The organism is Robertkochia aurantiaca (genome assembly GCF_020166495.1).
Taxonomy (GTDB): Bacteria; Bacteroidota; Bacteroidia; order Flavobacteriales; family Flavobacteriaceae; genus Robertkochia; species Robertkochia aurantiaca.
In genome coordinates, this window is record NZ_JAINZS010000007.1 from 1 (window position 1) to 57,671 (window position 57,671).

Annotated in this window: 51 protein-coding genes, 1 tRNA gene and 1 pseudogene (1 of these 53 running past the window's edge); 12 read left to right on the forward strand and 41 right to left on the reverse strand. The window is 40.9% G+C overall.

From position 1 onward, the window contains the following. Nucleotides 1–232: pseudogene (locus tag K7R10_RS13625) on the reverse strand (IS256 family transposase); the annotation flags it as partial. Between the two features lie 173 nt (nt 233–405). Next, nucleotides 406–1,455: a ferredoxin--NADP reductase gene (locus K7R10_RS13630; protein ID WP_224485284.1), complete on the reverse strand. Its 1,050-nt coding sequence runs from the start codon at nt 1,453–1,455 to the stop codon at nt 406–408. Between the two features lie 91 nt (nt 1,456–1,546). Between K7R10_RS13630 and K7R10_RS13635 the strand changes: the two genes are divergently transcribed. Continuing rightward, a complete protein-coding gene (locus K7R10_RS13635) occupies nt 1,547–3,019 on the forward strand; it encodes a DUF5687 family protein (RefSeq protein ID WP_224485285.1) in 1,473 nt (490 codons plus the stop codon). 5 nt (nt 3,020–3,024) lie between these two features. After that, nucleotides 3,025–3,741: an ABC transporter ATP-binding protein gene (locus K7R10_RS13640; RefSeq protein WP_224485286.1), complete on the forward strand. Its 717-nt coding sequence runs from the start codon at nt 3,025–3,027 to the stop codon at nt 3,739–3,741. An 895-nt stretch (nt 3,742–4,636) separates the two neighbouring features. Here K7R10_RS13640 and K7R10_RS13645 read toward each other — a convergent pair. Continuing rightward, complete coding sequence (locus K7R10_RS13645) at nt 4,637–5,791, reverse strand: DNA polymerase III subunit (RefSeq protein WP_224485287.1); 1,155 nt, start codon at nt 5,789–5,791, stop codon at nt 4,637–4,639. 125 nt (nt 5,792–5,916) lie between these two features. Between K7R10_RS13645 and K7R10_RS13650 the strand changes: the two genes are divergently transcribed. From K7R10_RS13650 to K7R10_RS13660, 3 genes are all read left to right on the forward strand, one after another. After that, complete coding sequence (locus K7R10_RS13650; protein WP_224485288.1) at nt 5,917–7,107, forward strand: phosphoglycerate kinase; 1,191 nt, start codon at nt 5,917–5,919, stop codon at nt 7,105–7,107. A gap of 133 nt (nt 7,108–7,240) precedes the next feature. Next, entirely contained in the window at nt 7,241–8,821 is a 1,581-nt protein-coding gene (locus K7R10_RS13655; RefSeq protein WP_224485289.1) for a LysM peptidoglycan-binding domain-containing protein, read from the forward strand. A gap of 15 nt (nt 8,822–8,836) precedes the next feature. Further along, nucleotides 8,837–9,838 (forward strand): DUF4837 family protein, encoded by a 1,002-nt coding sequence (locus K7R10_RS13660; RefSeq protein ID WP_224485290.1) that lies wholly within the window; start codon nt 8,837–8,839, stop codon nt 9,836–9,838. Between the two features lie 858 nt (nt 9,839–10,696). On the opposite strand, the gene K7R10_RS13665 is transcribed toward K7R10_RS13660, so the two are convergent. Then, entirely contained in the window at nt 10,697–10,888 is a 192-nt protein-coding gene (locus K7R10_RS13665) for a Sec-independent protein translocase subunit TatA/TatB (RefSeq protein WP_304621898.1), read from the reverse strand. A 118-nt stretch (nt 10,889–11,006) separates the two neighbouring features. On the opposite strand from K7R10_RS13665, the gene K7R10_RS13670 reads away from it, so the two are divergent. Next, nucleotides 11,007–11,876 carry a M23 family metallopeptidase gene (locus tag K7R10_RS13670; RefSeq protein WP_224485291.1) on the forward strand — a complete coding sequence of 290 codons (870 nt, stop codon included), beginning with the start codon at nt 11,007–11,009 and terminating at the stop codon, nt 11,874–11,876. A 2-nt stretch (nt 11,877–11,878) separates the two neighbouring features. Then, nucleotides 11,879–13,384, forward strand: coding sequence for a GH3 auxin-responsive promoter family protein (locus K7R10_RS13675; protein WP_224485292.1), 1,506 nt, complete (start codon nt 11,879–11,881; stop codon nt 13,382–13,384). Nucleotides 13,385–13,814: 430 nt separating this feature from the next. On the opposite strand, the gene K7R10_RS13680 is transcribed toward K7R10_RS13675, so the two are convergent. Together K7R10_RS13680 and K7R10_RS13685 are read right to left on the reverse strand one after the other, a co-directional pair. Further along, nucleotides 13,815–14,858: a glycosyltransferase family 9 protein gene (locus tag K7R10_RS13680; RefSeq protein ID WP_224485293.1), complete on the reverse strand. Its 1,044-nt coding sequence runs from the start codon at nt 14,856–14,858 to the stop codon at nt 13,815–13,817. 15 nt (nt 14,859–14,873) lie between these two features. Beyond that, nucleotides 14,874–15,482: a DUF4254 domain-containing protein gene (locus K7R10_RS13685; RefSeq protein WP_224485294.1), complete on the reverse strand. Its 609-nt coding sequence runs from the start codon at nt 15,480–15,482 to the stop codon at nt 14,874–14,876. Nucleotides 15,483–16,230: 748 nt separating this feature from the next. Here K7R10_RS13685 and upp point away from each other — a divergent pair. Continuing rightward, entirely contained in the window at nt 16,231–16,887 is a 657-nt protein-coding gene (gene upp / locus K7R10_RS13690) for a uracil phosphoribosyltransferase (RefSeq protein ID WP_224485295.1), read from the forward strand. Here upp and K7R10_RS13695 read toward each other — a convergent pair. Continuing rightward, the gene (locus tag K7R10_RS13695; protein ID WP_224485296.1) at nt 16,876–17,799 is read right to left on the reverse strand and encodes a DUF6427 family protein; all 924 of its coding nucleotides are present in this window, start codon (nt 17,797–17,799) and stop codon (nt 16,876–16,878) included. The two genes, upp and K7R10_RS13695, sit on opposite strands and share 12 nt — an antisense overlap. A gap of 48 nt (nt 17,800–17,847) precedes the next feature. Here K7R10_RS13695 and K7R10_RS13700 point away from each other — a divergent pair, with 48 nt between their 5' ends. Together K7R10_RS13700 and K7R10_RS13705 are read left to right on the forward strand one after the other, a co-directional pair. Then, complete coding sequence (locus K7R10_RS13700; RefSeq protein ID WP_224485297.1) at nt 17,848–18,069, forward strand: DUF6341 family protein; 222 nt, start codon at nt 17,848–17,850, stop codon at nt 18,067–18,069. A gap of 170 nt (nt 18,070–18,239) precedes the next feature. Next, the gene (locus K7R10_RS13705) at nt 18,240–18,581 is read left to right on the forward strand and encodes a four helix bundle protein (RefSeq protein ID WP_224485298.1); all 342 of its coding nucleotides are present in this window, start codon (nt 18,240–18,242) and stop codon (nt 18,579–18,581) included. A gap of 108 nt (nt 18,582–18,689) precedes the next feature. Here the strand turns inward: K7R10_RS13705 and purD are convergent, their stop codons facing one another. Further along, the gene (purD, locus tag K7R10_RS13710; RefSeq protein WP_224485299.1) at nt 18,690–19,961 is read right to left on the reverse strand and encodes a phosphoribosylamine--glycine ligase; all 1,272 of its coding nucleotides are present in this window, start codon (nt 19,959–19,961) and stop codon (nt 18,690–18,692) included. A 128-nt stretch (nt 19,962–20,089) separates the two neighbouring features. Here purD and K7R10_RS13715 point away from each other — a divergent pair, with 128 nt between their 5' ends. Next, nucleotides 20,090–20,455: a four helix bundle protein gene (locus K7R10_RS13715; protein ID WP_224485300.1), complete on the forward strand. Its 366-nt coding sequence runs from the start codon at nt 20,090–20,092 to the stop codon at nt 20,453–20,455. Between the two features lie 36 nt (nt 20,456–20,491). Here K7R10_RS13715 and K7R10_RS13720 read toward each other — a convergent pair whose 3' ends face one another. The 18 genes from K7R10_RS13720 to rfbD all read right to left on the reverse strand — a co-directional run bounded on the left by K7R10_RS13720 (nt 20,492) and on the right by rfbD (nt 39,703). Beyond that, complete coding sequence (locus K7R10_RS13720; protein WP_224485301.1) at nt 20,492–21,832, reverse strand: undecaprenyl-phosphate glucose phosphotransferase; 1,341 nt, start codon at nt 21,830–21,832, stop codon at nt 20,492–20,494. 10 nt (nt 21,833–21,842) lie between these two features. Next, a complete protein-coding gene (locus tag K7R10_RS13725; protein ID WP_224485302.1) occupies nt 21,843–22,739 on the reverse strand; it encodes a GDP-mannose 4,6-dehydratase in 897 nt (298 codons plus the stop codon). Next, a complete protein-coding gene (gmd, locus tag K7R10_RS13730) occupies nt 22,723–23,757 on the reverse strand; it encodes a GDP-mannose 4,6-dehydratase (RefSeq protein ID WP_224485303.1) in 1,035 nt (344 codons plus the stop codon). The genes K7R10_RS13725 and gmd overlap by 17 nt, the downstream gene beginning before the upstream one ends. Next, complete coding sequence (locus K7R10_RS13735) at nt 23,757–24,908, reverse strand: glycosyltransferase (protein ID WP_224485304.1); 1,152 nt, start codon at nt 24,906–24,908, stop codon at nt 23,757–23,759. Before K7R10_RS13735 ends, gmd begins: the two co-directional genes overlap by 1 nt. Further along, the gene (locus tag K7R10_RS13740) at nt 24,905–25,954 is read right to left on the reverse strand and encodes a glycosyltransferase family 4 protein (RefSeq protein WP_224485305.1); all 1,050 of its coding nucleotides are present in this window, start codon (nt 25,952–25,954) and stop codon (nt 24,905–24,907) included. Before K7R10_RS13740 ends, K7R10_RS13735 begins: the two co-directional genes overlap by 4 nt. After that, nucleotides 25,926–27,095 (reverse strand): O-antigen ligase family protein, encoded by a 1,170-nt coding sequence (locus tag K7R10_RS13745; RefSeq protein ID WP_224485306.1) that lies wholly within the window; start codon nt 27,093–27,095, stop codon nt 25,926–25,928. The genes K7R10_RS13740 and K7R10_RS13745 overlap by 29 nt, the downstream gene beginning before the upstream one ends. Beyond that, entirely contained in the window at nt 27,079–28,248 is a 1,170-nt protein-coding gene (locus K7R10_RS13750; RefSeq protein ID WP_224485307.1) for a hypothetical protein, read from the reverse strand. Before K7R10_RS13750 ends, K7R10_RS13745 begins: the two co-directional genes overlap by 17 nt. Then, entirely contained in the window at nt 28,245–29,348 is a 1,104-nt protein-coding gene (locus K7R10_RS13755) for a GumK N-terminal domain-containing glycosyltransferase (protein WP_224485308.1), read from the reverse strand. The genes K7R10_RS13750 and K7R10_RS13755 overlap by 4 nt, the downstream gene beginning before the upstream one ends. Then, nucleotides 29,332–30,747 carry a polysaccharide deacetylase family protein gene (locus K7R10_RS13760; RefSeq protein ID WP_224485309.1) on the reverse strand — a complete coding sequence of 472 codons (1,416 nt, stop codon included), beginning with the start codon at nt 30,745–30,747 and terminating at the stop codon, nt 29,332–29,334. Before K7R10_RS13760 ends, K7R10_RS13755 begins: the two co-directional genes overlap by 17 nt. Further along, on the reverse strand, nt 30,737–31,636 hold the full coding sequence (locus tag K7R10_RS13765; protein ID WP_224485310.1) for a sulfotransferase: 900 nt from the start codon (nt 31,634–31,636) through the stop codon (nt 30,737–30,739). The genes K7R10_RS13760 and K7R10_RS13765 overlap by 11 nt, the downstream gene beginning before the upstream one ends. Next, on the reverse strand, nt 31,614–32,165 hold the full coding sequence (locus tag K7R10_RS13770; RefSeq protein ID WP_224485311.1) for an acyltransferase: 552 nt from the start codon (nt 32,163–32,165) through the stop codon (nt 31,614–31,616). Before K7R10_RS13770 ends, K7R10_RS13765 begins: the two co-directional genes overlap by 23 nt. Nucleotides 32,166–32,167: 2 nt before the next feature. Further along, nucleotides 32,168–33,439, reverse strand: coding sequence for a lipopolysaccharide biosynthesis protein (locus K7R10_RS13775; RefSeq protein WP_224485312.1), 1,272 nt, complete (start codon nt 33,437–33,439; stop codon nt 32,168–32,170). A 39-nt stretch (nt 33,440–33,478) separates the two neighbouring features. Beyond that, a complete protein-coding gene (locus K7R10_RS13780) occupies nt 33,479–34,423 on the reverse strand; it encodes a Gfo/Idh/MocA family protein (protein ID WP_224485313.1) in 945 nt (314 codons plus the stop codon). After that, nucleotides 34,420–35,517: a DegT/DnrJ/EryC1/StrS family aminotransferase gene (locus K7R10_RS13785; protein ID WP_224485314.1), complete on the reverse strand. Its 1,098-nt coding sequence runs from the start codon at nt 35,515–35,517 to the stop codon at nt 34,420–34,422. The genes K7R10_RS13780 and K7R10_RS13785 overlap by 4 nt, the downstream gene beginning before the upstream one ends. Beyond that, complete coding sequence (locus tag K7R10_RS13790; protein WP_224485315.1) at nt 35,514–36,089, reverse strand: acyltransferase; 576 nt, start codon at nt 36,087–36,089, stop codon at nt 35,514–35,516. Before K7R10_RS13790 ends, K7R10_RS13785 begins: the two co-directional genes overlap by 4 nt. Nucleotides 36,090–36,091: 2 nt before the next feature. Next, complete coding sequence (locus tag K7R10_RS13795) at nt 36,092–37,369, reverse strand: nucleotide sugar dehydrogenase (RefSeq protein ID WP_224485316.1); 1,278 nt, start codon at nt 37,367–37,369, stop codon at nt 36,092–36,094. After that, nucleotides 37,366–38,355, reverse strand: coding sequence for a mannose-1-phosphate guanylyltransferase (locus tag K7R10_RS13800; RefSeq protein WP_224485317.1), 990 nt, complete (start codon nt 38,353–38,355; stop codon nt 37,366–37,368). The genes K7R10_RS13795 and K7R10_RS13800 overlap by 4 nt, the downstream gene beginning before the upstream one ends. A 541-nt stretch (nt 38,356–38,896) precedes the next feature. Next, nucleotides 38,897–39,703, reverse strand: coding sequence for a dTDP-4-dehydrorhamnose reductase (gene rfbD / locus K7R10_RS13805; RefSeq protein WP_224485318.1), 807 nt, complete (start codon nt 39,701–39,703; stop codon nt 38,897–38,899). A 129-nt stretch (nt 39,704–39,832) separates the two neighbouring features. Here rfbD and K7R10_RS13810 point away from each other — a divergent pair, with 129 nt between their 5' ends. Continuing rightward, nucleotides 39,833–40,174 carry a four helix bundle protein gene (locus K7R10_RS13810; RefSeq protein ID WP_224485319.1) on the forward strand — a complete coding sequence of 114 codons (342 nt, stop codon included), beginning with the start codon at nt 39,833–39,835 and terminating at the stop codon, nt 40,172–40,174. Between the two features lie 128 nt (nt 40,175–40,302). Here the strand turns inward: K7R10_RS13810 and rfbC are convergent, their stop codons facing one another. The 15 genes from rfbC to K7R10_RS13885 all read right to left on the reverse strand — a co-directional run. After that, nucleotides 40,303–40,851 carry a dTDP-4-dehydrorhamnose 3,5-epimerase gene (gene rfbC, locus K7R10_RS13815; RefSeq protein WP_224485320.1) on the reverse strand — a complete coding sequence of 183 codons (549 nt, stop codon included), beginning with the start codon at nt 40,849–40,851 and terminating at the stop codon, nt 40,303–40,305. A gap of 83 nt (nt 40,852–40,934) precedes the next feature. Next, entirely contained in the window at nt 40,935–41,795 is an 861-nt protein-coding gene (gene rfbA / locus K7R10_RS13820) for a glucose-1-phosphate thymidylyltransferase RfbA (RefSeq protein ID WP_224485321.1), read from the reverse strand. 55 nt (nt 41,796–41,850) lie between these two features. Then, nucleotides 41,851–42,192: a four helix bundle protein gene (locus K7R10_RS13825; RefSeq protein WP_370631320.1), complete on the reverse strand. Its 342-nt coding sequence runs from the start codon at nt 42,190–42,192 to the stop codon at nt 41,851–41,853. A gap of 149 nt (nt 42,193–42,341) precedes the next feature. Next, complete coding sequence (gene rfbB / locus K7R10_RS13830) at nt 42,342–43,385, reverse strand: dTDP-glucose 4,6-dehydratase (protein ID WP_224485323.1); 1,044 nt, start codon at nt 43,383–43,385, stop codon at nt 42,342–42,344. Between the two features lie 454 nt (nt 43,386–43,839). Next, entirely contained in the window at nt 43,840–44,907 is a 1,068-nt protein-coding gene (locus K7R10_RS13835) for a hypothetical protein (protein WP_224485324.1), read from the reverse strand. 7 nt (nt 44,908–44,914) lie between these two features. Continuing rightward, nucleotides 44,915–46,603 (reverse strand): DUF6909 family protein, encoded by a 1,689-nt coding sequence (locus K7R10_RS13840; protein WP_224485325.1) that lies wholly within the window; start codon nt 46,601–46,603, stop codon nt 44,915–44,917. A gap of 1,104 nt (nt 46,604–47,707) precedes the next feature. Next, nucleotides 47,708–48,979 carry a sulfate adenylyltransferase subunit CysN gene (gene cysN / locus K7R10_RS13845; RefSeq protein WP_370631321.1) on the reverse strand — a complete coding sequence of 424 codons (1,272 nt, stop codon included), beginning with the start codon at nt 48,977–48,979 and terminating at the stop codon, nt 47,708–47,710. Between the two features lie 10 nt (nt 48,980–48,989). Further along, a complete protein-coding gene (gene cysD / locus K7R10_RS13850) occupies nt 48,990–49,895 on the reverse strand; it encodes a sulfate adenylyltransferase subunit CysD (protein WP_224485327.1) in 906 nt (301 codons plus the stop codon). A 12-nt stretch (nt 49,896–49,907) separates the two neighbouring features. Continuing rightward, nucleotides 49,908–50,492 carry an adenylyl-sulfate kinase gene (cysC, locus tag K7R10_RS13855; protein WP_224485328.1) on the reverse strand — a complete coding sequence of 195 codons (585 nt, stop codon included), beginning with the start codon at nt 50,490–50,492 and terminating at the stop codon, nt 49,908–49,910. Continuing rightward, nucleotides 50,473–50,931: a DUF2061 domain-containing protein gene (locus tag K7R10_RS13860; protein WP_224485329.1), complete on the reverse strand. Its 459-nt coding sequence runs from the start codon at nt 50,929–50,931 to the stop codon at nt 50,473–50,475. Before K7R10_RS13860 ends, cysC begins: the two co-directional genes overlap by 20 nt. Further along, the gene (gene cysQ, locus K7R10_RS13865; RefSeq protein WP_370631319.1) at nt 50,928–51,662 is read right to left on the reverse strand and encodes a 3'(2'),5'-bisphosphate nucleotidase CysQ; all 735 of its coding nucleotides are present in this window, start codon (nt 51,660–51,662) and stop codon (nt 50,928–50,930) included. The genes K7R10_RS13860 and cysQ overlap by 4 nt, the downstream gene beginning before the upstream one ends. Before the next feature lie 1,170 nt (nt 51,663–52,832). Next, nucleotides 52,833–52,903 (reverse strand) — tRNA-Cys (locus K7R10_RS13870). A 57-nt stretch (nt 52,904–52,960) separates the two neighbouring features. Further along, on the reverse strand, nt 52,961–53,317 hold the full coding sequence (gene folB, locus K7R10_RS13875; protein ID WP_224485331.1) for a dihydroneopterin aldolase: 357 nt from the start codon (nt 53,315–53,317) through the stop codon (nt 52,961–52,963). A 61-nt stretch (nt 53,318–53,378) separates the two neighbouring features. Beyond that, entirely contained in the window at nt 53,379–54,329 is a 951-nt protein-coding gene (locus K7R10_RS13880; protein WP_224485332.1) for a PorP/SprF family type IX secretion system membrane protein, read from the reverse strand. A 28-nt stretch (nt 54,330–54,357) separates the two neighbouring features. Next, nucleotides 54,358–57,671, reverse strand: the end of a protein-coding gene (locus K7R10_RS13885) for a T9SS type B sorting domain-containing protein (protein ID WP_224485333.1). Its footprint extends 10,630 nt past the window's final position; only the last 3,314 of its 13,944 coding nucleotides appear in the window; its start codon lies beyond the right edge, outside the window; its stop codon occupies nt 54,358–54,360.

The following is a 57,671-nucleotide window of genomic DNA, read 5'->3' on the forward strand; positions in this document are numbered from 1 at the left end:
TGGTTTTGACCTTCTTACCTCCTTTGCCGTTACGGCGGTTAGGGCGACTCTCTTTCAGGTGAGCATCCAACTCTCCTTCCATAGAGGCTTCCAGAAGTTTTTTTAAAAGCGGAGTGAAAGCACCATCGGCTCCTTCAAGCTTCTTGGTCTTTTTGAGCTGATCCAAAGCATCCTCGAAGAGTTGCTCCAACTCACTTTTTGGGGTTGTTTTCTTGTTTGACATCGTGTACATAAGTTATTGTTTTAATTAATACCTATGACACACTTTTTTGAACAGTCTCACCCAATACACTAATGACTCTAACCTGTAATAAATCGGATAAGTATGAAGTTAGTTGCCCTCCTACTCTCTATTCTCCACTCTCCATTCCCTACTCTCTATTCCCTATTCTCTATTCTCAAAAACTACACATCATCATAATCGATCTCCAGCTCTGAGCTAAGAGGATGCGACTGACAGGTAAGGATCAGTCCCTCCTGCACTTCGCTGTCGGTAAGTATTTGATTCTTGACCATTTCAGCCTTCCCCTTTTTAACCCGGGCGATACAACTGCTGCAGATTCCGCCCTGGCAGGAATACGGCGCATCGATATCGTTATCAAGAACGGCATCAAGCACCCGCTTCTTACGATCCATAAGAAGGGTAAACTCTTCGTCGTCGACCGTCACCTTCACCTGGGTTTTCCCCTCAGGAACATCTGACGGAGCCTCTCCGGAATCGTCACTGCTGAACAGTTCGAATTTGATCCTGTCTGAAGCAACCCCCTTTTCCTTCAGGGTTTCAGAAACATTGTTGATCATTCCTTCGGGTCCGCAAAGATAAAACACCGCATCACCGGCGCTATCCAGCTTATTTTTCAGAATATAGTTCACCGTTGAGCGCTCGATACGGCCAAAGATGGCATCGTTCTCCTGGGTACGACTATAAAGGAACTGTATTTCCAGCCTGTTGCCATAACGCTCTTTCAGAGACATGATGTCTTTATAGAACATGGTCTCTTCCAGCGTCTTATTACCATAAACCAGAATAAAGTCACGGTCGGTGTCTTTAAGAACGGCTTTCATGATACTCATCACGGGTGTGATACCACTTCCGGCTGCAAAGGCCACCACCGTGTTACCCGGGTCATTAGCGGCATCAAAGGTAAATCTCCCTTCAGGTGGATGAACCTCTATTTCAGAACCCGCACTGAGCTCTTCGTTCGCATAGACCGAGAAGGTTCCGTCAGCCACTTTCTTTACCCCTACCGTAATTCCCGGATCATCAGCAGCCGAACAGATACTGTATGAGCGCCTTACCTCAGCGCCGTTTATATTGGTTTTCAGGGTGATATATTGTCCCGGCTTAAAGCGAAAGGCTTCCTTTTTATCTTCGGGTATCTTAAATGTGAGACTTACTGAATTGGGGGTTATGTTTTCTACAACACCGATCTCTAATGGGAAAAACTCAGGCATATGTCGATTTTTTAGGCAAAAATAAGAAACAATGCATGTTTTTGTAACAAATGAATCATTTTAAACACTAATGCGATAAATCATCAACAACATGCTTAAACTGTTCCTTACCCTCCAATGGAAATCTTTTATCCGGTCTGCTTCTTTCAATAAGAACCTGGTTTTTAAGATCCTCATGGGGTTTGCAGCACTTTATTTTATAGCGGTTTTTTCGATAATGGGGGCTGCCTCCTATCACATCATTGAAGACCAGTTGCAACGCAATCCGCTCGAGGTTATCAATGAGATCCTGATTTTCTACCTGGTCGCAGACCTGGTGATGCGTTACCTGCTGCAAAAAATGCCCGTGGTGAATATCAAACCACTTCTTCCCTTGCCTTTTTCTAAAAGCAGGATCGTACACTTCAGTTTATGGAAAACCGTTCTTTCGTTCTTTAACATCATTCATGCCTTTTTCTTTATCCCGTTCACCATCGTTCTGCTGGTGGAGGGCTATCCGCCCGTACAAGCTCTGGCATGGCTGGCCATGGTGGCTTTTCTGATCTATGCAAATAACTTCATCAATGTTTTTCTGAATGATGTCGATGCCATTTTTTACACGGTATTACTGATCGTTGCAGCTCTTGGGTTATTGACATTTTACGGTATTGTTGACATTTCAGTCTATACGGCACCCGCTTTTATGGCGGTATACGAACAGCCGCTGTGGTTGATCATTCCTGCTTTGATCTGTCTGTCACTATATGTGATAGCTTTCCGGTATTTTAAAGCGAGACTGTATCTCGATGCAGGTCTATCTGCCAAACAAAAAGAGGTGCATTCTGAAGACCTCAGCTGGCTTGATCGGTTCGGGAGCCTGTCGGTTTTTCTTAAGAATGATATCAAGCTGATCAAGCGTAACAAACGTTCACGTACTACTGTATTGATGAGCCTTGCTTTTATTTTCTACGGCTTGCTGTTTTTTACCGGAGGAATCGAGGTTTACGAAGGACCCGTTTGGCGTATCTTTGCCGGCCTTTTCGTAACCGGAGGGTTTTTGTTCAGCTTCGGACAATTCGTGCCGAGCTGGGACAGCTCTTATTACCCCCTGATGATGAGTCAGAACATTCGCTACAGGGATTACCTCAACTCCAAGTGGTGGCTTATAGTTATCGCTACCATCCTGACCACCGTTATCGCCAGCTTTTACCTGTACTGGGGTCTAGAGGTATACCTGGCCATTGTGGTTTCTGCGATTTACAACATAGGGGTGAATGCACATATCGTTTTATGGGGAGGAGCCTACGTCAAAACTCCGATCGACCTGACCTCCAACAAAAAAGCATTTGGCGACAAACAGGCCTTTAATGCCAAAACCCTGCTGCTGACCCTTCCAAAACTGTTATTACCTTTGGGGTTATATGCGGCAGGCCACTATACACAGGGACCTGACCTCGGGTATATTTTTGTTGCCCTGGCGGGAGTGTTGGGCTTCGTCTTTAAAGAAAAAGTATTTGATATCATTACCAGGGTCTACAAAACAGAAAAATACAAAACCCTTCACGCTTACAAACAAAAAAACTAAAGGAGATGATAGAAATTAAAGGACTGTCAAAGTCATATAAACAAAAGAAAGTTCTGGATATCTCATCACTTGAGATCCCTAAAGGTCAAAGTTTCGGATTGGTCGGTAATAATGGTGCCGGAAAAACGACGCTTTTCAGCCTGTTATTAGACCTGATACAACCCACAACCGGGCAAGTACTCAACAACGATGTACCTGTTCAAAGCAGCGAATCATGGAAATCGTTCACCAGCGCCTTTATCGATGAAAGTTTTCTTATCGGGTACCTTACCCCGGAGGAATATTTCTATTTTATCGGGGAGTTACGCAACCAGAACAAGGCCGATGTTGACCGGCTGCTGTCAGGATTTGAAGACTTCTTCAATGGCGAAATTCTGGGCGTTAAAAAATATCTTCGTGACCTGTCTAAGGGAAATCAAAAAAAGGTGGGAATCGTGGCAACCCTTATCGGGTCTCCCGAAGTGATCATACTCGACGAGCCCTTCGCCAACCTGGACCCCACCACCCAAATACGACTGAAGAAAATTCTTAAGACCCTGCAGGAAGAAAGAGAGACGACGGTACTTATCTCCAGTCATGACCTGATGCATGTCACTGAAGTATGCGAACGAATCGTAGTGCTGGAAAAAGGAGAGATCGTGAAAGATATCAAGACGAATCCGCAGACCTTACGTGAGCTGGAGACCTTCTTTTCGGGAGAGATCCTGAATGTTGAGGCGTGAGGAGTTAATAAGGAGAACGGCTATCGGTGAACGGTCAATGGCTTTTCTGTGAGTTTGGTGAGTTATCGAGTTAGAGGTTAGAGGCTAGAAGTTAAAAGCCAGAAGTGTTCCAAATTCTACCTAATACCCTGATAATACTTACCTGGAAAAAATGGATGATTTTGTAGTTTTTAATCCTCCTATTCTCCACTCTCCATTCTCTACTCTCTAAAAAAGCATCACAACAGTTCGATCCTAGGCGCACTACTCCGAAGTATTGGGGGCATCGAAGTGGACTTACGGGATGAGAATTGCCGAATGTGTTGTTCTGGCTAACGGCTAACGGCTATCAGTGAGTTTGGTGAGTTATCAGGTTAGAGGTTAGAGGCTAGAAGTTAAAAGCTAGAAGTGTTCCAAATTCGACCTAATCCCCTAATGAGACTTGCCAGGAATAGCATCAATAGTTATGAGGTTCTTTTTCCTCCTATTCCCTACTCTCTATTCTCTATTCTCTATTCTCCACTCCCCCGTTATTCGTCCCGCAAATACTGTTTAAGCAGTAACAGAAATCATTATGCCATGGGATTTTTTTCTGTCAGAGAGGCAAAATACAGCGACGGTCTCAATTGGAATTAATTTATATATTTCTTGTAATATATTTCTAACAAAAGCCTGTTTTTATAATATTTAAAGACTATTTAAGCCATTAAACACTTGATAAATCATAAAGTGAATACATGGTATTAAACGTGTTTAATCGCACGACTACATACAAAAAGCATTCACACTCATTCACTCTCCTATTGATACAAGACCTCTATACTCCAATTCAGAAATTGGCAAACCAGAAAGCTAAATACTGTTGACAACAACCGATATTCATGCAACGAATCACCGATTTTTTGAAGGTAACTGTCTATTCCTTTCGCGCATGCAGTAAGCGCGTGAGTTTGATGGCAAGGTCGCCGAGTATGACCTTCCCGTTTCCGTTGCGTTCAATGTGATAAATTGCCTCTTCCAGTTCGCGGTTGATCTCCAGAATATTATTCCCGTGCACAAAAGGAGCGAATTTTTCAAGACGAAAATCTTCCTGTGAAAACTCGGTATAGGCTAATTCCTGAGCCTGGTAATTGACCATAAGGGCCTGACGGAACACCTCTATGCAATACTGTAGGAATTGCTTTTGGGTCTCTCTCCCTGTACGCGCGATCTCCTCGCTCCAGCTCAACAGGTCATTGATGGCCTTTTTGTTTCCTTTGGCTTTAAAAGCCGATCGGACCCAAAAAACGAACCAACGTTCGAAAACCAGATCTTCAGAGTCGTTATTGACCAGGTCTATGGCCTTATTGAAATTCCCGTGAGCCTGGTGGGCGATCTTTTGAGCCGTATTCGGATCAAGATCCCATTGTTCCAGGGCCTTTATAATATCGGCTTCCGCCAGAGGCGGAAAATGAAGAATCTGGCATCGGGAGGTAATGGTCTGCAGGAGCTGGTCTTCATCTTCTGCGATCAAAATGATGACTGTGTCTTTGGGTGGCTCCTCTATGAGCTTTAACAACTTATTACTGCAGGCGTCATTCATCTTTTCTGCCATCCACATGATAAGCACCTTTCGCCCTCCTTCATATGATTTAAGAGATAAGGCCTTTGAAAGATGAGCCGCTTCGTTCACCCCCATGAGTCCTTGCTTATTCTCTATACCCAGTTTTTGCAACCAGTCAAACAGATTTCCATAAGGCTGTTCCCTGAGGAATTCCCGCCACTGGCTCATGAATTTCTGACTATAGGCATGTTCGCTTTTAACCTCAGCAGTTCCATTCACAGGAAATGAAAAATGCAGGTCAGGGTGATTAAAGTGTTCAACTTTCGCATTACAGCTCTCGTTACCTGTATCATTCTCTCCCCCGGTATTACGGCAAAGAATATAGCGCGCATAGGCAATAGCCATCGGCAGGGTGCCACTCCCTTCAGGCCCGACGAATAGTTGGGCGTGAGGAATTCTGTTGTTATCTGCACTCCTGACCAGATGACGTTTCAGGTGAGCCTGTCCGACAATAGAACGAAATAGCATAAAAACCGGTTTTCAGGCCGAAAAATAGAATTATTTGGAGCCTTCTACAACTTCCTGATGAGAAATAAAGCATATTTCAAAGAAGCGATTAAATGGTTAACTTTGTTTCTCATTAAAAATAACCTATGAAAACAATTGACGATTTCAATTTCTCTGATAAAAAAGCCCTGATACGGGTTGACTTCAATGTGCCGCTTGATGAAAACTTCCAGGTCACCGATTCCAACCGGATTCAGGCGGCGAAACCAACCATCATCAAAGTACTGGAAGACGGGGGCAGTGCCATCCTGATGAGTCACCTTGGAAGACCCAAGGGCATGCGAAATGATGCGATGTCACTCCAACATATTGTAAACAAAGCTTCGGAAATCATCGGTGTTCAGGTCAAGTTCGTAGAAGAGGCCGTGGGACCCAAGGCTGAAGAAGCTGCTGCCAACCTGAAGCCGGGCGAGGTATTGTTGCTGGAGAATCTGAGGTTTTATGCCGGAGAGGAAAAAGGAGATCGGGAATTTGCCGAAAAACTATCCCGCCTTGGAGACGTCTATGTGAACGATGCCTTCGGAACAGCACACAGGGCACACGCCTCAACCACCATAGTGGCTGAGTTCTTCCCTGAGAACAAATGTTTCGGATACCTGCTGGCCAAAGAGATCGAAGCGATCAAAAAGGTCATGGATTCAGGGGAAAAGCCCGTAACCGCTATCCTGGGAGGTGCAAAAGTATCTTCAAAGATCACCATCATTGAAAACATACTCGATGCCATTGACCACCTTATTATCGGAGGGGGAATGGCCTATACCTTTGTAAAGGCTAAAGGAGGCCGCGTTGGTGATTCGATACATGAAGATGACAAGCTCGATCTGGCCCTTGAAATACTCGATAAAGCAAGAGCAAAAAATGTAACCGTTCACCTGCCCGGTGATGTGATCGCTGCCGATGATTTCAGCAACGATGCCAATACCCAGATCTGTCCGATCGATGCCATCCCTGAAGGCTGGCAAGGACTGGACGCCGGACCCAAAGCCCTTGAGAATTTCGGCGAGGTGATCCTGAATTCCAAAACTATTCTTTGGAACGGACCCGTAGGTGTTTTCGAAATGGAGAATTTTGCCAAGGGAACTATTGCCGTCGGTGAATATGTGGCGGAGGCCACCAAAAAAGGAGCATTCTCACTTGTAGGTGGGGGTGATTCTGTGGCCGCGGTTAAGAAATTCGGCTTCAAAGATAAGGTGAGCTATGTCTCAACAGGTGGTGGAGCTATGCTGGAAAGCCTGGAAGGAAAAGACCTTCCGGGAATCGCAGCCATTCAGAAATAATACTTTTTCAACATATACTACTGAAGCCCTTATACCTGCGTATAAGGGTTTCTGTTTTAACATTTTAAAATGTATTTTTAGGTAATTTTATTCGATTTTTGACCCCATTTTTAATCAAACCCCGTCATTCTACATGAAAAAAGGACTTCTGATAACGATCGCACTTATAACCCTGAATTCTTTTGCACAACAAAAGAAAGAAACTGTGATCGGAGAAGCTGAACCGAAAGAAATTGTTGAGGCCGACTCAGACAAAAACACAGAGATCATACAAAATGCAGTTGATTCGGTTGCAGCCATGGCCGATTCACTCCTGATCAGAAAAGTGAATGGTAAATACCTGCTGGAAGACAATCCGCTTGCCCGCAAAATGGACAGCCTGTGGTTACAGGAGATCTATGGTTCCGGACTTTTCGATACGCTCTATACCGATATCAGCGAAATGAAATTCGATGATGTTGAATATGCCGAACTCCATACTGATACGCTTAAGAAACGCCTGGAGTTGCTCGATCAGAAAACGCCATTTCATATCAGCTATAATCCTTCTCTTGAGAGTGTGATCAAGATGTTCCTCACCAAAAGGAAGAATTACCTCAACCGGGTGATGACCCTGAGCAAGTATTATTTCCCCCTTTTCGAGGAACAACTCGATAAACACAACATTCCATTAGAGATCAAATACCTGGCGATCGTTGAATCTGCCCTGAATCCGAGAGCAAGATCAAGGGTTGGTGCCACAGGGTTATGGCAGTTCATGTTCACTACCGGAAAGATGTACGATCTGGACGTGAGCAGTTACGTGGATGAGCGAAGCGATCCGGTGAAATCTACCGAGGCCGCCTGTGAATTCCTCGGACGTCTTTATACCATGTTCGGTGACTGGGACCTGGCCCTGGCTGCTTATAACTCAGGCCCCGGCAATGTTTCCAAAGCGATCAGGCGCAGCGGCGGTTATGAAAACTATTGGAACATCAGGCCTTTCCTTCCGAGGGAAACAGCAGGTTACGTGCCGGCTTTCCTTGCGGTGATGTACCTGTTTGAATACGCAGAAGAGCATGGTTTTGACACCTACAACCCCAGAACTTCCATGCTGGAGACAGATACCGTTCAGGTGAAAAAGCTCATCACATTCGACCAGATTTCTGAACTGCTTGATGTGGAAGTAGAAGAAATACAATTCTTCAATCCGGCCTACAAACTGGATATTATTCCCTACGACGAAAAGGAAAAATACACCCTCCGGCTTCCGAAACACCATATAGGCAGGTTCGTCAACAACGAGAAGGAGATCTATGCCTTTGTGGAGGAAGAGATGAAAAAACGGGAAAAACCCCTACCGGAGTTATTAAAGACAGATTCCCGCATACGATACAGAGTGGTAAGCGGAGATTACCTGGGCAGGATCGCCGATAAATTCGGGGTACGCATCAGCGACATTAAGCGCTGGAACGGACTAAGAAGCAACAATATCAGGGCAGGACAACGCCTGACCATCTACCCCAGAAAGCCTGTGCTTCCGCAGAAAAAAAACACCAGTGCTGAAGCCAGCGTAAGCAGTTCAGCTAAGGAGTATACCGTACAAAGGGGAGACTCACTCTGGAAGATCGCCAACAGGCATCCCGGAATTTCTATCGAAAATATTAAAGATTGGAACGATATTCGCAGTGATAATTTAAAACCAGGAACAAAGCTGAAGCTTTGTAAGTGTTAAACCAACAAGATTTTTATGAAACGTATTATTATTCTCCTGTTTTCGATCGGTCTATTGTATTCGTGCGAAGAGAGCAAACAGGTCAAGCCTGACTCTGTAGGAGCCATCAACAGTCTGTCTGTGATCATTGAGAATGAAATGTGGGAAGGTGCCGTGGGTGATACCATACGTGAATATTTTGCAGCCCCGGTGCATGGCCTGCCCTGGGATGAACCCTTATTCACCATCAATCAGATGCCTCCTGAAGTTTTTACCGACTTCACACGAAACAGCCGGAACGTTCTGATCATAGCCAAAGACACTTCTGAAACGGCAGGAATAAAAACCAATCTATTTGCCAAGCCACAAAAGGTTGCGATCCTGAAGGCTCCCACCAGGGAAGAACTGATCAACAAGGTAAAGAATAACGCAAACCAGATCATAGAGACCTTCAAAGAGCAGGAAATCGCTGAGACGCAGCGTCGCTTCCATCGATCTCTCAATAAAGAAAAAGACCTCGAGCAGGATTTTGGTATCAGCCTGACTATGCCGTCTATCTATAAAGTGGTGAAGAAAGATGATAATTTTATCTGGATCAAGCGCCTTATTCAAAAGGGAGAAATGAACATACTCGTTTATGAGATGCCGATGGAATCTATCCCCAATGATTCAACCCGCATCCAGGCGATCATCGAAATGCGCGATTCGATAGGCGAAAAATATGTTCCCGGCCGCGAAGAAGGCATGTATATGATCACAGAAAAGGCATACGCTCCTTATGTCTATGACGCCGAAATAGCAGGACATAAAGCCATTGAGACCAAAGGTATGTGGGAGGTGAAAAACTTCTTTATGGCCGGACCGTTTATCAACTATATTGTTGAAGACGAAAAGAATGACCGACTGCTGGTGATCGAAGGTTTCACCTTTGCACCTTCAACAGAAAAGAGAGACTATATGTTCGAACTGGAAGCAGTATTGAAAACACTTCGATTTATAGACTATACTGAGGAAGATAAGCAGGTAGTAGCTGAGTAGGCGGTTAGGCGAATTTAAAGCTATCGGCTATCGGCTAACAGTGATCAGAAGGAATCATTTTGATTGGTTGGAATGTTAAAAGCTAAAAGTGCATGTTTTTTCTAATAACTGATCGCTAATCTCCAATCACTAACTTTAACGTCATCCAGAGCGCAGCGAAGGATCTGCTTGTTTATGAGGGGATGCGGGATGCGTTCCGCGTGAGAACGGTGAACGGTTACGCAGTGAACGGTCAAAGATCTTTCAGGGAGTTTGGTGAGTTTCGTGATTTAGGTGAGGTATTAGGTTAGAAGTTAAAAGCTAAAAGTTCCCAAATCGAACCCTATACCTTAAAAGGATACTTACCTTCATTCTCTACTCTCAAAAAACACCACAACAAAGCCACCCTTGTCACACTGCCCCGAAGTATCGGGGCTGTCGAAGTGGATTTACTGGATGCGTTTCACCCGCTAACTGCTAACGGCTAACAGTGAACGGTCAAGGACCTTTCAGGGAGTTTGGTGAGTTTCGTGGTTGAGGTAAGGTATTAGGTTAGAGGTTAGAAGTTTCCAAATCAGACCCTATATCTTAGAGGATACTTACCCCCTACTCTCTATTCTCCATTCTCTACTCTCTAGAAATCACCACAACAAAGCGCCCTTGTCACACTGCCCCGAAGTATCGGGGCTGTCGAAGTGGACTTACGGGTGTGATCCGTGTGAGAACGGCGAACGGCAATCAGTGAGCTTGGAAAATATTGTTAGAAATTTTATGATTCCTATTATCAAATAACCCTTTACCCCTTCACAAAAAAAACATCATCAACAAAAAAGCCTCCGCTAAGCGGAGGCTTTTTTATATATCGTTTCTGATACGTGATCAGTCCTTTTTACTCTCGTCGATTTTGGCATCGTCTTCCTTGGTGGCATCTTTAAATTCCTTGATACCGCTTCCCAATCCTCTCATAAGTTCAGGGATCTTCTTACCGCCGAAGAGCAGTAATATCAACACGACGATAATGGCGATCTGCCACGGCCCGACCATTCCTAAAAAAATACTTGTAAGGGTCATATTATCTAATTTTAAAAGACAAAGGTAATAATTATAGTCTTATGCAACCGTTAAAAGCTTATAAATTAAGGTTACAGCGCTGCAAAGATAGGGCTGTATTGGCTATATTTGCGAAACGATGGCAAAAAAAGAACAGAAGCGAAAACAATTAAAGAAAAAGCTCCTTCATAAATACAGGCTTGTGGTTCTGAATGAAGACACTTTTGAGGAGCGACTGTCGTTTAAACTCAACCGGCTGAACGTGTTCGTTTTAGGAACCCTGTTCACGGTTTTCCTTATTTCACTGACCACCTTACTCATCGCTCTTACCCCCCTTCGTGAATATATTCCGGGTTATTCGTCGGCACAACTAAAGAGAACCGCAACAGAACTCACTTTCAAGGTCGATTCACTGGAGTATGAACTGGCTTCAAACGAGGTCTATTTCAATCGCATTCAACAGGTTTTAAAAGGTGAGATCAATACCGTGGAAGTGAATAAAGATTCCCTTTTTTCGACCTTCCGCACAGATACCATCGAGTACAATATTTTTCCCAACCGCCAGGATTCCCTCCTGAGAGCCAAAGTGGCGCTGGAAGATAAATACAACCTTTTTGAGACGGCATCGTCCCGCTCAGATTTCGTCTTATTCCCTCCCCTGAACGGGACCATTAATCAGGGGTACAATGTCAAAGAGAAACATTTTGCGGTAGATATCATAGCCCCGGCTGAAACCCCGGTGAAATCGGTGGCAGACGGAACCGTGATCTTTGCCGAATGGACAGCAGAAACCGGATATGTCTGTATCGTAGACCATGGTTATGGACTGCTTTCTGTCTATAAACACAACTCTGCCTTATCAAAATCACAGGGTGACCTCGTCAAATCAGGAGAAGTAATTGCAATTATCGGTAACACCGGAGAACTGACTACCGGTCCGCATCTGCATTTCGAACTGTGGAGTGAAGGATATCCTGTTGACCCAACCGATTACATAGATTTCGAATAAACATGACCTCAATAAAATCAATCGCAGCAAAATTATTTGCCAAATACATACATCAAAAAACTCAGAGCTGGGCGAAAAACCCGGTAGTCACCCAGGAAAAAGTCTTTCGGGAACTTATAGAAAAGGCCCGTAATACCCGCTTTGGTCAGGACCACGATTTTGACCGTATAAACGATTATAAGGATTTCGCGAAGCAGGTTCCGGTAAGGGATTACGAAGAGCTGAAGCCGTGGGTGGAAAAGGTCGTGAACGGAGAGCAGGATGTTTTGTGGCCCGGGAAACCCGTGTACTTCGCCAAAACTTCAGGAACCACTTCAGGAGCGAAATATATCCCGATAACCAAAGCTTCCATGCCCTACCATATCGAGGCTGCCAGAAATGCCATTCTCAGTTACATACATGAAACCGGCAAGGCTGATTTTGTAAACGGAAAGATGATCTTTTTACAGGGCAGCCCGGAACTGGATGAAAAGAACGGGGTGAAACTCGGTCGCCTGTCAGGTATCGTGGCGCATTATGTACCCGGATACCTGCAAAAGAACCGCATGCCCAGCTGGGAAACCAACTGTATCGAAGACTGGGAAACAAAAGTAGAGGCCATAATAGACGAAACGCTACCTGAGAATATGACCGTGATCAGCGGTATTCCTTCCTGGGTACAGATGTATTTCGAGCGTATCCAGGCAAGAACAGGAAAAAAAGTAAAGGAGGTTTTTCCAAACTTTGAACTCTTCATCTATGGAGGAGTCAACTTCGAACCTTACCGTAAGAAATTCGAATCGCTGATCGGTAGAAAGGTCGACAGTATCGAGCTCTTTCCGGCAAGTGAAGGCTTTTTTGCATACCAGGACTCCCAAAAGGAAGAAGGTATGTTACTGCTTCTGAATGCAGGAATCTTCTATGAGTTTATAAGGGCTGATCAATTTTTTGAAGAAAATCCCAGGAGACTTACCATCGGAGAGGTGGAAAAGGATGTGGATTATGTAATGATCATTTCCACTAATGCCGGTCTGTGGGGTTATAACCTCGGAGATACCGTTCGTTTTACCAGCCTCGATCCTTATCGTGTGGTGGTGAGCGGAAGGATCAAGCACTTTATCTCTGCCTTCGGAGAACATGTGATCGCCAAAGAAGTGGAACAGGCCATGAAAACCGCCCTGGATCAGCACGGGGGTGAGGTAAATGAATTCACTGTTGCCCCTCAGGTAGAACCTGAAAATGATGCACTGCCCTATCACGAATGGTTGATCGAATTCGGAAAGGAACCCGAAAACTTTGATGCCTTCGCCCGTACACTGGATGCTTCCATGCAACAGCAGAACAGCTATTACCTGGACCTCATCGAGGGAAAGGTATTGCAACCCCTGAAGATCACCTCTCTGCCCGAAGGAGCATTCAGAGACTACATGAAAAGCAAGGGAAAACTGGGCGGCCAGAACAAAGTGCAGCGACTTGCCAATGACCGCAGTGTCGCGGATGCGTTGCATGAGTTAGCGGCTAAGGGCTAAGGGCTATCGGTGACCGGTGAGTTTGGTGAGTTTGGTGAGTTTGGTGAGTTTGGTGAGTTTGGTGAGTTAGAAGCTAAAAGTAAAACGTTGGTCTCAGCTAAAAAAACCAATAACTAATTCCTTTTTCAACCGACCGGCAGATCCCTCGCTCTGCTCGGGATGACTCACTTAAAAGAAGAACCCCGGCAAGTACCTCCCAAATTAACCCGTTGATCATTTTAACCTCATCCAGAGCGTAGCGAAGGATCTGTTTGAAATCGACGGGAGTCGGGTAAAATGAAGTTTTTCTGGCGAATTCAGCAATTCATAAAGGCTATCGGCGTTAAGTGATCCGCTATCAGTGATCAGTGAGTTTGGTGAGTAAATTCCAGAGGTTAAATATGGTTACTAATATCAAATAACCAATAACTATTTAACGAATCACCAATCCCTAATTGGACACAACCTCCTCCACCTTCTTAACAACCGAATCAGGAGAGATCGTACGCATGACATCTTCGTATCCTTCAGGTAATTTATTCCCGTAAACTGAAGTCGGTATCAGTGGGTATTGCTCGCGGTCAGCAAGCAGGGTGTGGGATTCTGGTTGACCATAAGGTGCAAAACCGAGATAGGGATGGGTAACCCCCCAAAGGGTGACAACAGGCACACCGAACATGGCGGCCATATGCGCATTTCCGCTATCCATAGCGATCATGAGATCCAGGTTGGAAATAACGGCCAGTTCCTCGCTAAAGGAGAACCGGTTGACCAGGCTTTCAACCCGATCATATTGCTGTGCTAAACCCTCTAAAATACGTGCTTCTTCACGGCCTCCACCAAATAGCAGGATCTTGTAATCTCCCGACACACTAAGTCTTTTTATGACTTCCTCCATGAGATCGGGAGGATAAACCTTTCCGGGAAAGGCGGCAAAAGGAGCCACCCCTATCCATTTCAACGGTTCCTCACCGATGATCTTATGAGCGGCTACAGGCAATTCCCGTTTCGGGGAATACCAATTCTTACTCATGTCTATAGGGTACCCCAGTTTTTCAAAAACCTGAGCATAGCGTTCCACCGTAGGTGTAAGAGGCTTCAGATTCTTATCCTTTTCCCGGGTCAGTTCTGCTTTTTGACTCCTCCCCTTATCAAGAACTACCGTATTCAAACCCCGCAGTCTGAAGAACAGTCCGAGTACTTTACTTCTCAAGACATTGTGCAGATCGGCAACAGCGTCGGGTTTTAGCCTCATCAGCTCGCCAGAAAGTTTCCAGAGTCCGCCTATACCCCGATGCTTTATCTTAACATCAGCTTCATAAAAGTTGATGTCTTCAATCCCCTCGAACAGGGGTTTAAAGAATCCTCTTGATAAAACGGTAAGTTTCAGCTTCGGATAGGTTTTCCGCACCGCCTGAAATACGGGTACCGTCATGGCCACATCTCCAAGGGAAGACAGGCGTATCGCAAGGATATGCTTAGGGTTGTCGGACATGAAGTGGGAGTGGAATTACTTCTTTTTATTCTGGTACAATACCGGGTTCAGCTCTTCGTCGTTGTACATCTTCATCTGCTTGTATACTTTCATATACTTGTCACCCTTCTCGATATCGCTTAAGAGCTGATCGATGGCTTCAGAAAGGTCTTTGCGCTGTTCAAGAAGTATGTCCAGTTTGGCCTGACACTTGGCGCGGTGTTCGTCAGAAGCATCTTCCCGTTCGACCTCCTCTTTCATATGGTAGATCTTTAATGCGAGAATCGATAAACGGTCGATGGCCCACGCCGGACTTTCAGAATTGATGGTAGCCCTTTCGTGCGGCTTCACATCTTTGTATTTGTTCAGGAAATAGCTGTCGATATACTCAACCATATCGGTACGGTCCTGGTTGGAAGCATCGATCTTTCTCTTCAGGTCAAGCGCTGCCACCGGATCGATCTGCGGGTCACGAATAATGTCTTCGAAATGCCACTGTACCGTGTCTATCCAATTCTTTCGAAACAACAAATGTTCAACACTATCGTTTGGATATGGATTTTCAAAATCCTGGTCCACCTCGTTCTTTACGTGGTATTTCTTAATGCTTTCCTCGAAGATTCTATATGCTAATTCGCTAAACATGCTATGAAATTTTAGAGTGCAAAGATAATGGATTTTGAGTGAACAGTGAACAGTGAACAGTGAACAGTGAACAGTTATGGGTTATGGGTTATGGGTTATGGGTTAAGGATTAAGGGTTAAGGGTTAAGAGCTAAGAGCTAAGAGTTAAGGGACGTACAACCGATCACTGATAGCTGTTAGCCAAATTAGACCTTCCTGTCTCAATTCGACTAAACCTTTTATTTAAACCCTACTGAAAATGAGCAGATCCCTCTTCGCCCAAATGGGCGCATCGGGATGACTCGTTTTTAAACCTACAAAACTTTGAGGCCGCGCTTCTCGCATCCCGCTTTACTCAATTAATCCTGTTCTCACTTAGCCGCTAGCTCCCCACATTATTCTGCCTCTCGCTTCAAGTTAAGAGCTGCTAATACTACTTGTCGATAGCAAGTCATCATATGGTCCAACTGCTATCTTTGCTCCATCAAAATAGTGGTCCCTGGGTGGCTGCTGGCCAGGTATCCGCTTGATGAAGTAAACGTATAAAGCCAGGTGCTGTTTGAATCATGCCAACAAGGCATGATGAGTTCAGCTGGCTTAGTTTACGAATCCATAGCGGATGGCCAAAGACACCGGACCGGGTCCTTTCTTTTGGTTCGTTTTCTTTGGACCAGCAAAGAAAATGAACACTTACTAAAATGAAAAGCCGATTCACTTATTGGTAGTTATCATCCATCCTGAAAGAAAAACTTTCACTAATTTTAATACCATGAAAACCCACCACCTGGCCAAAGAAAATTCAGTATTGCTGCATTACCTGCAACAAATTCGTGACATTCATATTCAGAAAGACAGTATGCGTTTCAGGCGTAATCTGGAGCGTATCGGAGAGGTACTCAGCTACGAGTTAAGCAAAACCCTCGATTTCCATCCGGCTCAGGTGACCACGCCACTGGGAGAAAAAGAAACCCGTCTTGTACAGGACGACATTGTGATCTGTTCCGTTCTCAGGGCCGGCCTACCCATGCACACAGGGGTCCTGAACTATTTCGACTGGGCTGAAAATTCGTTTATTTCAGCCTATCGTTATCATACATCTGATACCGAATTCGAGATTATTGTAGAGTACCTGGCCTCTCCTTCCCTGGACAATAAGACGCTGATCCTGGTCGATCCCATGATCGCTTCAGGTCATTCCATGCTGGCCACTTTTCAGGCGTTGAATAAGGTAGGACTACCAAGGGTCATTCACCTGGTATCTGCCATCGCCGCACCGGAGGGGATCGCCTACCTGGAAAAGCACTTTCCAAAAGAAACACAATTGTGGGTAGGTGATATCGACGACCACCTCAATGACCACTCCTACATAGTGCCCGGTCTTGGAGATGCAGGAGACCTCTCCTTTGGCACCAAACTACAGCAATAAGATCCAGAAAGGCACTATCACAAATAGCCACAGCAATCCTTCTTTAAGCCATTTCCTCTTTACGGTTTCCAAATATTTGGTAAAAATGACCGACAGCGGGAATCCGACAAAGATGAGTTCTGAGGTATTCGGACTTTCGGCAAAGGCGGCAACAAGTAAAGCTACAGCCAGGTGAATCAGCACAAGTAAACCAGGCGCCCTTCCTCTGGAAGATTTACTTCTCATTTTAAAGAAATAGATCAGTACAGCTATGAACCCGAAGCCGGATAAAAAAACGATAGGGAAAAGATAGCCCGGCTCGTAGTACTTATTAAAATTGAATTCGGGCTTCATGCGGAAAATATCCAGGAAAGCTTCGACATGATCGGTCATGAAGTAATAAGTGAACGCGAGAATTGCTACCAGAAAGACCGCCACCAGGGGAATTAACAGGTTTTGATAATACTGGTAGGAATACAGAAATATGGCCATGTAAACAACGATCAGAAACAGTATGCTCCAGCTGAAGAAAAAGGCAGCTGCGCATATCCATAAAGAAGCATCGAATATTTTATTCTCCACTTCCAGCCCTGAACGAATGCTGATAAGCCGTCGTAATGCAAGAAGGATAAAAATGTTTGCCACTACCAAATTGGTGTCCAGAAATATCCTCGGGAACATGCACAGGAAAACCACGTAAAAGAGGCTGATATAGGAGTTGTTCTTCGAAAGGGTGTTCTTACGGTTGATAAAATCGATGAGCAGAACGGTAAAAATGATCAGCAATAAATTGATCAACAGCTCGGGTGTTCTGATCGCGCCCGGCTCCTGTATCGGACCGAAGATCACAAAAACCGCCACGAAAACGATGGTAAAAAGAAGAAGCAGTACGAAATTTATGGGTTTAGTTCTTCCGAAAATACTTGATATCATGGTGGGTTTTTGTATTTTTGTCGGGTAAATTTAATATAAGTTTTACTCATGAGTGACTTTTTCTACGGTATCCAGTATTTGTTTGAAGAAATTCTGTTTATCCCTCTTGACGCTTTAAGGGGAATGGAAAGCTGGTGGGCCGCCAACTTCCTGAACTGGATCTTTATGATTATCGGTTTTGTAGCTTTCCTCTATTGGATGAAGCAATTAAAGATCTTTAACGACAACAACGAAGAGAACAAAGACGTTACTGCGCATTCGTATATGTAATCGCAGTTTACCATACATTTTAAATAACCCCGGAGTCGAAAGGCTTTGGGGTTATTTGTTGGGTTATGGGTTACGGGTTATGGGTTATGGGTTATGGGTTATGGGTTATGGGTTATGAGTTTTAATGTGTAGATTATTTACTATATTTAGGTCGCTTCAATTATAACGTTATGACTCATAAAGATTTGGATGTATGGAAGCGCTCCATGAAACTCGCCAGAATGATCTATAAGGAAACTGAAATGTTTCCTGAAAGTGAACAATACGGTTTAAAAAGTCAATTGCGAAGATGCTCTGTTTCAATACCCTCCAATATAGCAGAAGGTGCCGGCCGCAAAGGAAACAGAGAACTGATACGATTCCTTTATATAGCTCTGGGATCGCTCTCAGAATTGGACACTCAGGTTGAGCTGGCTTACGATCTTTCTTATCTAAACTCCCGTAATCCTCTTATTGATGAAATTACAATAATTCGTAAGATGACGTTAAACCTAATAAAGGCTTTGCAGTAACTATCTAATGCAGTTTTGAGTCGGAATTCATTATAACCCATCCAGGCTCACCCTCTCGTAACCCATAACTCATAACCCGTAACCCGATCTATAAACCAGTTTCCTGGTTTATAGATCGAAACCAATATCCTTTCGATAATAAATCCCGTCAAAACACAATTTCTTCGCGCTGGCATATGATTTATCCAGTGCTTCCCGGTAGTCTTTTCCGAAGGAAGTAAGGGCGATGACCCGCCCACCGGAAGTTACCACCTTGCCATCGATCTGGCTGGTACCTGCATGAAACACGATAGAGTCTTCAATAGAGTCAAGACCCACGATCTCCTTGCCTTTTTCGTATGCTTCAGGGTACCCGCCGGAAACGGTCATAACCGTAGTGGCGGTGCGATCATCGATCTCCAGTTGTACCTCATCCAGGCGGCCTTCAGCCATAGCATTTAACAGCTCGACCATATCATTCTTAACCCTGGGGATCACCACTTCGGTTTCCGGATCACCCATACGCACATTGTATTCGATCACATAAGGGTCGTCACCGACTTTAATGAGTCCGATGAACACGAACCCCTTATAAGGGATATTATCTTCCTTAAAACCGTTTACAGTGGGTTTAATGATACGCTCTTCCACCTTTTTCATAAAGGCATCATCTGCAAAGGGAACAGGAGAGATCGCGCCCATACCACCGGTATTGAGTCCGGTGTCACCTTCCCCTATTCTTTTATAATCTTTAGCGGTAGGCAGGGTGAGGTAATTTTCACCGTCGGTAAGCAGGAACACGCTGAGTTCTATTCCGCTGAGAAACTCTTCGATCACCACCTTGGCGCTGGCACTACCGAACTTCTCCCCTACGAGCATGTTTTTAAGTTCGGCTTTGGCCTCATCAATATCATCAAGTATCAACACCCCTTTTCCGGCTGCCAGTCCGTCTGCCTTGAGCACATAAGGCGGCTTCAGGGTTTCCAGGAATTGAAATCCGGCCTCCAGGCTTTTGGCTGTAAAGCTTTGATAAGCCGCGGTAGGAATCTTATGGAGGGCCATGAACTCCTTGGCGGCTTCCTTGGAACCTTCAAGGATGGCCCCCGCTTTCTGCGGACCGATCACTTTCACGTGGTTGATGGCGTCATCTTTCAGAAAGAAATCATGAATACCCATTACCAGCGGATCTTCGGGGCCTACCACCACCATATCGATCTCCTTTTCGATCACCAGGTTCTTTACGGCCTGAAAATCATTGGCAGCCACCGCTATATTGGTCGCTATGCCAGCCGTTCCGGCATTACCGGGAGCCACATAGATATTCTGCGCTTTATCGCTTTGAGCGATCTTCCAGGTTAAGGTATGTTCTCTCCCGCCGGAGCCGAGAATTAGTATATTCATGATCTATTAGAATTTTCGTTATGCTTTTAACTCAAAGTTTATTCATGAACACAAAGGTAAAAAAAGGGATTGGTGATTAGGGATTAGGGATTGGAGTATTTATATAGATTTTTTTCTATATTAGTCTTGTGCATACAAACTTTCAAGATCTAAACTGTTGGAAAATGTGCAATCAGTTGAAAGAACTGATTCGCACCGAGGTATTACCTTCTTTACCCAAGGAGGAGCGTTATGATTTGCATAGCCAAATTTTGAGATCTTCCAGGTCAACTACCGCAAATATAGCAGAAGGATGGGGCAGATACCATTATAAAGAAAACATCAAATTCCTTTATATTTCCAGGGGTTCCGTAGCAGAAGTCCTCGATCATGCCTTGGAGGCAAAACAATGTGGCTACATCAACCAGGAATTGTTGAATTCAATTAGATCACACTGTGAGGACTGTATAAGATTGATAAACGGATATATTAGTTATTTAAAGAAAGCTCTTTAATTCTAATCCCAAGTCCCTATTCTCTAATCCCTGATATCAATACGCCTTCTCTTCCCCTTTAAACACATTCAACACGGTTTGCACCATGATCTTCAGGTCGAGAGCCATGGACCAGTTCTCCAGATAGAAAATATCGAATTTCACACGGTTGATAATATCGGTATCGCTTTCGATCTCACCGCGGTAACCGCGAACCTGGGCTAATCCGGTAATGCCTGGCTTAACAAAGTGCCGAACCATGTATTTATCGACCATCTGGCTGTACTGTTTGGTATGCAGCACCATATGGGGTCGTGGGCCTACAATAGACATTTGACCAAATAATACATTGTAGAACTGAGGCAGCTCATCAATACTGGTTTTGCGTATAAACCGTCCGATACGTGTCACACGCATATCTCCTTTGGTAGCCTGCTGTTTATCAGAGTCTGTATTCACGGCCATAGATCGAAACTTGAGACAGGCAAACTCTTTCGAATTAATCCCATTTCGATACTGTCTGAAAAATACAGGGCCCGGAGACTCCAGACGAATCAATAAGGCTACTAACGGGGTGAGCCATGAGAGAACAAAGACAACCACCAGCAGTGAAAAGAAAATATCAAAGGAACGCTTTAATACATAGTTAATGGAATTTTCTAAGGGGATGTCTCTCAATGAAAGAATTGGGAGGTAATCGTAATAATCGAACTTGAGGCGTTTGTTGTAAATGTATTTATTGTCCGGTATAAACTTAACTACCTTCAGGTTGTTATCAGCAAAGGCGATGATCTCCTCCAGTTGCTTATTCTTGAGTTCGGCCACCGAGCAATAGATCTCATCTATGTTCTCCTTTTTGACATAGTCACAGACCTTGTCTATGGAAAAGTCATCTTCATCTGTTGCAAACCTTTTTTTAAATACGAACCCGAACTCCAGCCGTTCCTGAAATATTTTAATTAGCTGATCAGTCTTCTTATTCTCTCCAATCACTATGGTGGTTCTGCGATTTCCTCCAATTACCTCGCGGTATCTTTGGAGTAGATAGTATACCAAAATTTTAAAGAATGAAACTAATATAAAGCAAGCGAGAAAATACTGGCCTAATAATAGCCTGCTGATCATATTTTCTTTAAAGAAACCTATAAAGGCATACAATACCAAGAAGAAGAATACAAACTGCCTGAAAAGCAAGGATAACACGAGTGGGATTTTCGTATAACGCTCAACCTCGTAGAAGTGATTTCTTACTGAAATTACTATCCAACTGAAGGTCAGATAGAAAAAGAATAGTATCGGATTATGAAGCCTTATTGGTAGAAAATATGCCAATAGCAATATCACGCTTAAATCTATAGCGTAAGAAATAGGCTTTAAAAATCCGGAAAATCTTTTCATAAACGAGAAATTAAGCTTTGTACATCTTCGAAAGCAACTCAATTAGTGGAATGGGTTTTATTTTTTCACCTAGTAAGTCATAAAGTTTATCGGTGGAACCTTTTAATATTTCGATTTCATTTTTACGAACAAATGATGGATTTACCTTTACATTGATTTCATGGCCTGCTATCTTATTCATTTCCTGAAGAATTTCCTTAATATTAATAGCATTGTTTGAAGAAACGTTGACGATCTCAGAACTAACAGTCGAATTCATCAATTGAATGTAACAATCTATAACGTAGGCTATATCGTTAAACTCTCGGTAAACATCAATATTGCCGAGTTCAATGTTTCTTTCTCTCCTTTTATAGTGTGAAACTATTTTTGGTATCAAAAATTTTTCATCCTGTCCAATCCCCGTATAATTGAAAGGTCTTACTATAATGATATTCTGAGTATCAAAATAGTGGCGGACCATATTCTCCATTACCAACTTACTATTCCCATAGTGATTTACAGGTAATGGACACATTTTCTCATCCAAAGAGCCACTTCTCCTTCCGTAAATTGCGGCACTACTGGCGATTATTATTTTAGCTGGAATGTAATCGAGACTATCAACTGCATTCAACAAATTTATACTGCCAAAGATATTCACACGATATATTAAATCCTGATCTTCACTAGCAACAAAAGAAATTGCTGCAAGATGAAAAATATAATCAGGGCGAACATCCTTAAGAGTTGTCAGCAAAGAATCCTCGTCTAAAATATCGCACTTTATATGATTATTTGAATTAGGATTTGAAAGTGTTGTTCCAAACACTTCAAATCCTAATTGCTTTAATTTGGCTTCCAGATAAACACCTGTGAAACCCGTTATACCAGTAATAAAAACTTTACCTTTAGAACGTACTTCCATTTTGATTCCTTTCAATGTCTTTTTTCACCATCATCTCACATAACTCTCTGAGAGTGGTCTTAGGCAACCAATCTAACATTTCGTGGGCTTTACTGGCGTCACCAATCAATAGATCTACCTCCGCAGGTCTATAGAATTTAGGATTTACCTGAACCAGTTTTTTGCCAGATTTGGCATCTATACCCTTTTCATCTTCTCCTGTTCCTTCCCACTCAATGTTCACATCTATTGCTTGAAAGGCCATACTTACGAAATCTCTTACCGTTCTGGTTTGATTAGTGGCTAGCACAAAAGTTCCGGGCTTATCAATTTGCAACATTTTATACATTCCTTCCACGTATTCCTTTGCATATCCCCAATCCCTTTTTGCATCTAAATTCCCAAGTTCAAGTAAATCCTGTTTTCCTAGCTTTATCTTCGCTACAGCATCACTTATTTTCCTTGTTACAAATTCCTTTCCGCGAAGAGGTGACTCATGATTAAATAAAATACCACTTGTTGCAAAAAGATCATAGGATTCCTGGTAATTTAAGGTTGCCCAATGAGCAAATACCTTAGCTACACCATAGGGACTTCTTGGATGAAATGGAGTGTCCTCATTTTGTGGTATCGCATGTACCTTTCCGAACATTTCGGAAGTAGATGCCTGATAGAATTTGATCCTAGGGTTTATAGATCTGATTGCCTCTAAAAGATTCAATGCACCTATTCCTGTGATCTGTGCTGTAGCTACCGGCTGGGTAAATGAAACCCCTACAAAACTCTGTGCCGCCAGATTGTAAATTTCATCGGGCTCCACTTGACTAATTATTCTATAAGCACTTGAAAGATCAACCAAATCATACTCTAGCAACTCTAAGTTTGGATGATCATTAATCCCTAATTCTTCAATTCTCCAAAAGTTAGTGGAACTTGTTCTTCGATATGTGCCAAATACCTTGTAACCCTTATTTAAAAGTAAATCCGCTAAATAAGCCGCATCTTGACCTGTAATGCCAGTAATTATTGCTTTTTTCATTAATTCTGCTCTAATTTCCAGTTTCTATATAATTTATCAATTAATTCTTTGAATTCGGATTCGAATCTCTCAGTTCTAAATCTTAAGGCATTATCTCTGATAACATTTTTATCAAATCTACTTTCTACCTGTTCAAAACAATTTAATGATTCTATTAATGATTCTTCCGTTTGCTCTTTGAAAAACACCCCAGAATAACGTTCTACTTCAATATTCTGCTGTGGATAAAAACCGTTAATTGTTTCTAATGCACCACCAGCTCCATAAGCAATTACTGGAACACCGCAAGCTTGGGCTTCAACGGGAGCAATTCCAAAATCCTCTTCCGCTGCAAAAATAAAAGCTCTTGACTCTTTCAATAGTTTAAGCATTTGATCCTTTTCAACAAAACCCAATAATTGTACGTTTTCAGAAGCAATTCGTTTGATTTTATCATACTCAGGTCCGTCTCCAATTACTATTAACTGTCTATCAGTGCCAGATAATGCTCTTACAATTAAGTCAATCTTTTTATACGGCACCATTCTAGAACAGGTTATATAATAATTCTTAGTGACTTCACTAATATTAAAATTGGAAGTATCAACGGGAGGGTAAATTACGAACGCCTCCTTGTTATAAGTTTTCTTTATTCTTTTGGCTATGTAATTTGAAATAGCTATATAGTAGTCCGGCCTATTTGCTGTAATCAAATCCCAAACTCTCAACTTATGTAAGAAATATTTTGCCAAGAATCCTTTGAAACCACTTTCCAATCCACTCTCTTTTAAATACTGAAAGTGAAGATCCCAAGCATAGCGAACGGGTGAATACATATATACAATATGAAGCTGATTGTGATTGGTCAATACACCTTTAGCGACTGAAGAAGAAGAAGAAATTATAAGCTCATAATCTCGTAGGTCTAATTGCTCTATTGCCAATGGAAATAATGGCAAATAATTTCTATACCTCTTCTTCCCGAAAGGTAAATTTTGAATAAATGAAGTTTGGACTTTTTTTCCTTTTAAAATTGTTTTTCTATCACTTTCGTTAAGGTCATCGACAAGTGAAAAAACATCGAAATCTTCCCATAAATTAATAAAACTTTCAACACATCTTTCAGCGCCACCATATACAGTAAACCAATCGTGAACTAAAGCTTTCTTCATTTGCTATCAATATTTTCTAAAATTCTGAATATTTTTTTTGCACTCTTACCCCAATTAAAATCCGAAATATTAGATTCTTTAATATTTTTTGGACTAACCAAAGATTTATGGATTTTATTTGCCATATCCTCAACATCATGGGGGTCAAAGTAGTATGCTGAAGATCCGCATACTTCATGAAATACGGGAATGTCTGAAACACAAACTGGTACCCCCATGCTCATTGCTTCGATTATGGGAATACCGAAACCTTCATAAAAACTAGCGAAAACAAATAATTTAGCACCCTTATAATAATCTACAAGCTCATTATCACTAATGTTTTCCAAGAACCTAACATTATCAACAGTTTTATAGTCAATATTTGAATTAAAATTATTGTTATTATTCCCGATTATATATAAAAATAAATCTTCTTGAGACATTAAATTAAATGCAGAAATTAAATTCTTAAAATTCTTTCTAGGGTGATGTGAAGAAACCGTAAGAATATAATTTTTATTATTCCCGTGACTCTTGTCTTTATCCTCAGTTATTCTAAATATTTTAGAAGGTGCATTATAAACAACGCTTATTTTCTCTTCAATTATTCCAAGTTCATTAATTAGTTCCATTTTCGAATACTCACTCACAGTTAAAATGTGTTTAGACAACTTAGCCAACTTGGGGATTAAAAAATTGTAGTAAAGTGAAAACTTCTTGGAATACCATTCTGGGTGTTTTCTAAAACCCAAATCATGAATTGTTATTACTTGAGTCAAGCAAAGTAGAGGTCCTGTATTGCACAATGATAATAATAAGCACTTTTCCTTTTTAAGATAAATCATTAGGTCAAATTGTTCCCAGGAATGACCGACAAACGTACCAATGATCTTGACATTAAATTTTTTAGCCAATCCCCAATGAATAATGTTCTTGGGCGCTACAACCTCCACATTTTTTGATTGACATAAAATAGCTGTAATTTCTGAAGCAAATCTCTGTACTCCAGTAATTGGCTGGGAAAGAAATCTTCCATTAATGATTATCTTGTTTTTTGATGGCATGTCGAAAATAAATTATTGATAATGATAAAGAATATAAAACAATTCCTGCCTGCCTAATCAAAATGGTTTCTGTGAAAGATACAGCAGTCAAAAAAAGAAAGCTTATTAACATTACATGATCCTTCGATCGTATTATTTTGTATAATAAAACTGAGCTTGCCGAAATGTAAAATGCCAAGCCTATTAACCCAGACATTAGCAAAGTGTACAATACTTGGCTATGGGGGTTGTTGGAATAAAAAGGGGGCTCGATATTCATCTTCAAATACTCTTCACCTAAAATGTCATATACGTTGTTTGTACCAACGCCAAATAATGGGTTATTACTTAAAACATCTAATGAAGCTTCTAACATTATCAACCTTTCATAACCTTCGCCCATTTGATCTATATTATTAATACGCCATAAATTATATGGTGATATGATAAATAAAACGAGTAATAAAAATGACAATAATAATGCAGTAATAATTGCTTTTTTATAATTAGAACGTTTGAACGTTATCATCACTATACTCAATAAAGTAAATACTATAGCAGAGCGTTTTCCAAGGATAATTAAAAATATAAAAGAGGTAATTGCGGATAGTGAAATGAAAATTGATTTTTTTTTAAAAAGAAGAATGATATTTAAAACTATTGTTAATCCTAATTGCATCGCAAAGTATATAGGATGGTAATTTCCATAAATAGTGTGCGGTAAATGAATAAAAGAAAAATGCTCATCCGGTCTATTATAAAATTGAATAGAATTCATTAATCCCAATATTATTGCAATCAAAGTTGAAACAGATATAATAATGGTCCAGTCTTCTAAGGATATTGGTTTTAATCCTGAAATGGAATATAATAATGGTATGAGTATGAGCGGCGCCAATCGTAATAGGAACCAAATGGTATCAAGTTCAAGATCTCTTACACTGATTACAGCAATGAGAAAGAAGAATCCTAATCCTATAAATCCCACAATAATTTTTTCCTCAAAAAATCTTTTATATTCCTTTACTGTAACCGCCAAAAAAGAAATATATACCCAAAGTGAAATAGAGTTAAGGGCTGTAGAATAAGAAATAGAACTGATTAATATAAAAACAATCAACAAGTGTAAGCTATAGGCTTTAGAGCTATTTAAATCGAACATATTTAACTATTGGATAAACGGTCATAAAAACAAATAGTGGCACTAAAAACCTAGTCAGATAAAATGGATTATATCTTGCTAATTCTAAAATCCAAATAAAGAAAAAAGGGTATACACTCCAGGCAAATAAATTTCCATTAATCAATCTAAACCATAATAAAAAGAAAGACCAAAAAATCGTTACTAAGCCTATAATTAAACCTAAAATACCGAAATCAGTATAAATCATATTAAGTCCCCCATGATTAGTAAAATCTCTCCACCTAAATTCACCATAATCAATTCTATTTTTAGATGATAGATTGATTCCCAAATTTTCCAAAACATTGGCGATCCAGTCAGAATAATGATTTGTAGTATACGCTAGTTCATTTTCTAATCCGTAATAAAATTTATTTTGTGTGTCACCATAATAAGCAAACAGCCTTTCCAAAGTCCATGAAATTTTATAACCCAAATCTAATTCTTCATTACCATATTGATTTTTGAATTGCCTTGACAATTCAAAAATCATAAAAAATATTACGAACGTAGCTATGTATTTAAACAACTTACCAATTTGAATCCTTTTTTGCTGGATAATAAGATAAACAAGAAAAAGAGGTAATACTAATTCAATTAGAGCCAAGCGCTCTGCCATAAAATATGAGCGTAGTGTGACCAGTAAAATTAATAAGCCAACTACAACTACTGAAGACTTTAATTTTTTTTGAAAACTGTAAATAATAAATGGGACAATAAAAAATAAGCATAATTGAGAGATTATATTTATCCCTCCAAACTCCTTAATTGTCGCCTTAGAAATGTTAACATTTCCCGTATAAGCGTTCAAGCCTTTAAAAACTATAAAAGCGTTCATTATAAGGGACATCAATACGAAGCAAAAAGACACTTGATACCATTTTTTAGGTATTGATGGAACTATAATATAAGTTGGATCAAGCTTTAAAAGCTTTGGATAATGAACAAATATCCTTGCTATAATTATTAAAATGGTAATAAAAAGGCAAATCAATGTATGCCAGTAAATGTCAAATACTTTTAAGAAGGGGAAAAAATTAGGTTTATACAAATATGGAACATATATCAAAAGAATATATCCAACAGTTGCAACTAAGGGGGATGCTAAATAAAATTTTGTTTTGATTTTCATGATAGATCACACAGCATTTTACTCAACTCCTCCCAACTATTAACTTTCTGTTTATTATCAAAGTTGAATTTTCTGCATTCCTCGAATACTCTATCTAAATTGCTGTAATCCCTTTCGTAGTAGAGTTTGTTTTCTCTATTAGATTTAAGGAAATTGGGAGCTATTATTGGCAAATTGCAATAGGTATATTGTTGAACCTTAAGACTATCAGTAAAGGACTCAGCCCCTTTAGAATAGCACAAAGTGTGCAAACCTATGTCTGCATATTTGACATATTTAATAGTTTCTTGAAAAGGGATTTCTCCGTAATAATGTATGTTATGTGATTTTACTTTTCTTTCTATTGGACCTATAATATGAAAGTGGATGTGGCTAAATCGTTTTGAAGCCAAACAAATAAAATCATAGTCCAGACGTGAAATACCAACAAAAACAGCATTGATAGAATTACTTTTGTATGGATTATTTTCCTCTTTATCAAATATTTCTTTGTTGATTCCATGATACTGAAGTTTCACTTTAGCCTTATTGTCCTTTTCCCTTAATTTTTTGTAAATATATTGACTCGGGACACTTATTAAATCAAAAGATTCAAGCTTTGATTGCTCATAATCTAATAACGAAGGGTGAACCCCGAGCAACTCTAAATCATCTGATACCCTATATATATACTTAGCATCCGAATTAATCTTTTTGACTGCATCTATCAAAAATAACCCTGGAGTAGATTCAAAAATAATAAAATTTGAGTCTGTTAAAAATTCTTCGATTTGGTGTAAAGGAAATTTTTGATATATTTTATAAAGATTTTTCGTCCAATTATTTAGAGCATCAATCCGAAGGTTCGCAACATGGAATGGTGTATAATGAACATATGATTTCATTCCATTATTATGGATCTTTATTTTGTTGGATTGGTAATTTAATTTATTCCCTCTAAAATTTTTAATTTGATTTAATAGACTATAAGGAGCCGTAACGAATAATACATCGAAACCTTGGCTTAATAAGGAATTCGCGATGTGATGAAAACCTGCGTTGCGTTTCGAGTCATAAAGATGTCCTGAAAATAAAACTACTTTTTTATCTTTTCCCCTCATTCTTTATAATTTTTTCAAATAATTCATAATCCTCTTTATGATTAAAGCTAGAATTATGCCATAACAGGGTAAAGTTCCCACCATAATCAAGACACCTTTTCTTTAAATTAGATGCAATAGGGAACGCATGTTTATGGTCCAGATTCATGTATTTTTTGTCTAAAAGAGAAACTTCCATACAAATTAGAGGCCTAATTACTATATTTAATTGCTTTCTATTTATTACATCGAAAAAATTATACTCCTTGGAAGTACCACAACGAAAACCAACGTGCTCCGCGAATCCTAATGTTGAATCATATATTAGTCCATTTTTATCCCAAATTAAGCTAGTTTCATTGTTCCACCTCAAATAATGTTGTCTCCCCCCTTTGAGAACATCTTGGCTAAGACCTGATTTTTCTAAAACATTAACTAAAAGTTGTTTCTCTTGTTCAAGCTCAAAAAAATTATCATATGAATAATAACTTCCATGGAGACCTATTTCGTGACCACGTTTAAATATGCGTTGAATAAGCCTAAGTACATCAGGACTGGATATATCATAATTCCCATCAATTTTCTCCTTTTTATTCCTTGCAATAAAATAAAAAGCCAAATCAACCTTTTCTTTTTCGCATGATCTCATTAGATAATCATAGGAGTTATAAGAATCATATTTTAAATTTCCCAGTATATTTATTGCGAAACTTCTCTTGAGGGTCTCAATAAATTTATATAACGATCTATCAAGTAATATATTCCTAGCAAGTCGCTTTAAAACCTTCAATCCTCGCAAGTTATATTCATAAAGAAAATCCACGTCGCAACTTACTAATAGTCTGCCAGGTTTCGAGGATATCATTTTATCTGGCCAAAGTTTAAGAATTGCTTTTCCTAATAGATCAACATAAATATCAACAATAGGATACTCCACAAGGTTTTCCTCAGATAAAATAGAACTCTTTAATGAAAATCTATCATGTTCGTCTCTTCCTGACTTATATATTTCTTCCAATCTGGTTAACATAAAAAAGGCTGAACCGAAAACATCAATACCAATTAATATTGAATCAATACTAATATGCAAAACGGGTTCACCAAACAATATTGGTATATCATATTTATGAAGAATATTTAATTTAGTGCCTACAGAAAGCTTACCAAGAGGTGTTGAAGGCAAGATTTTGCCTTTTATCCCATCTTCTCTAATATAATTCTTGAAAAAACTGAAGTCAATTTGAATAAATTTATCTTCTCTTTTCAGAAGAATGATGTCATCATTAGCCTCCTTGCTAAAAAATATCTCATACTTAAGTTCTAAAAAACCTGACAAAACCTGCTCAAGTATGTAGTGAATTTCAGGAGTATCGTATAACTCATGAAGACAGACTACTAATTTTTGAGAATTATAATTCATAACCATATTTACGTGCTAAAACTCCACAAAAATCAATTAATTCCGATCTGTCTTTATCCGCCCAATTTTCATACGCTGGAAAACTTCCAGCTCTCTGCGCATTTATTTTACTACCAAGGCAATTTTTTATATGCTTTTTTGAAATTCCTTTAGATCCGATGAAATTAATTACTTCCTCCACTTTTTCAGTATTGATCTCATTAAAATTGAGAACAATGTAATCATCTGATTTTAAGTCTTTTAAAAACCCATCAATGAACATATTGGTTTCATTCCATAACCAAGAGATCCTCTGAATATCATTTAATTCTGACCATCTTTCTGTAGATTGCATGGTAATTCGACCAATATCGTGATCATGGTTGCCACTATACCACCCTCTACGCAAACCTGATCGTACAAATTCTCCAGGATGTCGGTGAATGAATACAAACTTAGCGTTCGGGATAAACTCCTTAATCAATGGGGCGAAAAAAGTAATTCTATTGTTGGTTTCAATATAACGCTTACCATGTATAACTGACCTAAAAAAATATTGTTTTCTTGTCTGAAAAAGAAGGCTAAAGATTAATCTTCGAATATTCTTATCCAGTAAAGAATCTCCCTCGTGCAAATTGAAGATTTCCTTACTTTCAAATATCAATTCAGGAGAAGGAGCATGCTCAACAATATTATTCCGATCCTTTGATAAAATGCTTGTAAACAGCTTAGTTCCTGTCCGTCCAGTGGAAAGGAAAAAAACAGGCTCAAAATCCGAATTTAATCCCTTGATATTAAACTCATTTACACTTATTTTAGGTTGATTAAATGGGTGAATCTCATATTTCAAATAATTCAAGAGCAATTCTTCTAATTTTAACTTAATCCTACTTACCATCAACTTTTCCATACATCTTTAGATTGTCCAATTTTTTATAATGTTCAATATCCCTTTCACCAATCTTCTTTAAGCCAGATAGCCCCATTATGGCATACTCTGGTATTTTACCGTGCACTATACAGCCTGCTCCAATTATTGCACCTTCTCCAATTTTTGATCCTGGTAGAATTGTTACTCCAATACCAATCCAAACATTTCGTTCAATCATAACACTTTTGAAAGTAAAGGAATCATCGTAGGGTAATTTGGCGCCTTTATAATTGTGGTTGTGGGTGTAAATGGTGACGTTCCGTGCAATATGAGTATTTTCACATATTTTAAGTCCTCCTTCTCCCCGGATAAAAGCACCTTCACCGATATGGACATTATCTTCTAATACAATATTAGATAAACCAGTAATTTTAGAAACTCCATTGAACCTTACTCCCTTTCCAACACTTTTACATTCACTTTTATAACGATGCGAATAGTAAGAATTAAGAGACTTTTTAGATATTTTTTCCAAAATACTGAATATAAAGCCAATCAATCGCCACATACTTAATTAATTAATTTGTTAGCAACTAGATAATAATAACCTAAAAATATCGCATAAATTACACTGAAAATAGTGGTGTAAATTATCAAAAACTGCTCTATACTCCAATCCAAGAAATTTGCTAGTAAAACTATAGTAATAAGAGCTAAAAGAAGAATCACATTGTTTAGCAAAACCTTTGATTGTTTTTCAAAGACAGTCAGTGTTGTAGAAAGTGAAGAGCTAACTAGCCGAATAACAAATAATGGCAGCATTATTATTGCAAAATTGGCAGCTTCAAGCCATTCAGGACCGAAAATTAAAAGGAAGATATTTTCTATTAATAAATAACCAAGCAAAAGAGCACATAAGCCAATAATTCCAACCTCCTTAAATGTCTTCATGAATATCGCTGAAGATGCTCCAGAATTTAGTCTCTCATCACTAGCTTCCTTAAAATATACCTGACTAAATGATCTTCCAATGACGGATAGCGGCAGGCCTAAAAGCTTAAATGCGATAAAATAAAAGCCCAGTATTTCAGGTGAATACAGTCCGAGCAAGAAAATATTATTTAATTCAATACTAGCAATGTTAGCCAATGAAGCTGGGAATGAATATAAAGGAAATTTTTTATGCTTAATTAGTAATTCCTTACTATCATTTATGAGATTAAACTTTAAACTCTTAAGGAATTTTAATCTAGAAAATGGGTAAAGAGATAAAAAGCTTCCAACGACAGCCCCAAGTAGCAACCCTTTAAAGTCCAACCCCATAAAATAAAGAGAAACTTGAGCAATTAAGGCTAAGATACTCTTTAAAACTAAAGACAATGAAATAGTATTATAATTATTGCTTTTAATTGAGAAATAATTAAATAAATTAAAAATAGCTAAGGTAATCGCGCCTGTTAAAAGAATAGGCCAGATTTCAATTAGTTTATGATAATCATTAAAGTATATCGATTCGAGTAAGATTCCTTTTACGGATAGAAGAAGTAATCCTGCAATTATTCCAAAAATGAATATCAATCCTAAACCTATTAAAAGTAACCGTTTAGATTTGATTATACTCTCCTCAATTACAATCGCCAATTCATATCTCAAAGTAAAAACGAGACTAGAAATTGAGATTATAGACAACCCTGTAGCAAATAATCCAAAATCTTCAGGATCATACATTTTAGCTAATAATATTGAAGCAATAATATTAACTAACTGTGCAATACTTGTCCCTGATAAAAGACTTATTACATTGCGTATTCTTGGTGAGAAGAAATTGGTATTTATCGCCATTCAATTATTACTAAAACCAAAGAATATTTACTTTTTCACTTAATTGAAGAATAAAGATGAATGATAGTCCCCTTTAAGACCGATTGGCTTAGAATTTCGAATTTCATGAACTATTTCAATAGCCCTTCTAGCAGCTTCCAATCCATAACCGCGGCCATCGATTATGTCCCTATATACCATGGAGTGCAAATCGGTAAATCCTCCGCTAAATTCAAGCTCCTCTCCGTTTATGATAATAGATCTGAATGTGGTTTTGCCTTGTTCTTGTGCTTCCGGCGGCAAGTATTTTGAATTAATTGATAAAAACCATCTTACACGGGCATTTTCAAATTCAAGGTATCCAGCCGCGCGATCCTTTTCATGAACATGGACTATATTTTCCTGAACATCTCCAAAAATCCAACCTAACATATCGTAGAAATGTACTCCAATATTTGTAGCAATCCCGCCAGATTTTTCTAAATCTCCCTTCCATGAAGTTTGATACCAATGCCCTCTTGAAGTTAGGTATGTAAGATCCACCTCAAATTTGGTGCCTTTTGGAGAATTATCGACCTTCCGCTTTAATTCAATAATGCTTGGATGCACTCTCAACTGAAGGATATTATATACCTTTTTACCTGTTTTCTCTTCAACCTTTTGCAACTTATCTATATTCCAAGGATTCAATACTAAGGGTTTTTCACAGATAGCATCAGCACCGCTCCTTAGTGCGAACCTAATGTGGGCATCATGTAGATAGTTAGGAGAACAAATGCTAACATAGTCTAGAAAGACGTTAGAATCATATTTCAATTTTTCAATATGCCTGTCAAATCTCTCAAATTCAACAAAGAAATCGGCATTTGGGAAATAGGAGTCTATAATCCCTACGCTGTCAGTTTTGTCAACTGCAGCAAGCAAGTTATTCCCCGTATCTTTTATAGCTTTCATATGCCTAGGGGCTATGTACCCTGCAGCACCTACTAATGCAAAATTCTTCATTGTATAAATTTTTTTATTATATCACAGATATATTGAACCTCCTCTTCAAAAAGATATGGGTTCATAGGTAAGCTTAGTACCGTTTTGGATTTTTGTTCTGAAACTAAGAAATCTCCTTTTTCGTAACTCAGATACTGAAAGCACTCCTGCAGATGCAGCGGGATCGGATAATGGACTGCAGTTGGGATACCATTTTGAGCTAGAAAATCCTGCAACTCTTCTCTGTTATCTACTTCTATTGTATATTGAGCGTAAACCGAGGTGTTGAATTCTTGCAAGTAAGGTGTAGTAACGATATCTGCCAATTCATTAGAGTACCAATTCGCAACTTTTTGTCTCCTTTCAATGTCTTTCTCATAGTTCTTCAACTTTATATTGAGAATTCCTGCCTGAAGATTGTCTAGACGCCCACCGATACCAATATATTTATGGATATACCGTTTAGTTTGCCCATGTACTCTAAGTGCATGCATTTTTTCATAGAGGAGTCTATCTGAAGTAAAAACCGCCCCGCCATCGCCAAAACAGCCCAAAGGTTTAGCGGGAAAAAAGCTCGTACAGGCAATTGTTGACAATCCGCAACTTCTCCTACCCCTATAGGTGGCTCCAAAGCTCTGTGCAGCGTCCTCTATCACAAATAAACCATTGTCCTTTGCAATCTTGTTGATTGCATCCATATCACTTATTTGACCGTACAAGGATACAGGTATAATAGCCTTGGTTCGAGAAGTTATAGATTTCTCAATTTTATTCGGATCAATATTATATGTTCGGGGGTCGATATCAACAAAAACAGGTTTTGCTCCTAAAAATGCAATGGCCTCAGCAGTAGCTATAAAGGTAAAGGGCGTGGTTATGACCTCATCGTCTGCGCCAATATTCAAAGCCATTAAGGCAAGAATTAACGCGTCTGTTCCGGAAGCACACCCCAAAGCATATTCCGAACCGACGTAATTCTTCAAACTCTCCTCGAGTTGAGAAGTTTGTTCACCGAGAATAAATTGGGCATTTGAAAATATGTCGGTTGTAATATTATCTATTTCGACCTTATTTTCCAAATAGGACTTATCAAGACTGGCAAAGTCTATTTTCATTTAATTCTTTTTAAGTTATTGTTCTCCAATTGGTATTCTTGTCCACTCTCAGGACATATCCCAACCTTATGTTCATTAAAATCGAGCCTATGACCATATTCACTCACCCAACCTATCTGTTTTGCGGGATTTCCTACCAATAATGCATACGGTAAAACGTCCTTTGTGACAACAGCTCCAGCACCTATGAGTGCATACTCTCCGATAGTATTCCCGCACACAACCGTGGCATTAGCTCCAATTGAAGCCCCCTTCTTGACTAAAGTCTGAACATAACTACCCTTCCTCACTACCGCACTTCTAGGATTAAGAATGTTGGTGAACACCATTGATGGACCTAAAAAAACATCATCCTCGCAAATTACACCGGAATACACTGAAACGTTATTTTGAATCTTAACATTACTGCCTAATATCACCTTTGGCGATATCACAACATTTTGGCCAATGTTACAATTTTCTCCAATCCTTGAGTCAGACATAACATGGGAAAAATGCCAGATTTTCGTCCCTTCACCAATTACGCAGCCATCATCAATATAGCTACTTTCATGAGAAAAAAATTTTAACATAATTAAAGTCTTGCAGTTACTTTATCCTTAGGAAAAAAGCTCTTAATATCATAAACAACAGATGTAGGATTTCTTTTTAAATCCTCGATATTTAATTCCCGAAATTCTTCATGACCAACTGCCATAACAATTGCGTCATATGTTTGATTCAAGTTTTTAAGAAGTTCAATTCCGTACTCTCTTTTTACCTCGACAGGAGAGGCATGTTTATCATACACATCCACTGTAACACCAAATCCTTCCAGCTCCTGAATCATATCTATAACACGAGAATTTCTAATGTCTGGACAGTTCTCCTTAAAAGTTATTCCTAAAACCAATACTCGAGACCTCTTAACTTTTAATTCATGTTTGACCATTAATTTTATGACATTATTAGCTACAAAAATACCCATATTATCATTGATCCTTCTTCCCGACAATATGACTTGAGGATGATATCCCACACTTTCCGCTTTGTGGGTAAGGTAGTAGGGATCGACACCGATACAATGCCCTCCAACCAGTCCAGGTCTAAAGGGTAAAAAATTCCATTTTGTTCCAGCTGCCTCAAGAACCTCCACAGTATCAATTCTTAATTTATCAAAAATAAGGGCTAATTCATTAACTAAAGAAATGTTTAAATCTCTCTGAGTGTTTTCAATAATCTTAGACGCTTCCGCAATCTTTATAGAAGAAGCCTTATGAGTGCCCGCCTTGACAATCGAACTATATAACTCATTAACGAGCTCTGCAGTTTCTGGGGTACTTCCAGACGTTACTTTAACAATGTTATGTACCCGATTCACCTTATCTCCAGGATTTATTCTTTCCGGTGAATAACCGCAGAAAAAATCTTCGTTAAATTTTAGGCCGCTAACTTCTTCCAAAACAGGAACACAATCCTCCTCAGTACAACCAGGATAAACCGTTGACTCATAAATCACAACATCATTCTTTTTAAGATACCTTCCAACTGTTCGACTTGCGGAAAGCAAAGGTTTAAGATCTGGTTGTTTAAATCGATCTATTGGAGTTGGAACTGTAATAATAAATACCGTACATTCCCTTAGCGTGCTTTCATCATTAGAATATGAGATGTTCTTAAGGTTTTTTAAATCTATTTCTTCAACTTCATCGGTTATATCCCTACCATTGTTTAGGTCCTTAATCCTATTTTGATCTATATCAAACCCTAATACCTGAAAGTTGTTTTTTGCAAATTCAACGGCGAGAGGCAGTCCTACATAGCCCAGACCGACAATTGCAATTTTTGAATCTTTCAAACTTCTATTTCTCATTTGTCGTATTTTTTAAACAACTTTTTAACCAATTGTGACTCCCCTTTAGGCAGAATTAAAATTTTATTATCTACCTGAACAACGTTTAAATTTTCTATTCCAACTCCTAGAAATTCCATATCACCATAACAATCCACGTTTCGTACTTCAAGCCCTTTTAAGGGCTTAACGCTCTCGTTGTCTCCGAAAGAATTGAAGTATTTAAAAAATGCATCGAAACTTCCTAAATCATTCCATTCAAAATCAGCAGCTACAGTCTTTATTATTGCAGATTTTTCAAAAACTGCGTAATCGACACTATCTTCCGGAATTTCTCTCATCAGATCTGCTGTTACTCCACCTTGGAAAGCCCTTTGCGTCTTTTCAAAAATATCAGGACTGTGTTTTTGAAGCTCTGACAAAAACAATCCCGCCTTAAAACAGAACATGCCACTGTTCCAATAGAAATTACCCTTCTCCAAGAACTGTTTGGCTGTTTTTTCATCCGGTTTTTCTCGGAAGCTTATTACCCTATCACCAACGAATTCGATATAACCAAAACCCGTTTCCGGATGTTCCGGTTTGATAGAGAATGTTACCAGGAAATTGTCTTTTGCCAGTTCGATTGCGCGATTCACCACTTGAGTATATGCTAACCCTTCTCCGATCATGTGATCACTTGGTGTCACAAACAAAATATCCTCTGGATCCACCGAAAAAGCTGCCAGTGCAATCGCCGGAGCCGTGTTCCTGGGTACAGGCTCTAAGACGACATGATCAAAGGAACGATCTAACTCCTGAATCTGCTCCTTTGCTATTTCGTAATGCTTCTCATTTGTAAGGATCATCAGCGCATCCACCAGGTCCTCATTTCTTTTCACTGTGTGCTGGAACAAAGATCGATTATCAAAAATCTTCAGGAATTGTTTTGGGTTCTCAGGAGTTGACAAAGGCCATAGCCTGGTACCAAATCCCCCACTTAATATGGTATTTATGATTCTTGGCATGCTGTATTATCGTAGGTTAAAGATTCTTAAGCGGCAAAAATACGATAAGACTTGAGGTTGACAAATATTTTCTATGTTAATGTTTACGGGTGTTAAGTTAGAAGTTGGGGATTGTTTTCGTGAATCGTGAGTCGGGAGTCGGGAGTGATGAAATGTAAACTCTGGATAACTGATAATGTTTTAAGTTAAAGGTTGCAAGCTAGAGGTTAAAAGTTGGTGTTGAGGATCTGTGATTTGTTATTCGTAAGAAGGGAAATGAGCAACTTAAATACCGGATAACCCTTAACAAGTTAACTAGATAACATACTGATTTAGAAGTTAAATGCTAGAGGTTAAAAGTTGGTGTTGGTTAATTAGGTGAGTTGGGTGAATTGGGTGATTGGAGATTCGTGAGTCGGGAGTCGGGAGACGTTAGACGTTAGACGTTAGACGTTAGACGTTAGACGTTAGACGTTAGACGTTAGACGTTAGACGTTAGACGTTAGACGTAAAATGAAAAAAATATTCATGCCTTTGAAAATTAAAGGACTAACGTGGTTGATTATGAGGTTACATCAAGAACTGAATATCGAGGCCGTTCTGCTTTCAGATCCAGGTCGGTGGTTTTAATCGGGATGATGGTGGTATGTAAACCGTTTTCCTCAAGGGTCGATTGAGCGAATTCAAACCAACTCATGGGACCTCCGTCACTGAAATGCTTTATACCAAAATCCTGGGGAGTATGTCTAATAAGTTTAACTAAGTAATCTGACAAGGCTTTTGTGTTTGTAGGGCGACCGGTCTGATCGTCAACCACACTTAAAGCTTCACCTTTCCGAGCCTTTTCTACAATAGTTCGATAGAAGTTTTTCCCAAACTCCTTACTGTATAACCAGGAAACCCGAACGATAAAATAATGCTCCATAATGGCCTGCACATATTGCTCCCCTTTAAGTTTGGATTGACCATATACATTCAAGGGATTAGGTTGATCGGTTACCTTATAAGGCTCTCTCTTCATCCCGTCGAATACGTAGTCAGTGGATATATGAATAAGAATGGTACCATTAGTCTTACACGCTTCTGCCAGGTTTTTTACGGCTTCAGCATTTATTGTAAATGCCTTTTCCCGTTCTTCTTCAGCCTTGTCTACCGCAGTATAGGCTGCGCAATTGATGCAATAATCCGGTTTATATCTCTCAAAAACCTTTTCCACTTCATCCCGGTTTGTAATATCCAATTCTTCTTTGCTGCAGAACACCCATTCCAGATCTGAGTTCTCTTCGTGATATTTACGAAGGGTCAGGGCCAGCTGAGAGGCGGAGCCGGTGACAAGGATAGTGGGGATATGGGTGTTATTGTGAGTCAATGGATTTTAGGGTTTGGATTATGCAAATATAGGATATGTTAGAGGTTAAAAGTTAGATGCTAGAAGTGAAAAGTATAAACGAGTAATTTTGTAGTATATTTTCTATATCTTTGTGTGAAACATGGAAATATGGATTCACATAAAGATTTAAGGGTTTATAAACGATCTATTGAATTGGTTAAGATCATTTATAAAATAACTGAAAGTTTTCCTGAGACAGAGAAATATGGCCTGGCTTCCCAAATGAAACGATGTGCCATTTCTGTTCCATCGAACATAGCGGAAGGAAGCGCCAGAAAATCCAGAAAAGAGCTAAGACAATTCCTTTATATCTCTTTGGGTTCCTTATCTGAATTAGACACTCAGATACACATAGCACAAGAACTCAATTTCACACCTGCTGATAACGGCCTCCAATCTCTTGTTAATCATATAAAAGCGATGCTTATAAATCTAATTAAGAGCATATAAAATTAAAATAAGTACCTGCGTAAAGTACTATCAGCTTCAACCTTTTAACCTCTAACCTCTAGCCTCTGACCTCTACCTTTTAACATTTAGCTTCTAACATTTAGCTTCTAGCTTATTACATCCAACTTTCAACTTCCCAAAACTTCACTCATACGCGGTAACAACAGATCCTTCTCAGATAAGATCAATTCGTCTTTGGGAAGCTCCCATTCGATAGCGAGCTCCGGGTCATCATAGATAATGCCTGCTTCTGCTTCAGGGGCATAATAGGCATCACACTTATAAGAAAAAATAACCTCGTCTGTTAACGCCAGGAATCCATGGGCGAATCCCCTTGGAACAAACAACTGAACTCCGCTTTGGGCATCGAGGATCAGTGAATGCGCCTTTTTATAGGTAGGTGAATCCGCCCTCAGGTCTACGACTACATCCTGTACCCTTCCCTTCAGCACATGCACCAGTTTCGCCTGGGCATGTACTCCCTTTTGAAAGTGCAACCCTCTTAAAACTCCCTTTTTTGATACGGACAGGTTGTCTTGAACAAACTCGGTTTCCAATCCTGTTACAGACTGAAAACGCTTCTTATTGAAGGACTCCAGGAAATAGCCCCGGTTGTCTCGGTAGATGTCAGGTTGGAGGAGGAAGCAGTCTGATAAGGGTGTGGGAATTATTTTCATGCAGGTTAGACGTTAAATGTTAGAGGTTAAAAGTCACAAAAATATCGAAATAAACTTCTTTTAACTTTTCACTTTTAACCTTTTCACTTAATTAACCTTAAAAGATACTCCCCATACCCGCTCTTCATCAGCGGCTTTGCTAGTTTACGCAACTGGTCGTTATCGATATACCCCATGCGCCAGGCTGCTTCTTCGATACATCCCACTTTAAGGCCCTGCCGGTCTTCGATCACCTGTACGAACTGAGAGGCCTGCATGAGTGACCTGAACGTCCCGGTGTCCAGCCAGGCGGTTCCCCGGTCCATAATACTCACCTTTAAGTTTCCCTGGTCCAGATAATATTTATTGACATCGGTGATCTCAAGCTCTCCACGCGAACTCGGTTTTATATTTTTTGCAATCTCCACCACATCATTATCGTAAAAATATATTCCCGGTACAGCAAAGTTCGATCTTGGGTATTCCGGCTTTTCTGCAATGGAAATCGCCCTGCCCTTATCATCAAATTCGACCACTCCATATCGCTGAGGATCGTTCACGTGATAGGCATAGACCACCCCTCCATCGGGATCATTGTTGCTTTGCAGCAGATCGGCCAGGCCCGAACCGTAAAAGATATTGTCCCCCAGAATCAGGGCTACCTTTTCATTCCCAATAAACTCTCTTCCAACCCGAAAAGCATCTGCCAGCCCGCGTGGTTCTTCCTGTACGGCATACTCGAAACTGCACCCAAGTTGGGAACCATCACCCAGTAATTCTCTGAACAATTCCTTATCAGAGGGGGTAGTAATGATCAGGATCTCCCGTATTCCGGCATACATCAAGGTTGATAACGGGTAATAGATCATGGGCTTATCATAGACCGGCATGAGTTGCTTACTAACTGCCAGGGTCAAGGGATGTAATCGGGAGCCGGTACCTCCGGCGAGGATGATGCCTTTCATTTTGGTGGTTATCTTGTTATCGAGTTATGATGTTATCCATTGGGAAAATAAGACTTTATAATGAGCTTATCAATTTTATGATCATTCGACGGATATAAATGATCTTGTCAAATGGTGCATGCCCTCTGCTAAGGTATTTAAGTCTGACAGAGATTTCAAATTGTGTTTCCACCTCTGAAAGTGAGCCTAAAGCCAAATATAAAAATCTGGATAGTTCCTTATTGCCTTTTCTGCCACAACCTTCGGCAATATTGGAAGGAACCGAGATCGCTCCTCGTCTCAGTTTTGAGGTCAATCCATACAATTCTTCTTTAGGAAATTCCTTAGTCAGTGCATAGACCTTTTCAACCAGATCTATCGATTCATTCCACACCCTCAGATCCTTATGAGATTTTATCATAAAATTAGATTAATCCCAAACAAGATAACTCATAACAGGATAACAACATAACAATGTGTAGAATTTAATCTACATTAAGGCAATGTGCTATTCGTAATAATTCGTGTCATTCGTACTTATTCGTCTTAATTCGATCCAATTCGCTATCATTCATAACGCTTCTCATAATATTCCCTGTACTCCCCGCTGGTAACATGCTCCAGCCATTCTTTATTTGACAAATACCAGTCGATGGTTAGCGCAAGACCTTGCTGAAAGGTGACGCCAGGTTTCCAGCCGAGGTCTTTGTGGATTTTTGAAGCATCGATGGCGTAGCGCTTATCGTGACCCGGACGATCTTTTACAAAGGTGATGAGTTTTTCAGAACTGCCTTGGGCCCGGTTTAGCCTCTGATCTATCAAGGTGCACAACAAACGGACAAGATCGATATTCTTCCATTCATTAAAGCCGCCTATGTTATAGGTTTCTCCTGTTTCTGCCTTGTGGAGTATCAGGTCAATGGCTTCAGCATGATCAATGACGTACAACCAATCACGGGTATAATTCCCGTCACCGTAGACAGGCAGGGGCTTGTTGCTGATGATATTATTGATCATCAGGGGTATCAGCTTTTCCGGAAACTGGTTGGGGCCATAATTATTTGAACAATTGGAAGTGATATAAGGCAAACCATAGGTTTCCCCGTATGCCCTTACGAAATGGTCTGATCCGGCCTTTGAAGCAGAATAAGGGGAGTTTGGCTGATACGGAGACTTTTCTGTAAAAAATCCTTCAGATCCAAGGGAGCCATAGACCTCATCGGTGCTGATATGATAAAAAAGCACATCTGTTCTTCCCTTCCAAAAATCCCTGGCTACTTCCAGTAAGTTCAGGGTGCCCATAATATTGGTGCGCGCAAAAGCCAGAGGATCATCGATCGATCGATCGACATGCGATTCGGCAGCCAGATGTATAACCGTGTTGATGTCGTACAGATGGAAAAGCTTATTCACCATTTCTTTATCAGCGATATCTCCCTTGATAAATGTATAATTATTCGCTCCTTCAATATCTCTGAGATTCTCGAGGTTTCCCGCATAGGTCAAGAGATCCAGGTTAATGATATGGTATTCGGGATAACGCGTTACCAGGCGTCTGACCACATGTGAGCCAATAAAGCCTGCCCCTCCCGTAATGAGAATGTTCTTCATGGTAACGAAGATAGTTAAAATGTGAATTGGGTGGGTTAAGGTTAGAGGTTAGAGGTTAGAGGTTAGAAGTGAAAAGTTAGAAGAGGGCTAAGGGTTAAGGGTTAAGGGTTAAGGGTTAAGGGTTAAGGGTTAAGGGCTAAAATTGGATTTCACCAAAACAATATGCAAATAACTAATCACCAATTAACCAATCACGATATGGGTTAGGTAAGGTTAGAAGTTAGAGGCTAGAAGTTAAAAGTCTAAACAGATAGGTCCATGATAACCCGATAACTGGTTAACAATGTAACAGTCTTATGGTGAGTTAAGTGTGAGAAGTTAGAAGCTAGAAGCTAGAAGTGAAAAGTCAGGACAGACATTTCCCAACCCGATAACAGGATAACTCGGTAACAGGATAACATCCAAAAAAAAGCCCCGCGGTTGGCGAGGCTATTGTTTGCAGACTATTTATAATCTATAGGTTTCGTTTTCTTTTATAATCGATCAAAAAGCGGTTCAGTTCTAAAAGCATAAGGGTGATCAGGGTCAGCAGGATCAGTGCTGATGGAACCAGCAGCTTATAACTGTTCTTAAACCCTTTCATTTCAACCCCTCTTCGTGGAAAGTCAGAAATGATATTCACTATGCTGGATTTATTGGCACGCTGTTCGTTCAGCTCTACCACCCCTTCCTTTAATTCATTGATCTGCCTGATAAGTGCCAGCTCCCTGTTCTCACGATTCCCATTCTCACCGAGGCTGATATTGGTTCCCTGTAGTGGTTTCTCGGCCTCTTTTTCCATAACCCTTTTATAAAGCCGCTGTAAAGAGTCGATTTCGGTCAGCTGTTTTTGAATGATGCTGTCCTGCAGGTCGATGTTCAGTTGAGAAATGTTCTTCTGAAGCTTAAAATAATCATTTCGGGAAATGCCGTTCAGGATCGCCGGCTGCGTCTTTTTCGCCACAAAGGGATCGACCGCGATCACAGAGATGTTATGGAACCGGGCATCAAAAGAATTGAAGTTCTCCATAAAGCGCTCCATATCGATGGTTTTTTGTGTAGTGGTATCGAGATTTCGTATAAACTCATCAAATAGTTTGACTTTTTGATTCTCATCGGCATAAGACTCGATATTAAATTCCCTAAGGGTGGCCGCATCGCTCACAGAAATATCAAGCGCCTCAGCCAGCGAGATGGAATCTTTAGCCTGAGCCAGTTCGTTATAAAAATTCACATTGTTGTAGAGCTGCTGGGCACTGTTGAAATTTGGCTCCACCACCATTGAGGAAATGTACTTTTCATTGGTGTAATAATCCAGTGAGAAACCGATAACCACACCGATCACACCCGCTATCACAAACTTTATGAAGTGTTTCTGGATAAATAACAGGAACAATAGAAGCAGTTCGAATAACTTCTGAAAAATACTTCCTATGAAACGGAATAACTTTTTAAATCCGTCACCGATCATTTTAAATAATTGTCCCAGGTCGATCTCCTCAGAATTTTGCTGTGGTCTTTGAGGTTGTAGGTTTTCGCTCATGTTTGTACTAAGTAATTAATATTTGTTCAAGGATCTTTTTAGTGATTAAATAGGTAGGTTTTACCCCGGTAATGCCGAGTCCGCCACTGGCCAGCGTACTTCCTGTTTCCAGCGGGTTATCGGAAGCGTAGTATGCATAACGCACTTTTACATCTTTGGAGATGCTGTTCCTGATACGGGAAGCCGATTGCACCGCCTTCTGATAGTGCGCTCCTTCCATCTCCAGTCCGATCACATTCCAGGAGCTGTCATGGAAAAATTTCAGGATATCCTTATTCTGAAGGGAGGTTCCCAGCACGGTGATCATGGTCCCCTCAAAGACTTCCAGTCCGTTACCTTCAAAATCTTCCTTACAAAGCTCGTTGTCAAACGGATAATTATCTGCAGTTCCTTCAAAGATATGGGCATTGGGTATCATCAGGTCGCCTTTAGCTCCTTCGAGTATCCCCGCCTTGCCCATAATAGACACAGAGGCAATATTCATATAAGTCTTTCCCTCCTTCTTCTCTGTATAGGGCTTTAACAGCTCATCTATGGTTTCATAAGCCTGTTCCCCGAATGCGTAGTCCATTACGAACAATACCGGCATGTTTCCGGAGTCAACATCAGTAAGGCTTGTATCCCACCCCAGGCTCTCAAAGTCGATCCTGGCTGTATCAAAGAGCTGGACATCGATATTGGTCCCGGAATGATCAGGAATGCTGATCATACCATTTTTTTCGGCAAAAGTTTTCACCTTTTCACGCAGGGACTCGTTTTCGGGTTGACTCAGTTTTTCAAAGACTTCCATATCATCTTTGATTCTGCTTGTCTTCCCAAGGGCACCTTTAGCATAAATACTATTCATTACGCTGTGCATGTTGGCACTGATAATATGCAGCGGACGGCCCAGCAAGCCATTGCTTTTTAATGTCTTCTTGATATGCTGGGCCCAGAACTCCCCATGAATATGGTGCCCCAGGCGTTCCCGTAGCACCGGGCTGAAGGTAATGGTTCGTTTATTGCCATCGGCCAGTTCTTCCATCCCGATCTTTCCCAGCCAGTATACGATCGATAAAAATCGTTCCGGATCTTCCTTGGTGGCAAACACCTTATGGGCAGCCCGAACCTCTTCAAAGGTTCTGCCCAGGATGCCTGCAGTATGACTTAAGGCGATCTCCCGGTCCTTTTGCGAGAGTTTCTTTTGCTGAACCGCTTCCTCCAGTTTTTCCCAGTCCCTGATCACGCCACCGGTTTCCTCTATGAAGACCCGTCTTGCGATCTTATTCGATTCGATGAACATAAAGGTCAGGTGGGTCAGAATATCGTAAATGTCTGACCGCCCCCGGGTGATCTCAATATTCATCTGCTCGTCATCAATACGGTAGCAATTCCTCCTTCTTTTCGGAGGAATAATCACTTCAAAACTGGAGTTCTTATATCCCTCGTCTGAAGTAAGGTTGATATATCGGCATTGCTCTATCCCTACAGGAAGCCGGTCCAGTATGTATACCAGTCCGTGTAATTCTGCCTTTTCCTCAGCCACGGAACCATATATTTCAGGGCGCAGTTGCAATAGGGCATTGCGCAAGGTTTCGCCTGAAACCCCCATGGGTTTGTAGAAGCCCCGGTTGAAAAGATGCCTCATGGTGATATACATCCGTTCAATGGCGGCGGTTGATTCCTGTGCTCTGGTTCTGGTTCGTACTTTGCTCATTGATAGTAATTCGGGCAAAAATACGAGTTCTGACGAAAATTTTCAGCTTTTTGAGGTGAATTTGGTGAATTGAGTGAGTTGGGTGAATTAAAAGTTAGATGCTAGAAGTGAAAAGTTAGAAGAAGGCTAAGGGTTAAGGGTTAAGGGTTAAGGGTTAAGGGTTAAGGGTTAAGGGTTAAGGGTTAAGGGTTAAGGGTTAAGGGTTAAGGGTTAAGGGAAAGAATGAAAACCAATAACCAATCACAAATCCCTAATAACAAATTTCCAGCTATCGGCTATCAGTGAACGGTAACTTGTAAGTTCCAATAACTAATTTCTTGCTAACGGTTATGGGTTAAAGGCTAAGGGCTAAGGGCTAAGGGTTAAGGGTTAAGGGTTATGGGTTATGGGTTATGGGTTATGGGTTATGAGAAATAAAAATGGAATGAAAACCAATCACAAATCCCAAATCCCTAGTAACTAATTTCCAGCTATCAGCTATCGGCTATCAGTGAACGGTAATTTGTAAAATCCATTAGCTAGTTACCAATTAACTGCTCAATGGCTAATAGTTATCTGGTTATCCTGTTATGGGTTATGGGTTATGGGTTATGGGTTATGGGTTATGAGAAATAATAATGGAATGAAAACCAATCACAAATCCCTAATCCCTAATAACTAATTTCCAGCTATCGGCTATCAGTGAACGGCAATTTTTAAGTTCCAATAACTAATTACAATTTTAAGGTTATACAGTGATGCAGTGATGCAGTGATGGTATGATAAATTATGAGATAACATCTTTCTGAGTGAATCGTTCTTATTAGATATAAGATGTTGTAACTATTTATCATTAAATGTATTATTTAATCGATCATAATTGAAATAATGAACACTCAGACACTTGATAAAATATAAAGTGATATTAAACAAAATACCTATTAATAATGTATTTGAGCTGTTTTTATAAAAATCGCTTCGTCAGCCTTTATGGCTTCCTCGCGAAGACGAATTTTATATTAGTGGAGGTTAAAAATTTAGTCGCCCAGCAATTTGAATAGTAAAATCTCAAAACAAAAAAGGCAGGCTTTAAAGCCTGCCTATCTCTTATTATTGATAATAGAATTAAACCACCATTCCGGCGGCTACTGTTTCGTTTGTTGATTCATCTATTAATATGATACTACCGGTATTCCTGTTCTCGCGATACGGATCAATCATTAAGGGCTTGGTGGTTCTGATCTTCACCTTGCAGATATCATTCATGTTCAGTTCTGTATCATCGCTTTTACGCTCGAGGGTATTTATGTCGATCTTGTAGATCACCTCTTTGATCATGGCCAATTGCTCGTTGGTTGTGTGGCGAATGGCATATTTTGCTCTGGGCTTGGCGGGCTTGTCGTTCAACCAGCATAACATCACCTCCACGTCCTGAGAAGCCTCTGCCTTATTATTAGAACGAACGATCATATCGCCCCTGCTAATATCGATATCGTCTTCTAATGTCATCGTCACAGACATAGGAACGAAAGCCTCTTGCACAGGTCCATCAAATGTATCTATCGAACTGATCTTTGAAGTAAAACCAGACGGCATTACTGTAACCTCATCTCCGGGTCGGAATATACCACTGGCAATTCTACCCGCGTAGCCCCGGTAATCAATATAACCTTCCCTTTGAGGCCTTATTACTGTTTGCACAGGAAAACGTGCGTCCACTTTATTGACATCGCTGCTTATATGCAAGGTTTCTAAGGTATGCAACAATGGTGCTCCCTGATACCAGTCCATGTCTTCCGAACGGTTCACTACATTATCACCCAGCAATGCACTTATCGGAATAAAACGCACATCCCGAACTAATAATTTTGAAGAAAACTCCTCAAATTGAGATATGACGTTGTTATAGGCCTTTTCGTCAAAATCCACAAGGTCCATCTTATTCACACACACTATAATGTGGGGTATCTGTAGCAAGGAAGCAATAAAGGCATGCCTTTTGGTTTGTTCGATCACCCCGTGACGGGCATCGACCAAAATAATCGCTGCATTCGCTGTAGAAGCTCCGGTAACCATATTTCTCGTATACTGAATATGACCAGGAGTGTCTGCGATGATAAACTTACGCTTAGGAGTAGTAAAATATCGGTAAGCAACATCGATGGTGATTCCCTGTTCTCTTTCATCTCTTAACCCGTCTGTAAATAAGGCCAGATCTACACCTTCATGCCCTTTCTTCTTACTGGTGGTCTCTACAGCACTGATCTGATCCTCAAAAATTGACTTTGAATCAAAAAGCAATCTTCCTATTAAAGTGCTCTTTCCATCATCTACACTCCCAGCAGTTGTAAAACGGAGTAATTGGTTTTTATCGATTTCCATTATGGTCTTCTTAATTTTCAATTTTTTAAAAGTAACCCTGACGTTTTCTGTCTTCCATGGCCGTTTCAGACCGCTTGTCATCGGCACGATTACCCCTTTCTGTTTGTCTCATGGCAGATACTTCCTCCACTATTTTTTCCAGGGTATCAGCCTCTGATTCGATCCCTCCTGTGATGGTTATATCCCCTAGGGTTCTGAAACGAATTTTTTTTCGCACAATTTCATCCCCTTCATCCATAATTAAATATTCGCTATTTGGAATCCATGATCCATTACGCCAAACAACCTCTCTTTCATGAGCAAAGTAAAGACTTGGAATTTCAATGTTTTCACGTTTAATGTAGTTCCAAACATCCATTTCGGTCCAGTTACTGATTGGAAACGCTCTGAAATGTTCTCCTTCAAAACATTTACCATTAAACAAATTCCACAGCTCAGGGCGTTGATTCTTAGGATCCCATTGTCCGAAATCATCCCTGTGTGAAAAGAAACGTTCTTTAGCCCGTGCCTTTTCTTCGTCTCTTCTTCCCCCACCTATTGCACAATCTACTTTGTTGGATTCAATCGCATCAAGAAGGGTGGTGGTTTGAAGTGCATTTCTGGTTGCATTCTTCCCCTTTTCCTCTGCAACCCGGCCGTTGTCAATAGATTCCTGTACGGAACCTACAATAAGTCTGGCTCCCAATTTCTCAATAAGATCATCCCTGAATTGAATGGTTTCCGGAAAATTATGACCCGTGTCTACATGCATCAGAGCGAAAGGAATCTTTGCAGGAAAGAAAGCCTTTTTAGCCAGATGGGTAAGCACTATGGAATCTTTTCCTCCTGAAAATAAAATTACCGGGTTCTGGAATTGCGAATATACCTCCCTAAGCACATAGATCGCCTCAGATTCCAATTCATCCAGATAATTCAAATAATATTTACTCATGTTAGCTTAGCTTTATAATCTTTTATTTATCACCTCCAGAACCTTATCAGCTGCATGTTCTAAAGAATCTTTCTCGGTTATTTCCAAGTCCGGGTTTGCCGGTTTTTCATAAGGCGCATTAACACCGGTGAGGTTTTTGATCTCTCCAGCCCTGGCCTTTTTATACAAGCCTTTAACGTCTCTTTTTTCACATTCCTCAAGAGAGGTGTTTACAAAAATTTCGACAAAGTTATCATGATCAACCGTTTTTGCAATCATTTCTCTATCATTTTTGTAGGGAGATACAAATGCCGCCAGTACTACCAGTCCGGCATCGATCATAAGTTTCGAAACCTCCCCGATTCTTCTGATGTTCTCTGAGCGGTCTTCAGGATTAAAACTTAGGTCCTTATTCAGTCCTGTTCTGACATTATCTCCATCGAGGACATAGGTTTTTATTCCCCTTTCATGTAAACGTTGTTCAACAATATTCGCAACCGTTGATTTTCCGGAACCGGAAAGTCCGGTAAACCAAACCAGAAACGAGGCATGCCCGTTACTTCGATTCCTATCGCTTTTTACAACTTTAAAACGATGTTCAACTATATTTTTGCTCATTTAGCTTTTCTTTTGCTCTCTTTAATTTGCGTAATCTGTTTCTTCTGTCCAGTCCAAAGTCGATTCGGTACCATGCACGCTCATGAAGGTAATAGAGTATCATTTTTGTAAACACCTCTGCGGCACCGATTTTAAGGCCCGTTAACGGATTTCCCGTAATGATCCAGGCCAGCACCATAGTGTCTATGGTCCCTACTATACGCCAGGTAATAGTTTTCAATATATGCCGTTTTTGACTATTGGGCATTTTGAAATTAAACCAGGCCCGTTCGTGAAAATAATACAGCACCATTTTAGTGATCACCTCCGAAAAACCAATCTTCAATCCAGACATCGGGTTGCCGGATATCAGCCATGATAGCAATATTGTATCCAGAGTTCCTACGAAGCGCCAGGTAACGGTTTTCGCAATATGTCTTTTTCTAATTTTCCGGATCATTTGGTAACTAAAAAATAGTTGTTCAATAAATTCTCCCGGTTGTACTTCATTTCACTTCCCGTATCCTGATCCATAACTCTTAATCCTACAGCATTACAAATCGCCTGACCGGCCGCTGTATCCCACTCCATAGTCGGGGCGAAACGCGGATAGACATCTGCTTTGCCCTCGGCTACCAGGCAAAATTTCAACGAACTGCCTTTGGAAACTATCTCGGTTGTTTTTCCTTCAGACTCCAATGATCTTATATAGGACAAAGTGTCTTCGTTCATGTGTGAACGACTACCCACTACTTTAACTTTTGCTCCTGAATTTTTACTTGGTTTTATTTCATCAGCCTGGGCGAGTATAGCCTCCAGACCGGAAGATTCATTAATATTTGTTTTAAATGCTTTTCCTGCATCGACATTGGCAAAGTATAATTCCTGACTGGCCGGCACATAAATTACCCCCAAAACAGGTTTGTTCTTTTCTATAAGCGCAATGTTCACGGTAAATTCCCCATTTCTTTTGATAAACTCTTTTGTGCCATCCAAAGGGTCAACGATCCAACAGCTTTCCCATTCCTTCCGCTGGTCATAATCGATTGACTTGTTTTCCTCGCTAATTATCGGGATGTTCGTCTTTTCCAAATAAGACATAATTACTTTATTCGATGCCAGGTCAGCCTCAGTGAGTGGAGAGGCATCGTCTTTGGTCTCTATTTTGAAATCCTTCTTGTAGATTTTCATGATAGAATTCCCAGCCTCAATCGAAGATTTTATAGCAACTTCAAGCAATTTTTCGTTGGCAGGCATAGTTCTATTTATCGTTAAAATGAAGTAAGTCGCAAATATGCCACATAAAAATAAAACAACCATAAGGGCTTACAACTTTATTCGATGAAGGGAAGAAGTAACTGTTGATGTAATTTATTGATAACCAGATGATAAAAACTGATTAATTGGTTTAGCAAAAAATGGAAGTCATTTTCAAGCACATACGTTAATCCAACCAGTAGACAAATGGCTCATAAACCGAGAGGCGGGATGTGGATTTAGCTATCGGTGAACGGTAATTTTTCATCATCACCACTAATACATTCATCACTTTCTTATAGCAGTAGTCTTTGGATTATGGGCAGATCCCTCCCCCCGAAGTGTCGGGGTCGGGATGACGTTACTTCTTATGAACTGAAAACCAATAACTAATAACCAGTAACAAATAACTAGTAACCAGTAACAAATAACCGGGATGCGGGTTTGGCTAACGGCTAACAGCGAACGGTGAACAGCTAACGATTTTACTCCATCATAACTACTAATACATTCAATACCTTATGAAGACAACAGTCTCTGGATTATGGGCAGATCCCTCCCTACGCTCGGGATGACGTTACTTCTTATAAATTGAAAACCAATAACTAATAACCAGTAACAAATAACCGGGATGCGGGATGTGGGTTTGGCGAACGGCTAACGGTGAACGGTGAACGGCTTTTTTCATCTTCACCACTAATACATTCATCACTTTCTTATAGCAGCAGTCTTTGGGCTATGGGCAGATCCCTCCCTACGCTCGGGATGACATTACTGCTAATGACCTGGCAACTTATAACCCGTAACAAATCACTATTTAACTAATAACCAATAACAAAATAAGACCGTTCAATTTGAACGGTCTTTTTTCAGAGGCATCGAGCGCCCCGACGCTTCGGGGGAACCGCTGTACAACACCCATGTCTCAAACGTATATCCTTGAAAATAAAAAACCGTCCCAATCAGGAACGGTTTTCTTTAGATTCAGAGGCATCGAGCGCCCCGACGCTTCGGGGGAACCGCTGTACAACACCCATGTCTCAAATGTATATCCTTGAAAATAAAAAAACCGTCCCAATCAGGAACGGTTTTCTTTAGATTCAGAGGCATCGAGCGGATTCGAACCGCTGTACAAGGTTTTGCAGACCTCTGCCTAGCCACTCGGCCACGATGCCATTTTCAGGAGGGCAAATGTAACAAAAATATCATTACACTCCCAACACAAGCTGCATTTAGCGCTTCAGGGTCATTTCGATCGATACCCGCTCCACGTTTCCGCCTATAGGAGGGTTGATCTTCGACACTTCCACTGTGGCCCACTCAGCGATGCTGATCTCTTCTAAAATGCGGTCCAGAATCCTTCTGGCCACATGTTCGAGTAGTTTGGAGCGAACAGCCATTTCCTCCTTCACAATTCTGTTGATATGCACGTAATCTACCGTATCCTTCAGCGAATCTGATTTCGCCGAGGGCTGCAGATCAGCCTTCACTTCCACATCGACGCGGTAATCGCTCCCGATCTTTCCTTCCTCCACCAGACAGCCGTGATAGGCATATACCTGTATGTTTTTTAATCGTATTACTCCCACTTCAGAAATTCTTGCTGCAAAAATAGCGTACGCGGGAATGAAACAAAAAGAATCTCACCAATTATCGCATGGTACATTTACAATTGCTGATTCCCTGGAAAAGATCAATCCCCAGTGTGATCACATGGGTACCGGTACTGTAGAGCTGAATTTCATTGAAGATCACCTGGTAGGAATAAGCAAAATAAAAGCCTCCCTTTTTCAAACCGGCCATAGGCCCGATGTTCCAGGGGTTCAGGAACTGGTCGTTAAGGAAACGGTAGGTCAACCCGAACCAATAGTAATCTTCAAAGTCGAAATATCTGAATTTCATGTTCAGGTCAGTACTGGACCGGCCGTCACTCTCAAAAAGCTGAAAGAAAACCGAAGGTTCGATCTCCCAGTTGGAGTTGATGTTCTTCTTGTACCTGTAACCCGAGTAGATGTAATAATTACGCAACCGGTTGGGTTCAGAGATCGCAAAGACGTTCAGATCCTTATTCAGGATATTGGCAGCATTCAGACTGGCAAAGAACTTCCCCTGACGATAAAGAATACCCACATCAAAATTGTGATTCGTGGTGGCCCTGTCATCCGTGATCGATGGGTCAGCATTCGGATCAAACTGGTTGATATCTACCCGAAACTGGTTCACGTTATATGACAATCCGAAAGACAGAAACTTATCTTCCTGGTTGTTCAGGGTCAGGTGATGTGCAAACGAAAGTCTGGCGCCGTACTGAGCTGTAAAACCATTACGGTCATTATAGAACAGCACCCCGGTTCCTGATCGCTGCCCCAGCCTCACATCTCCAACCAGGGTCTGTGTATCGGGGGCATCTTTAATACCCACCCACTGGGTCAGGGCATTTCCTCTCACTTTCACATAATCTCCGATTCCGGCATAGGTCGGGGAGATCACGAATTCATTGTCTGCCGTGTATTGGGTAAAGGTCGGCAGAGTCAGCTCCTGGGCGAAGGTAAGGCCCATCCAGGTCATAGCCGCTGCAAAGATCAGTTTTCTAATCATCATTCTCGTTTCAGTAGGTTAATTCATTTCATTAGCGATAGAGGGTAAAGTGCCCCACAAACTCTCTATCATCATTTTCCCCATTCAGTTTTATCACATACCAGTAATCTCCTGTTGGTAATGGCGTGCCTTTGTATTTTCCATCCCATTCCTGCCCGATGGTCATCTTACCGACTACTCGTCCGTAACGGTCATAGACCTTAGTCAGGATTCGCGGATAGTTCTGGGTATTATCAGGTCCCCAGGTGTCGTTATTTCCATCACCATCAGGTGTAAAGAAGTTCGGTATATCGACATCGATAAACTCCTTTTCTACCGTGATGGTCATCTCACATCCGTTGGCGTCAATTACGGTTACCTCGATCACCTTGATCTCACGACCTTCCTCATCTACATAACCGGGATCATTCGCTCCTATATAATAGGTCGGGTCAGATCCGTTGTTGCGGTCATTAAAGTAGAAGGTATAAGGGGCCTGCCCTTCTGTGGCTTCCACCTCGATCAGGTTCATCTCATTCGGATTGGTCATGTCAGTTAGAACCACCGGATCGATCTGGTCGATATCAAAGCTGTTTTCGAAAGTATGACTACAGCCTTCGTAGAAAACGGTCAGCGTCTGAGCAGCACCGGCTGGCAGGTTGCGAAGTATTCCCACGCCGTCAACTACCTCGTCGAACAATATCGCATCGTTGATGTCATTGGAATTTATCGCCACCATCAGCTCATTCGGATCAAGCTCCGCATTATTGAAGATCACTTCAACCCAGTTTGAAGGCATGTTTGCCTCACAGGCGTAATTCGGAGTAGCCTCTCCTGAGAGATCAGGTCCCATCGGGATCATAAACGGCATTTCAACCGTACATCCGTTCGCATCGGTTACGAAGACTGTATACTCCACATCACCGCTCAATCCGTCGAACATCACCATATCAGCATCGGTGATATTGCTGCGGGCCATCACCTCATCACCTGAAGTGGTTTCATTCAGAGTCACGCTGTAAGGAGCAGTTCCTCCTGCAGCATTCACTTCGATATATCCGTCGTTCGAGCCAAAGCAAACCAGTGATGATTTAGAGATCTCAGAAACGATCACCTCATTCGGCTGTTCGATAGTGATCTCTTCCGTAGTGAAATCACAACTCCATGCATCGTAAATGGTGATGGTATAGGTTCCCTCCGGAAGATCGGTAAAGACCGGTTCTCTCTGCTCAATCGAAGTAGTCCCTCGGGTAATATCATTCAGTATGAAATAATAACTGTCTGCACCGGCCCCACCTGTTATGTTGGTGGCAGTAACCGAACCATTACTCTCCCCGTTACAGGTCACATCTGTTTTGATGATCTCTGCGGAAATGAACTCAGGGGTGATCAGCTCCACATCTGCGGTTACTTCACATCCGCCGGCGTCGGTTACTGTAGCGGTATACTGTCCACCGGAAAGACCGATGAACACATAGCCGTTCACATCACTCACCGTCTGAACATCACCCGTGGTGTTATTCAGCAATTCTATGGTATAAGGTGCATAACCTCCCTGAGGATTCACATAGATCTCACCCAGGTCATTGGTACACGTAACATTCGCTATCTCTTCAGCCGTGGTGCTCAAAGGCTCCAGCGACTGCTGAATTGAGAACTCACTGGAAGGAACGGTACAATTCAGTCCGTTGGCAGTAAGAGTAGCCTCTATGCGGAAGGTTCCCGCAGGAATTCCATCTACAACTATAGTGTTGGTTGCGCTGTTTCCACTCAAAGTGAAAGCAGGATCGGTTACACCGGTAATGGTATAAGTAAAGCTGCCTGACTGGTCTCCGTCACCTAAATAAAGGTCTTGCATCACCAGCTCCACACTACCTGAAGCAGTGCCGAAGCAGGAAACTCTCGATGATTCCTCTGCAGTGAGTACGAAGTTATTCGGATCGTTCACCGTATGGCCTATACTCACCTCACAACCGGTATCAGTATTGATAATGTTGACAAAGTAAGCCCCCTGGGCCAATCCTGCAAAACTCCATGAAGCATCAGTGGTTACAGGTGAATTATCAACCGCTGTACCATCGGCGCGGGTCAGGAAGTACTGCAGGTTGGCAGTTCCTCCGATCACATCTACGCTTACGGTCACATCTTCCCCACTTACACAGGTCACAGCATTATCAACTGTTAATTGCGGATTCTCTATTCCGATGAACGGAGGTATCACGGCATCAATAGTTCCCATACATCCGTTCTCATCGTAAACATTCACCGTTACGGTTCCTCCCGCAAGGTCACGGAAGTTCAGTACAGGATTACTGCTGTTCTGGATCACTGATCCATTATATACAAACTCATATCGCACATAGGTGCCACTTCCGCCATTAACATCGGAAGGATCAACGATCACCTGTGCATAATTGGTCACATTGCTTCCGGCGTCACAGGCAAACGGAATTACTTCCACATCAGTGATCGTTACAGCCTCAGGAGCATAAATCAACTGATCAACTGTAGCCTCACACTGGTTAGCTGCTGTGGCAGTGATGGTATAAGTTGTTCCGGCAAGACTTCCGGCAAGACCTTCAAAGGTAGCCGTATATCCGTTGCTGCTTGTCGCAGGAATAGTCGTTGCTACTCCGTCAACCGCTGTAATTTCGAACGTGAAGGGACCAATGCCATTATCTACCGCATCAACCACTATTTGTCCGTCAGCAAAACCTTCACAGGTCTGATCCTGTGCATAGATCACAGCGATCTGTGGCTCGAGTCTTTCCGGTACTGTTACGGTTTTTACTACCGGGCAGTCCCCATCAAGATCCCAAACGGTAATGGTATAATCTCCGGCTTCAGCGGCTCCATCCCAGGTCATTCCTGAAGCAGGAAGTGCCGTTCTCGTCAGGTCTGCTGCATTCGGACCATCGATCTCGATCTCATAAGATCCTGAACCGGTGATCTGGTCTATGGTGATCACCGCATTGCCGGCTGTACCGGCCTCACAATCAAGTAAGGTGGTTATCTGCGGACGGTAGTTCAACGGTGTTACATCAATTACATTCGTAGCATTGTAACCGCAACCATTGGCATCGGTAATCTGAATATCATAGGTGCCGGCGGTTAATCCGGTGATAACATATTCGTCATTTGCATCAAAAGTGATATTTCTTACAGCTCCGTTCACTGTTAAGGTATAAGGGGCAATTCCGGCCTGAGTCAGGGTCACAGTAACCTCACCTCCATTGCTTGTACAATTATTGGTCAGGTCCAGCGCGATCTCAGGTGTAGGATCGGTACCGATAACAGCCGTTCCGGTTGCAAAACAACCAAGTGCTGAAGTTACGGTCACATCGTAGGTGCCTGCATCGAGTCCGG

Excerpts from the sequence above, each read along its gene's own strand:
- K7R10_RS13640 (WP_224485286.1), top strand. The coding sequence starts at position 3,025 with ATGATAGAAATTAAAGGACTGTCAAAGTCATATAAACAAAAGAAAGTT.
- gmd (WP_224485303.1), bottom strand. The coding sequence starts at position 23,757 with ATGAAAAAAGCAATAATTACTGGCATTACAGGTCAAGATGCGGCTTAT.
- rfbB (WP_224485323.1), bottom strand. The coding sequence starts at position 43,385 with ATGAAGAACATTCTCATTACGGGAGGGGCAGGCTTTATTGGCTCACAT.
- K7R10_RS13700 (WP_224485297.1), top strand. The coding sequence starts at position 17,848 with ATGAGTGACTTTTTCTACGGTATCCAGTATTTGTTTGAAGAAATTCTG.
- cysC (WP_224485328.1), bottom strand. The coding sequence starts at position 50,492 with ATGAGCAAAAATATAGTTGAACATCGTTTTAAAGTTGTAAAAAGCGAT.
- K7R10_RS13705 (WP_224485298.1), top strand. The coding sequence starts at position 18,240 with ATGACTCATAAAGATTTGGATGTATGGAAGCGCTCCATGAAACTCGCC.
- K7R10_RS13745 (WP_224485306.1), bottom strand. The coding sequence starts at position 27,095 with ATGTTCGATTTAAATAGCTCTAAAGCCTATAGCTTACACTTGTTGATT.
- K7R10_RS13655 (WP_224485289.1), top strand. The coding sequence starts at position 7,241 with ATGAAAAAAGGACTTCTGATAACGATCGCACTTATAACCCTGAATTCT.
- K7R10_RS13735 (WP_224485304.1), bottom strand. The coding sequence starts at position 24,908 with ATGAAGAAAGCTTTAGTTCACGATTGGTTTACTGTATATGGTGGCGCT.
- purD (WP_224485299.1), bottom strand. The coding sequence starts at position 19,961 with ATGAATATACTAATTCTCGGCTCCGGCGGGAGAGAACATACCTTAACC.
- K7R10_RS13780 (WP_224485313.1), bottom strand. The coding sequence starts at position 34,423 with ATGAAGAATTTTGCATTAGTAGGTGCTGCAGGGTACATAGCCCCTAGG.
- K7R10_RS13775 (WP_224485312.1), bottom strand. The coding sequence starts at position 33,439 with ATGGCGATAAATACCAATTTCTTCTCACCAAGAATACGCAATGTAATA.
- K7R10_RS13675 (WP_224485292.1), top strand. The coding sequence starts at position 11,879 with ATGACCTCAATAAAATCAATCGCAGCAAAATTATTTGCCAAATACATA.
- K7R10_RS13765 (WP_224485310.1), bottom strand. The coding sequence starts at position 31,636 with ATGGAAAAGTTGATGGTAAGTAGGATTAAGTTAAAATTAGAAGAATTG.
- K7R10_RS13760 (WP_224485309.1), bottom strand. The coding sequence starts at position 30,747 with ATGAATTATAATTCTCAAAAATTAGTAGTCTGTCTTCATGAGTTATAC.
- K7R10_RS13785 (WP_224485314.1), bottom strand. The coding sequence starts at position 35,517 with ATGAAAATAGACTTTGCCAGTCTTGATAAGTCCTATTTGGAAAATAAG.
- K7R10_RS13720 (WP_224485301.1), bottom strand. The coding sequence starts at position 21,832 with ATGAAAAGATTTTCCGGATTTTTAAAGCCTATTTCTTACGCTATAGAT.
- K7R10_RS13880 (WP_224485332.1), bottom strand. The coding sequence starts at position 54,329 with ATGATGATTAGAAAACTGATCTTTGCAGCGGCTATGACCTGGATGGGC.
- rfbC (WP_224485320.1), bottom strand. The coding sequence starts at position 40,851 with ATGAAAATAATTCCCACACCCTTATCAGACTGCTTCCTCCTCCAACCT.
- K7R10_RS13680 (WP_224485293.1), bottom strand. The coding sequence starts at position 14,858 with ATGTCCGACAACCCTAAGCATATCCTTGCGATACGCCTGTCTTCCCTT.
- K7R10_RS13770 (WP_224485311.1), bottom strand. The coding sequence starts at position 32,165 with ATGTGGCGATTGATTGGCTTTATATTCAGTATTTTGGAAAAAATATCT.
- K7R10_RS13725 (WP_224485302.1), bottom strand. The coding sequence starts at position 22,739 with ATGGAAGTACGTTCTAAAGGTAAAGTTTTTATTACTGGTATAACGGGT.
- K7R10_RS13645 (WP_224485287.1), bottom strand. The coding sequence starts at position 5,791 with ATGCTATTTCGTTCTATTGTCGGACAGGCTCACCTGAAACGTCATCTG.
- K7R10_RS13840 (WP_224485325.1), bottom strand. The coding sequence starts at position 46,603 with ATGAGCAAAGTACGAACCAGAACCAGAGCACAGGAATCAACCGCCGCC.
- K7R10_RS13800 (WP_224485317.1), bottom strand. The coding sequence starts at position 38,355 with ATGCCAAGAATCATAAATACCATATTAAGTGGGGGATTTGGTACCAGG.
- K7R10_RS13660 (WP_224485290.1), top strand. The coding sequence starts at position 8,837 with ATGAAACGTATTATTATTCTCCTGTTTTCGATCGGTCTATTGTATTCG.
- K7R10_RS13740 (WP_224485305.1), bottom strand. The coding sequence starts at position 25,954 with ATGCCATCAAAAAACAAGATAATCATTAATGGAAGATTTCTTTCCCAG.
- K7R10_RS13670 (WP_224485291.1), top strand. The coding sequence starts at position 11,007 with ATGGCAAAAAAAGAACAGAAGCGAAAACAATTAAAGAAAAAGCTCCTT.
- K7R10_RS13835 (WP_224485324.1), bottom strand. The coding sequence starts at position 44,907 with ATGAGCGAAAACCTACAACCTCAAAGACCACAGCAAAATTCTGAGGAG.
- upp (WP_224485295.1), top strand. The coding sequence starts at position 16,231 with ATGAAAACCCACCACCTGGCCAAAGAAAATTCAGTATTGCTGCATTAC.
- cysD (WP_224485327.1), bottom strand. The coding sequence starts at position 49,895 with ATGAGTAAATATTATTTGAATTATCTGGATGAATTGGAATCTGAGGCG.
- K7R10_RS13630 (WP_224485284.1), bottom strand. The coding sequence starts at position 1,455 with ATGCCTGAGTTTTTCCCATTAGAGATCGGTGTTGTAGAAAACATAACC.
- K7R10_RS13860 (WP_224485329.1), bottom strand. The coding sequence starts at position 50,931 with ATGATCCGGAAAATTAGAAAAAGACATATTGCGAAAACCGTTACCTGG.
- rfbA (WP_224485321.1), bottom strand. The coding sequence starts at position 41,795 with ATGAAAGGCATCATCCTCGCCGGAGGTACCGGCTCCCGATTACATCCC.
- K7R10_RS13795 (WP_224485316.1), bottom strand. The coding sequence starts at position 37,369 with ATGAGAAATAGAAGTTTGAAAGATTCAAAAATTGCAATTGTCGGTCTG.
- K7R10_RS13685 (WP_224485294.1), bottom strand. The coding sequence starts at position 15,482 with ATGTTTAGCGAATTAGCATATAGAATCTTCGAGGAAAGCATTAAGAAA.
- K7R10_RS13810 (WP_224485319.1), top strand. The coding sequence starts at position 39,833 with ATGGATTCACATAAAGATTTAAGGGTTTATAAACGATCTATTGAATTG.
- K7R10_RS13665 (WP_304621898.1), bottom strand. The coding sequence starts at position 10,888 with ATGACCCTTACAAGTATTTTTTTAGGAATGGTCGGGCCGTGGCAGATC.
- K7R10_RS13790 (WP_224485315.1), bottom strand. The coding sequence starts at position 36,089 with ATGTTAAAATTTTTTTCTCATGAAAGTAGCTATATTGATGATGGCTGC.
- K7R10_RS13750 (WP_224485307.1), bottom strand. The coding sequence starts at position 28,248 with ATGAAAATCAAAACAAAATTTTATTTAGCATCCCCCTTAGTTGCAACT.
- K7R10_RS13635 (WP_224485285.1), top strand. The coding sequence starts at position 1,547 with ATGCTTAAACTGTTCCTTACCCTCCAATGGAAATCTTTTATCCGGTCT.
- cysQ (WP_370631319.1), bottom strand. The coding sequence starts at position 51,662 with ATGAAAATCTACAAGAAGGATTTCAAAATAGAGACCAAAGACGATGCC.
- K7R10_RS13695 (WP_224485296.1), bottom strand. The coding sequence starts at position 17,799 with ATGATATCAAGTATTTTCGGAAGAACTAAACCCATAAATTTCGTACTG.
- K7R10_RS13755 (WP_224485308.1), bottom strand. The coding sequence starts at position 29,348 with ATGAGGGGAAAAGATAAAAAAGTAGTTTTATTTTCAGGACATCTTTAT.
- K7R10_RS13650 (WP_224485288.1), top strand. The coding sequence starts at position 5,917 with ATGAAAACAATTGACGATTTCAATTTCTCTGATAAAAAAGCCCTGATA.